This is a genomic window from Nostoc sp., assembly GCF_036917635.1.
Classification (GTDB): domain Bacteria; phylum Cyanobacteriota; class Cyanobacteriia; order Cyanobacteriales; family Nostocaceae; genus Nostoc.
In genome coordinates this window covers 115,344-173,014 of sequence record NZ_JBALCW010000019.1, presented here as the reverse complement: position 1 = coordinate 173,014, position 57,671 = coordinate 115,344, and the positions used below count along the sequence as shown (strand labels likewise).

The window sequence follows — 57,671 nt, the reverse complement described above, 5'->3', positions numbered from 1 at the left end:
TGCTGTGGGTAGCTTCCCTGTAGAAGCAGTGGCGACGATGGCACGAATTGCCGAGCGGATGGAGCAAGAAGAAGCCCAACACTTAAACTTACGTTCTTCCAGAGATGCCCGCCGCTCCATTCCCAATGCTATTAGTCAAGCTGTGGGTCAAATTGCCGAACAACTAGGTGCAGCAGCAATCATGACCCTAACGCAAACGGGGGCAACAGCTCGCAATGTCTCTAAATTCCGTCCCCATACACCGATTTTGGCAGTGACACCCCATGTGAATGTGGCGCGACAGCTACAAATGGTGTGGGGAGTAAAACCCCTGTTGGTGCTAGGATTACCTTCCACTGGTCAAACATTTCAAGCTGCGATCAACGTAGCTCAGGAGTTGAAGTTACTGTCTGAGGGAGATTTAGTAGTGATGACTGCTGGCACACTCCAGGGAATTTCCGGCTCCACAGATTTAATTAAGGTAGAGGTGGTAACGGCAATATTAGGTCACGGAATTGGACTGGGACAAGGTTCAGTGAGTGGTCGCGCCCGGGTGGCTAATACTGGTATGGATGTTAGTAACTTTAATCCTGGAGACATATTAGTTGCACCCCGCACTAGCGCCGATTTTGTTGAGGCTATTCGGAAAGCGGCCGGTATAATTACTGAAGAAGAAAGTCTTACAAGTCACGCAGCCGTGATTGGGTTGCGTCTCGGTGTGCCAGTCATTGTCGGCGTGAAGCAGGCAACCCAGGCGATTCGAGATGGGGCAATTATAACCCTGGATCTGCAACGGGGTTTGATTTATTCTGGAGCGGTGAGAACGCCTTAGAACTAGATATTGGGTAGTGGGGATTGAAGGGACAGGGGGACAAGGGGGATAAACAATAATGCCCAATACCCAACTCAGAGATTGTACTTAGGAATGTCAATATCAATTCCATGACTAAGTGCAATCTCTGAGGTTAGAATAGTAGCGAGCAAACAACATTTATAATCTCTACCCGTGGTTCTTGAAGAAGAATTCAGAAGTCAGAATTCATGCTAGCTCATGAGTTTGGATATGCTTTGTCTTTGTAGCACGTGTTAACTTAAACAGTGCTGTCTCTAATGAAACCGACATTACTTACTACTTAAACTGTTGAAAACTTAGACAAAGCAAATCTAGGCGGAAAATGGGGAAATTAATGAAAACTATACTGTTGTTTGTATTTTGTGTACACACAAGTCATCGAATTACCCAAAACAAAAGAAAAACCTCACCCTGTCCTATCGGACATCCCTCTCCGATACTTTGGAGAGGGACAGGTTTTGCATAGCAAAAGCAGGGTGAGGTTTCTTAGGGCTATAAGACTTAACCGCAAATCACCTCACCAAAGACTTCTGTGTACACCGTAGCCTAGAAGGAGGGAGAAATAGAAGAGAGGTTTTCTAGATAGCGTGAAAAGTCAGGAAAGCCAATGCCCAATCCCTTTATCAAACAGTTGCGATCGCTACCCCAAGCCATCCAGCAAAGTTTTGCTGCTGTATGGAGTTAGGATGCTCAACAGGCTTTACCTGATATCGAGTCGGATGTGGTGACGCGAGGGTAATGGAATAAATATGCAGTTCGTCTTGGTGGAAAACTGCGACTTCAATTTTATCGTTTGGTTGGTAATCTTTCAGGCGATCGCTTAAGCCACCCGCCATTAGCTTAATCCCATCAATTGCTAGTAATTCATCACCTGCATCAATTCCCCCTATTTGTGCAGGTGAACCAGTTTCCACAAACTTAATCATCTCCCGCCCATTCTCTGTATTTATTCTCACACCCAAGTAAGGTTCTTCCTGCTGATCGGCTACCAACTGCAAGCCAAAGGGTTCTAAATACTGGTTAAAAGGCAAATCGTCAGTGCCATCAATGTAGCGTTTAAAGAAATCAGTCAAATCGATTTCTGCTACAGATTCTATAACTTCCTGCAACTGTTCTGGCGTATAGCCAATTTCATCTTTCCCAAATTGCTGCCACATTTTCAGCATCACATCATCAAGGGAGCGCTGATTGTCGTGAGTAGAGCGAATCAGTAAATCCAGCAATAACGATACCATTTCTCCCTTTAAATAGTAGGAGATTTGGGAATTCCCGCTATTGGCATCCGGGCGATAGAGTTTTATCCAGGCATCAAAACTCGACTCAGAAAGGGGTTGTACCTTGCGCCCCGGTGTCATTTCATATCTGGTAATTTCTTTGCCCAAATTATTTAAATACGATTGAACATCATAAATTCCCGCCCGCAAAGGAATTAACAAGTCGTAGTAACTAGTAGTACCCTCACAAAACCATAATGATGGTGTGTAATTTTCTTGGTCGTAATCAAAAACCTCTAATGCTTTTGGGCGAATTCTCTTGACATTCCACAAGTGAAAGAACTCGTGTGCTACCAATTGGATAAAGCGATTGTACTTATCCTGAGCGCGAAATCCAAAACGCTGATAAATTAAGGAGCAAGAGTCCTTATGCTCCAAACCGCCAAAAGCTTGGCTAAATAAATGTAGTACAAACACGTATCGTTGATATGGCAAACCGCCGAACATCTGTGCTTCTACCTGAATAATTTTTTGAATATCAGCAATCATCTCCTGGGCTTGGAAATTTCCTTGCCCCCAGATTGCCAGTTCATGGGGTTTTCCCAAAACCTCAAAATTATACAATTGGTGACTACCAATCTCAAACGGAGTATCAACAAGAGTATCAAAATCGCCAGCCAAAAAAGTATTTTTTTCCTCAGCAATCGGGGGTAGGGCAGTAGTTATCTGCCATTCCGGGCGTCCTGGTACGATGGTGACGCGAATGGGTTGGTTCTCCCAGCCCGTTATTCTAAAAAATAGTGCCGCACCGTTAAAATAACCGTGGGTAGTATCTAAGTGATTTGTCCGTACCGATAGCTCATTCGCAAAAATTCGGTAACGTATAGTTAATTCTGAAACACCCTTTTTGTCTACCTGCCAGTGATTTTTACTGATCTTCCGCCAAGCTAAAGGCTTACCCTCTGCAAAAGCCCCAAAATCCTGTAAATTCTTGGCGTATTCGCGGACTAAGTAGGAACCGGGTGTCCATACCGGTAGTTTTAAATCCAGAATCGGCGAGGAATAATCGACAAGGTGTAAAGTCACCTCAAACAGATGGGTTTCTGGTTGAGACATTGCCACCAGGTAATGAATCGTTGGCTCGGTTTCCTGAACATAGATATTGGGACGAGTTGCTGTTGCTTCAGTCATCTTGTGTGCTGAGTTAATACTCAATGGTTAATGGGATTAGTGATTTCTCTTATCATGACAAATTCGCCTTTTAACTTTTAACTTCAAATGGAGACGGCGGCTATTTGCTGTGGCTGGTAGTCAGAACCAAGTTTCTTGGCACAAAACCCAGTATCCCGTACTTGATTTGGTTCAATTGTTTTTCCCCAGTCCAAAGGAGCCACTACATACTGTATAGCTCCTTGCTGCTTAAAATCTGCGTTCCAAAAGTTATTAATCTTAGCTTGATTCATTTTAAATGCCAGTTGCCAGTTGTTAACCTTGGTATTACCCTGATTTGTAATTTTGAAGCTGACACAAAATCCAGTTTCCCAGTTGGAATTGATGTCAGTAGTGACTTTTAGTTGAGCAGTACTAGTAGGAGTTGGGGAGACAAAAGGAGTAGGGTTTGGGGAAACATGAGGATTACTCGGTTGATTTGGCGGTTGAACTTGTACAGGTGGGAGCAGTTGGGACAGTAATTGCTGTTTGGGTAGATCAACAGTTTGCCAATCATCCAGTAAAATTCCGCCTGTATCACTACTATCAGGATTCCAACTCCAGTAAGTAAAGCTCAAGTTATTTTTTTGAATGTATTTCACCAACTCATTTTGCCAAATTCCTTCTTTGGAATTTAAGTCTATTTGCCGTCCTCCAAACTCCCCAATCAAGATGGGAGCAATATTCTGACTAGCGATATAGTTAAATCCTATTTGCCAGCGAGAAATCAGATTCTTCGGAAAGTTAGAGGCAGAAAAGTATGGCTGATTATACACCCCAGCGCCGTACTCATGAGGAGAATAGACTAGCTTATGAGAACGAGATAAACGGACTGGGTAGCGTTTCACACCTTCTAAATTTCCACCATGCCAATGCTGTGGCAGTTTTTGACCGGGGACATTCTTTTCTACTCCTTCAACAACAATTAGCCAATTAGGATTAACACCCAGAATCGCATTCCCTGCACGTTCTGCTGCTAATCGCCAATCTGTACTTATATTGTTATCACCCCAGCTAGCTTTCCCGTGGGGTTCATTTTTTAAGTCTGCGCCAATAACGTTAGTTTGATTCTTGTATCGGATTGCTAACGTTGTCCAAGTATCGATCCAGTCTGCTTCGGTAAGGCCGTCTCCATACCACAATTCTGGAATTTGCTGGTCGTTGAGGCGGTGGCTGTCGAGCAGAATTAGCAATCCTTGACGTTCCGCTTCCTGAACAACTAAGTCCATTACCTCCAAGGGGGTTTTACCTTCAAGTTCTTTGTTGCTGCCAATTGCAAAGTCAATGCCACTTACATTAAGCGATCGCAATCCTGCCACAGAATAAGGTAACCGGATGACATTATATCCTAACTTTTTAATCTGCGCCAGCATTTCTTTATAATCTCGTTTCCATAAACCGTGAGGGGCGTGCGTATCAGTTTCCATACCAAACCAATTAACACCTCTGAGCAATACAACCTTGCCTTTGGCATCCACAATGGTTCTACCAATTGTTGAAAGTGGTAGCTCTATTGGCGTGGCAGCCCTAGAACTATCTAAGTGAATACTTGCAGGTGATTTGGTCAGAACACATAGTAAAAACACTACTAGACTTAGAGAAAATATCAGTAATTGCTTAAGTAATCTCAATGTTCTTAGTTTATTTTTATCGACAAATTGCATACTATTATTACTTTTATTCTCGAAAAACTTATAAGTATAAACCGCGCAAAAAGAAGCAATAATTTTAATATTAACATAATTTCTACAGTATTATTACTTAGAATATATTTTTGTAAATATAATTCTTCGCCGATGATAAATGTTCGTATTTTGATTACAATGCCTTCATTTTATAGTTTTTATATTACTTAATTAACCTTCCATGCGTTTGACCATTTTAATAATATTAGAGGAATATTTAGGCACTATTGTTTCTGTATCCGCAAAAATTGGATAGTGAAAGGAAAGAATGCTGAAAAGTTTAACTGGCAATACGTATAAACTTGTATCTAGGTTTTGTATTTCCCTTTTGATAATTTGCACTAGTTGCTTAATTTACAAAAAATTTACGTAATTTACTGAGTTCTTCATGAGTTTTCTATTGAAAATATCTCCTATAGGGAATAATTTAAATACTAAGGCAGTACAAATATTGAGTCACCGCAAAAACTCTATACTCGCCAGATGTTACAAGCGGTAATAATATCTACTGCAATCTCTCTATAGTCTTTTATTTGACAAAAGCTTCTAAAATATGACACTTTCTGCACTGCAAAAATTTTTACTAGCACCTGCGATCGCTTCTCTAAGTGTATTTTCTTTAATGTCATTTCCGCTTGCGACACTAGGCGATAAACAAATTGCTATCAAATTTCAGGAAGAACCTATTTTTTCTGGCAAACTTAGAGATGTTGCTATCCCTTACGTAGTTTTTGCAACAGTACTTAGTATAGGGTCTGGAATTTCAGCACTCGCTTTCTGTGGTTGGCGAAATTCTTCTTCCAAATCAGCGAAAATTCAGCAAGAATTATCTAATCTAGAGCAACACTTACAGCAAAAAGAGACATTACTAAAAGAATGGCAAATTTCCGAGCCTCGACTGCAAATTTCTGGATTGAACGCTTTTTTAGATGACGAAGTACCTTTTGACCAAGCTCTTATCTCAAAAAACTCTGCAATAACTGCATCTCAACCTGTTGAAGCGCAAACTCAGACGCCAGTGGACGCACAACCAGTAAATCCTTTACCAAAGGTTGCAACTCAAAAAAATACCACTACCACCATGAGAGATATTGCTGCTACTTCTGCGTTTGCATCTACCCAAACTTTCCTTGGCTATGCTCAAGAAAATCCCAACAGTATGAAAGAAATTACTGCTGGTGAAGTGAATCAAATAGCAATTATACCATTACAATATGAAGAGTTGCAAAAACAAATTAAAGAGATGATGCTACAGATGCAAGCAATGCAGGAGAATTTGCAACTAACGTCTCAAGCAACAAATGCTGAGGTAAAATCCCCAGCTAAATTTCAGATTTACTATAATACTGTCCTTTAAAATTTACTCAAATCTATTTATCAAAAAGCAAAAGCTGAAGATAAATAGATTAACGATTAATATCTGGATACCAGCCTCAATATGAGCGCTGGTATTCCAGTTTTTATCTATCAAAAAGAGAGCGATGGAAGGCTACAGTATCCCGTCCTTAATCAGGTAGACGTAATTAAACATAAGATAAAACCGCACTTACTTAGACAGGATTATTTTATGGTTTAATGCCCATCTTAATTCTCACCTAAGAAACTCTGAAGGAGTCAGATAGGCATTCGTTTGCCTATTTTTAATCGGTGGAGCTAAGGTACTTTTAGAAGCTATGGATTGCGGCGGAATTTGATATCGGTTTCCCCAACCACCATTCAAGTCTTCCGGTTGCTGACGAGGTGGTATTGTTTTCTCCGTAGGTAGGGGTACTGTTAAAGTTTGGCTGACTTGTAAATATTTTTCACCTTCGTTAGTAAAGCGAATCAACTTGCTTTCAAGCTTTTCAAGCTGTTGATTTTCTGATTTCAACTTTTGAGAGTTTTGATTATCTGGCTGTTCCGACTGAGTAGCAGGATCGAAAATAGCTACAAATGTAACGCTACCTTCTGGAAACAGTCTTATTTGTGCTAGATTTGCTTGCCAGACTTCTTGGAAACTACCATCGGGTGAAACTTGCCACAGATTCAGGGCAGCCTTCCATTGTCCCTGCTTCACTTCCACAATTTGACGAGCCAGAATTGAACGATTAATACTCGTGTCTGAATTCAGTAAAGCTTCTGTTTGCCCTGATACTGGACGCAAATAACGCACAGCGGCCACTGTAATCTTGCTAGATTCGGGCAGATTGCTACTACCGACGACATTGTATATACCTTTACTTGATATGGGTTGTATATCTCCGATTTTCATCTCCACATTTTCTTGTGCTTTTTGAACACAGCCATAATTGGCAGCTAAAAGCATTAGGCAAATGCCTATCTGGAGATTAGTAGAAATTAAAGGTTTAAATTTGGTCAAAATAGTCTTTAAATCAAAATTTAGCATGACAAAAAGGCATAATATTTGGTTTGTTTGCAAATAGCTCAGGTTTTTACTTATTATGCCCAATTTATTTTTGAAAATAACAAATTTAATCGACTCTTAATCAATTAATTGCAAATTAAAAATTTTATTTAATCTAGTGGTTAATACCCATTTACTTTGCTAAGGTAGCGACATTGAATAACCCAAATATGTAGTTGTTACCCAACTAGGCTGATGAGGCAAACAGTACTCGATTGTTATAAATTTACTTTTCCAAGCCAGTACCACAAGGTTTATCTACTGCTTTGTACTGTCGCCGTCTCGATTTGCTCGGTACTGGCAGTGAGCGAAAAATCTTCAGCTCAAGTCAACCCATCTCAGCTAAAGACTACTGACTACCAATTGGGTTTAGCAGAACCGCTACCAGTGCCTAAATTACCCGTCAATAAGAGTCAATCTCAGCCAGGATCGCAAACATTGCCTCCTCCAGGCGGAAGAACTGGTGTAGCAGTTGCACCGATCGCTAATTCAGTGTTGAAAGTTGTAGAACCCAAAGCAGTCAACGATCTCCAACAAATGGAGAGTGTCTTCATCCAGCAGCAGGTAACTGGAAAAGCCCCGGCAGCAGCAGGTGGGGACACTTCTAACCTGAATTTAGGATTGCAGGGACAGATGAACGCCTCCCAGCCATCAAGTAGTTCAGCCCCACTGCCACGACTTGCCAACTCGGCTGAAACACCAGAATCAACTGCACCACCAGCACCAACTTTTAATCAACTATTCAGTTCTCAAACAGCCCCCCTGTCACCACTTCCCAACTCGGCTGCAACGCAAGAATTCACTGCACCACCAGCACCAACTTTTAATCAACTATTCAGTTCTCAAACAGCCCCCCTGCCACCACTTCCCAAGCCTGCAACCCCAGAATCAACTGCACCAGGAGCAGCACCAACTTTTAATCAACAACCACAGACAACACCATCAGTCCTTAGTACGACTCCCACTCCAAGCACAGCAGTACCAGTTACCCCATCGATAACTACTCAACAACGCCGTCAGCTCCCTAGCAGCAGTTTAAGGGAACCCTCTTTACAATTCCAAGGAGTTTATATTAACCAAGGTGGCGACACCTCAGCGCGGGCGAGAGTCAGCGGAGTCTATCCACTGTCTCCTCAAGCTTTGATTGGGGCAACCCTAGACTTAACAAGCCAAGGCAGCAACCGCAACTTCGATGACTCCCGAAACGATGGTTTGAACATCAACGAGCTTTATTTGGCGACTTCACTAGCAGGAGTACCTAATCTGCGGTTTGTGATCGGTCAAATAGATTTAACGTCTTATTTCGATCGCAACAGCTTTGCTAAAGATGGAGCCAGTCAATTCTTTAATCCGGTGTTTCAAACTAACCCAGCACTGGCGGCCACAGGGATTAGTTCCCGCACTGGTTTTTTAACCGATTGGAGTATCACCGACAATATTGAAGCCAAAGCAGCAGTATTTTCATCAGCAGACAAAATCGGTGACTTTTCTTTAGATGGATTTGCTGGCGAAATTGGCATCCGTTACGGCAATGCAATTATTCGTGGTACTTATGCAACCGATCGCGACGCTGGTGTTAATGATAGCTTCCTTGAAAGCTATAGCATTGCCAGAGGTAACAATCAATTTGGCACTGAAAAAAACGATCGCGAAGAAGCATACGGTCTTAACGCCGAAGTCTTTATTCCCAATCTGAAATTAGGTTTGTTTGGGCGCTATGGTCACTACGAAAACCGCACTTTGGGAGAGGGTGCAAATACTTACGTCTTGGGAGCTAGTTTTGTGGATCTGTTTACCCCAGATGACCGGGTAGGAGTAGCTTATGGACGCGCTCTCTCTAACGATCAGCTACGTCGTGGAAATAGTCCCGATGTATTAGAAATGTTCTATGATTTTAAATTTCTTGATAATCTCCGGCTAGGCTTGTCGGTTCAATCGCGTGATGATTTCTCAGAAACAGTTTTCGGTATCAGAGTGAAATCAGAATTTGATATCACTCCCAGAGGGAGAATTACTCAATGATTCAAAATAATATAGATACAAGGCAAAAGGGAAAAGCTAAAAAAATTAAATATCGTTCTCTTTTTACTAGTTCATTTTTCCTTTTTACTTACTTGCTAACTGTGCCACCTTTGGGTAGTATTGCCCCGGTTCAAGCACAGACCTTATCACCATCAGCACAAAAGGGTTTTGCATTCTTAAAAAAAGGCTTCATTAATGATGCGATCGCAGCCTTCCAACAAGCCCTTAAAAGTCAACCGCAATCTTCCCAAGTTAGGTTAGGATTAGCGATCGCTTATCGCAAAGCCGGACGTATTCCCGAAGCTTGGAGTGCTTATCAACAAGTACTGGCGTTAGATTCCAACAACCAACTAGCTTTAAAGACAGTTGGTGTATTGGCTACTTATCGTCCTGAGTGGAACTTAAAAGGAATTGAAGCTCTAACAACTTTATTAGAGTTGAATCCTAACGACTCAGAAGGTCGTGCTTCCCGCGCTCTACTCTACTCTTATCAAGGACAATTAACCGAGTCTCTGGCAGACTACCAAATCGTACTAAACAACAACCCCACACCAGAAGCAGTTGTTGGTGCGGCTCAAACTTATAGTTACAGTGGGGATTTTCCGAAAGCACTGGAGTTATTTAACCGCTATCGCTCCACTGGTAAAAGCATTACAGGGTATGCAGCAGTAGCCTACGGTCGCACCTTACGAGAAACAGGCAATCCTGGAGGGGCGGTACAGGTATTAGAAGCGCAGTTGCAGCGCTCCAATAAACTTGACCAAATAGGGTTTGAAACCCGTAAAGAACTAGCTGTAGCATACCTTGTCAATCAACAACAAGCTCAAGCGTTGGCGGTTTTAGATGTATTACAGGGAAGACCAGATGCGATTTTGCCCTTAGCGCGATCGCTCAATGAAATTCGCAAGTACACCAATAACCCCACCCTCACCCAGCAAGTTTTTAATCTCTACCGTCAAGCACTGCAAACCGATCCCAACCCTTCCCCCAAACTACTGCGCGAAGTCGCTGATGTCTTTTCTGGGTTCCCCGAAGGACGACAAACAGCACTGCAACTATATCGACGGGTGGCGTTAGATTTTCCCAACGATCAAAGTCTGGTGGTACAACAATTAGCTTTGGAAAATCAGCTAGGTTTACTCGGTAAAAATGACTTGAAACAGCGTTTGACTACTGCAATCCAATCAGCGCCGAGCGATCGCGTCCAGTTGCAACAGCTAGCTAATGCTTTAGTGAACATTGATGTTCCCGACCCAGAATTTTTACCTGTGTACCAAAATCTTTTACAAATGGGGGTGAACGTACCATTTTTGAATTTCCGGGTAGCGCAAATGTATGTGCAGCAACAAGATTTGAATGGTGCAAGGCAAGCTTTGGCGGCTTATACAGCTACCAGAGCAGGTGCTAAAGACCTCGCACCCCAATTACTAGCAGCAGAAATTGAGCGTCGTGAGGGTAATCTCGAAGCTAGCGCTCAACGTTACCAAGCTGTGATTGCTAGCAAGCCAAATAATAGCGATATTATTGATGCTGCTTTGGGCGGACTGGCTGGAGTACGACTGCAACAAAAGCGTTTTGATGAGGCTGTGACAGTTTATGACCAATTGATAGCTCGCAATCCTCAAAATTTGTCGATTCAACTAGGGCGTGCTAGTATCGCCTATCAAGCGAAGCGGATCTCCCAACCAGAAGCAGAGGCAGTTCTCAACAATTGGTTAGCTACACAACCTGCAACCAATACTCCTCCAGAACTATACAGTTTGATAGGGGCGCTGCCTACCGATCCGCAAAAAGAAGCTTTATATAGTTATCTGGTAGAAACTGACCCTAGTTCCATACCACTACAACTGCGCCTATTACAGGCGATCGCAAAACGCAATCCTGCCCAAGCACAAGCGCGGATGAAGCAGTTGATTGCCCGTATTCCCAAAACTTCTGACTCATACCAGTTGCAGGCAGAGTTGGCTCGATCTGTAGGTGATTTGAATTTGGCTAGCAGTACCTATCAGAGTATTTTGGCGCAACAACCAGATAACATCGATGCCTTAGCGGCTTTGGGCGGAATTCGCTTTGAACAGCGCCGCTTTGAATCGGCACAGGAGATTTATGCTCAAGTGTTGGCACAAAAACCAGAAGACAAAGGCACACGCCGCGCCCTTGCTGGATTGAATGCGATTTTAGATCAGCCTTTGACAGCACTGGCACAGCTAGAACAACTGCAATTAGAAGCAGCCGCAGAAGGAGGAAACGATAACGATGCATCTCGGCAAATACAGCAAATCCAAACAGACTTTCTGCTACGACGAGGATTTCAACCCCCTTGGGAAGATTATCAACGTCGAAACAGTAATTAGCGATCGCTTAAATCTTTTACAAATCAAACTGTTCTTAGGATGTGGCACTTCCCAAAAGTGGCAGCTATTGCCTGCCTGATTGGTTTATCTGCCTGTGTCTCTAGTTACTCGGCAGCAAACCCCAAAACGCCGGATGAACAAACTCCGGTGGCAAATGTCCCCACTGAAGGTAGTAGTCGATTATTAACCGATCTTCCTAAATCCACCCCCAACCGGGAATTACTAGTCCAAAGTTGGGATAGCTACCGTCAAAGATTTATTCAGTCAGATGGGCGGGTGATTGATTACGAAGCAAGCGATCGCTCAACTAGTGAAGGTCAAGCTTATGCTTTGCTAAGAGCAGTACTAATTAATGATCCGACAACTTTTGCCCTGACTTTAAACTGGTCGGAAAATAACCTCCAGCGCCAAGCTGCTGGTAAACACACAGATAGTTTGTGGGCTTGGAAGTGGGGACGAAAGGAAGATGGTAACTGGGGTGTTATCGACAGCAACTTTGCTAGTGATGGAGATATAGATGCGATTACTGGCCTGATTTTAGCATCACGGCGTTGGCATCAACCCGAATACCTGAAACTAGCAAAACTCAAACTGCAAGATTTGTGGAATTTGTCCACTATCTCAAAAACCCAAGGTGAGCGCTATCTGTTACCAGGGCCTGTAGCTGCATTTGTCCCGGATGCATCTACGGTTTACCTAAATCCCTCTTATTTTGCACCCTATGCTTTTCGCATCTTTGCACAAGTTGACCCCCAACATGATTGGTTGAGTTTGGTAGACAGCAGCTATCAAGTGCTAGAAAATTCCGCAAAGCTTTCTAGCGTAGGTTTACCCAGTGATTGGGTAGCTCTAAATACCAAAACAGGACAATACCAAACTCTACCAGCATCTAGCAATCTGAAGAGTTTGTATAGTTTTGATTCCTATCGAGTCTGGTGGCGTTTGTCGTTGGATGCTGCTTGGTTTAACTCACCCCAAGCGCAGCGCTATCTAGTGACATCCACTCAGCACCTGCAAAAACTGTGGAGTAAAAAATCGATACCAGCCCGTATTGATCTTCAAGGAAAACCATTAGTGAATTACGAAGCTACATCCCAATACGCTATGTTGTATGCCGCCATGCAAGTAGTGAAACCAGCGATCGCTCAAGAACTGCTTGTGAAAAAAATACTGCCTCAATACAAGCAGGGAATTTGGGGAGATCAATCTGCTTATTATACTCAGAATTTGGCTTGGTTAGGATTGTTACCTCCAAAGGCAATTCCTCAACAATTGCTTAAATGACACTCCCTGACGCTGAGGTAGGTACAAGTTTCCCAACTACCTTTTACTATCGGCAGACTGACTCCCGTTGATTTTAAAAAAATCCGATGGCATGAGTTTTAAGTTTTAAAAACAACAAAACACTTGGACTTTTTACGTAAAAACTTTGAGTAAATTCACACTAAAATCACGCTCTACCATGAAGCAATTGTTTCATCTTTCCCAAATTAGTAAAAAAGCAATTATTGTTACTTCTTGCTTTTTTTTGTTTCCTAGTTCATTATTGAGCGCTCAAGCTCAAACCAAAGGCGATTTGCAACAAGAAGTAACTTTATTAGCTCAAGCAACGACATCAGAAAATACTAGTAAAACAGACTTAAAAGCTCCTACTGCCAAGAACCTGACAAATTACACCCTAGAGTTTAATCGTAGTCCAATAGTGGGCAATCGGATGCGCTTGCGCGGGGTTTACTCAGAAGGTCGTCTTGCCTTTACCCGTCCTCGTGGCTGGAAACTAGATCGGGGTAAGGTACAAGCTTTAATCCGTTTTCAACACTCACCAGCACTGTATGCCAATCGCTCTAACCTAACCGTGCTATTGAATGGCACCAGTGTTGGTAGCGTACCACTCAATCGCAAAGAGTCCCAAGTAGGTCAAGTACTGTTCAATATCCCACCAAAGCTGCTGCAAGACTACAACGAACTCGTATTGGTGGCACAGCAGAATAACTCCCTCGAATGTAGCGACCCTAGTAGCCCCGACTTGTGGACAGAGATTCTGCCAGATTCCAAATTAATCTTGAACTATGAACGGCAGCCGATTCCTCTGAATTTTAGCCGCTATCCTTATCCTTTCTTTGACGAACTCGGCTTAGAAACTAACCAAATTGCTTATTTGCAACCGAATCAAGTCGATCAATCCTGGTTGACAGCAGCAGCTCGCTTACAAGCGGCATTGGGGAGAATCGCAGATTTTCGCCCGATTCAGACGAGCGTGGTGTCTGATATTGCAAATGTGAAGGTAAACGATCGCTTGGCGATCATTGGTACTCCCAACCAGCAACCAATTTTAAATACTTGGAAGAATTTGCCTTTGAAAGTCGTCAGCAATCAAATTCTTGATCGGGATAATAACCCCGTACCAGATGAAACAGGGGTGTTGATTATAACTAAAGCTGAAAAGAGCGGGGTTCCGGTTTTAATTGCTACTGGCAACAGTGCAAAAGCCGTGGAAAAGGCAACCCAATTTTTATCACAGCCAGACTTGCGGAAAATGGGTACTGGTCAGGTGGTTTTTGTCACTACTCTCAAGGAAGCTTCGACACCAGGACTGCGCCAATGGCCTCATTATTTGCCAGAACAAAATTCTTTTAAACTGGGCGATATCAAAACCCAAGTAAATGGTGAGCCGTTTAATGATGTGACTGTACGTGGGATGGGAGCGCCACCAATTGAAATTGATTTTCGCGCTTTACCAGATGATAGATTTCTCCGGGGTAGTTCCATGAATCTGGTGTACAGCTATGGTCCGCAGGTTAATCCGCGAACTTCTGCGATCGAAGTTTTACTGGATGGAGTTTTCATTGGTGGCGCACGTCTTGATTCTGAGTCGGGAGAAACTCGCAAAAACCTCAAAGTCAATTTGCCGGAAAACTTGATCAAACCTAACTCGAAACTGCAAGTTTTCATGCGGATGAATCCGAGAGAACCGTTTGATAAACAGAACTGTCTTCAGGCACCAGATCAACAACTTACAGGTACGGTGCATTCTGATACTAGCTTCGACCTGAAGCGGGAAATCTCTACACAACTACCAGACTTGAACCTGCTGAAATTTGGTTTCCCCTTTGCTGCACCACAGGATTTGTCTCAGACAGCGATCGTCCTGCCACAAATCCCCTCCAAGACAGATATTTTGACCTTATTAGCTTTTAGCGAACGTTTAGGAAGGCTCAGTCAAGCAGATGCTGTCAAACTAAATGTTTATACACCGGATGCTTTGCCAACACAAGTCCGCCAAAATGACCATTTGGTAGGAATTGGAACGCGAGAAGAGTTTCCTTTTCCCGAAGTGTTTAATTCCACTGGCTTCAACTTGAGTCAGGCATATTCCCGCTCCTCTGCTAATGCTGTGGTTCAGACCCCACAGGATACACAAGGGATGATTAAGCAAATTATCTCTCCTTGGAACAGCGATCGCGTCGTTCTAGCTTTAACATCTCAAACCGAAACTGGTTTAGAACGAGTGCGACAAGTCCTCAATCAAGACCCGTGGTTCTTCCAACTCAAGAAGGATACGGTGCTAATTAGTAGCGATCAAAAAGACCCAGTTTCTTACGATGCTGATGCCTATCAACTACAGTTTTTCCAAAGCGCCCCAAACACTCGCCGCTTAGAAAATACCAATATCCTCAGTAAAGCATCACGCTTTTTACAAGAAAATTGGCTATTGCTACCTGTAGGCATTTTCACTGTGTCTCTAATTCTTTACGGCATTCTTCAGTTGTATCTCAAGCGCTTGAGTGCTGATAAAAAGTAGACACTTTCGGTCTATCGCCAATCTTAAATTTAAATTTCAAAATTTAGATCCACAATGTCATCTTCCCCCCACACACCGCCCCGTAAATCACGCGATCGCCAGCGCTTAAAATTGAGCAATTGGCTGATTGATATTACCCCCCGATTTTTTGACCGCACTCTCCAAAAAGTCGGTGTGAAACAGTTTAAGTGGTTTATCCTGCTGCTGTTGGTACTATCACTGCCACTGATTATTACCCCCATAGAAGTTTGGCAGCAGGGATTGGTAGCAGTATTTCTTGTGCTACTCGGTCAACTGCTTATACACGCAGAGTTTCAAGAGTCTTCTTCAGAAATCAGCCACTATTATCACCTGTTTATGCTGTGGCTGAGTATGGTAACAACGCTGCGTTATTTATACTACCGCACCAGCTACACCCTCAACTTTGATGGTTGGCTCAACAGCATTGCTTGCGTACTGTTGTTCGCCGCCGAACTTTATGCCATCCTCACCTTGATATTGGCATACTTTCAAACCCTGAAAATTCAAGAACGCCAACCAGTTAATCTGACAAACATTCCTTACCAGGAATGGTTCAAAGTTGATATCTACATCCCTACATACAACGAAGATGTGGAGATTGTTCGTAAGACGGCTGTGGCAGCCTTAGCCTGTGATTATGCTCAGGGTAAAAAAAAGGTTTATGTCCTTGATGATGGTCGTCCAGAGAAGTATAAAGAGAACGACCCACGCCATGAACAGTTTAGCAAAAGACGGGAACAGCTACGGCAAATGTGCCAAGAACTCGGCTGTATACACATGACGCGGGACAATAACGACCACGCTAAGGCGGGTAATATCAATACCGCCTTTTACAAAACCGATGGTGATTTAGTGTTGATTTTGGATTGCGACCACATTCCATCGCGGCAAATTCTCTTGCATACAATGGGTTTTTTCTTCGATCCGAAAGTATCGTTTGTCCAAACTCCTCACTGGTTCTATAACCCCGACCCCTTCGAGCGTAATTTGGTCACTAAAGGGAGAATACCCGCAGGTAATGAACTATTCTATAAGGTACTGCAAAAAGGTAACGATTTTTGGAATGCTGCCTTTTTCTGCGGTTCCGCAGCATTAATCCGTAAAGCCCACGCTTTAGAAGTTGGGGGAATTGCAGTGGAAACCGTGACGGAAGATTGCCATACTGCTTTGCGATTGCATTCGCTGGGTTACAAGTCTATCTACTACGACAAAATTATGGTGGCTGGTTTAGCGCCAGAAACGTTTTCTTCTTACGTGGGACAACAAGTGCGTTGGGCCAGGGGAATGGCGCAGATTCTGCGATTAGAAAACCCCATTTTTAATCCGAAGCTGAACTTAACAATTGCACAACGGATTTGTTATTTTAGCGCGACTTCGCACTTTTTGTATGGCTATCCTCGACTAATATATGCGATCGCTCCGACACTATTTTTATTATTTGGCGTTAACTCTGTGCAAGGTTTGGGTTTAGAAACTCTAGCTTACGCCCTACCCCATATTCTCCTCTCCCTTTTTACTAACTACATCATTTACAAAAACGTCCGTTTCTCCTTCTGGAATGAAATTTTTGAATTTGCGATGGCTTTCCAGGCTGGGTGGGTAACGATGTTAGCGCTGTTTAATCCCAAGCTGGGTTCATTTAACGTTACCGATAAAGGTACGTCTATAACCAAACGCACCTTTGATTGGGAATCGATGCGTGGTCTTTTGGTGGTGACAGCACTTGTAGTCTCTTCCTTGCTAGCTGTTCCCTATTGGCTGCTGCTACATCCTGAAGATTGGCAAGCAGTCTTAGTCAACACCTTATGGTCTATTTTTAATCTGGTTTTGCTGACAGCTGCTTTGCTGGTTGGCTTTGAACAACCACAAATACGTACTGCCCACCGTTTACAGCGTCGCCTCCCCATCTTAATTACCAGTAGGGGTCAAACAATCATGGGCAAAACGGTGAATATTTCAGAAACTGGGGCATTAATTTCTTTGGAAACTTGGCCCAATTTACTGGATGAAGCGGAAGTTGAGGTGATGGGAGATTATACTGCTAGTGCCTCTTTAACAGCGCAGATTGTCCGAGTTTCTCCGATTAATGAGACAGAAACGCTTTTGGCTGTTGATTTTGTGAAGCTCAACAATGCCCAACGCGATGCTTTAACTCTAGTTTTATATTCTGATGTTCGGGAGTGGTATTCTCAAAAGGGGCAGTATGTAGACCGACCCTTCGCTTCCCTTGGATTCTTAGCCACAAGTCTGACTCGGGCTTTGCGTGACGTGAAACAAACTAGCCGTAAAAAGGTACGCAAGCAGGTAAATAGCCATAGCCGACTCTACTGGGATGGTAACTTCTTCTTTGCAGTAGCCACAGAATTAGGAACAACGGGTTTGCGCTTGGAAATAGAGGATACAAAAGCCGTGTCTTCTCACAAAATGCTAGGACAACAGGATTTGCACACGATGCGAACTGTTAAACCATTAGTAGGTTTACTGTTGAATGAGGATGAGGATAACCTTTCATCTAACCGATTTGTTGCTGAAATTTATGCAGTAGAAGAGACAAATGGCAAGATTACGCTCGAATTAGTTTTTCCAGAAAAATTTAAAGAACGTCAAGACACAAAAATTAAACAATTGTTGGAGGTTTTGTAGCAGAAGTACTTGACCTTCATTTTGACCAGCGCAAGTTCCATTTCAGTATAGATGTTGCTTGCGCTTGGGAGTGTTTTAAATTGCAAAAGTCAATTCAATTTTTGTGGGATAGGTCGAAAAGCCCGCCCAGTTTATATGGCGTTCGTGTCGCCCACCCCACAATAAAAAAATACCAAAAATAATTGGCGAAAAAACTCTCTGGTCTTTATTCCTCTGTATTCTCCCGAAGTTTGCTCAACGCTCTTAACCCGCGCACGCAACTTCTCTCTGTGGCTTTGTGGTTCGTTTATTTGACTAATTTATTTCTTGTCAGTCCCTAAGAACCCTTAACAATCACACTTTGCCAGCCAAGTTCATCAACTGTTTGAAGTTTACGAGATAAATGATGTTGCTGGCGCTATCAATTTTGATCCACCCTTTCTCATGTAGTTTTTCCATAATTTTGGTCGTTTCTTCAACACCAATTTCTGTTACCTCTGCTAAATCTTTGAAAGGAATGTTAAAAATTTCCTTTCCAAAATTAGATTCTTGACCATAGCTTTCGCCTAAAGTTACTAGGGTATAGGCGAGTTTGACTGCTGGTGGTGAAGACCGCATTTGTAAGCGCAAGTTAATTTGCCGCAATCGCCGTACCATAAGTTGTAACATCCGGTGATGTAACTGGGGGTCTTTGAACAAGATTTGAATAAAACGCTCTCTAGATACACTCAGCAAATTCACAGCCGAAAGGGCTATGATATCGGTTGAGCGTGGAGATTCATCCAAAATTGCCATTTCTCCAAAAAAATCGCCCCTACCAAAAATTGCCAGAGCTACTGCATCTTCCCCGACGGTACGCCGGACTTTGACCCAACCTGAAACAAGGAAGTAAACGGCGTTACCCCAGGCATCTTCCATCACAACGGCTCGCCCAGATGGGTATTCATGTTCAATTGCAACGTTGAGCAGCCATTCCAAAGTCTGGGGGGTGGCTGTACTCATTAAGGGGAAAAGTTCACTAAAAACCTCAGTCTGCATGAAATATTTATAAAAAATGGATTCAAGAGTAGGAAACTAAATTTGTCACTATAAATTTGTTTAACCCGTAATCTTACTTGGAATACGGCAGCAAAATCTCTATCTATTTGAGTTTAACTCTAAGTTGATCGGTCTAGAGTTCCATTACAACATAACAATTATGTATAAAATTGGAATCAGCGATTTCACTTACAGAACTATGATTTGAGGTTTCATTAATTAATCAAAACTTTAGTTGTGAATATAAAGCTTGTTAGTATAAAAAAATATATTCAGCGTCAAGTGCCACGAGACATAAGGCGTTCAAGATCAATCTCATGCTTTTGGGCGTGGTTCCTTCTGCTTCTACCTTCTAAAGGTCTATAGTAACTGAGGCATGAGGGGGATGAACTTACTATGAATTCTCCCCTGCTCCCCATCTTCTACTTTGGTACACCACCTTAATTGAGCAACTAAATACCTCATAGGCTACTCCTGGGTTCTTAAAGCTTGGGCTGCAAGATAGATTTTTGTCCATTCACCTAGTACTTGATGGGTTTTGAGTTTTAACTGTTGGCCTATTGCTTCTATTGAGTTACCTGTTCTCCGCAAATCTAGAATCTGGCGCTCCAGAGGAGTCAATTTTTCATCAAGTTGCTGCCATTGATTTTGGGTTAAACCCAAGTTATGTTCTTGCAAGGAAATTGAGAGCCAATTCTCTACTAGCTCTGGTTTACCTTTAAGGGCAAAAACACGCACAGCGTGGTAACTAATTTTTTCTCGCAGACGGTATACTTCTTTAGTCTGCTTATTTAATTTGTGGGCGATCTCTTCTTGGGATTTACCTTGTAAATACAGTCTTAGCCAGTCTACTGCGTCTGTTCCTAGATTTTCTTGTAAATAATTTTCAAATTCTTTTTGTACTGACTGACGCAGGCCAAGTTGTTCCTCTAGCTGTTGTGCTTCAATATATTCTGCGATCGCCTGACTATCGACTAAGTTAACTCGATTGTCACTGTCGTCTGTAAGAACTTCTTCTGACACCAGTCTAATCAAGTCACGACCCGGCACTTGGGTTAAGCCACCGCGCTGAGTGCGACGCAAGTAATTTACAAACCGATAAGCTAATAGGGGTTGATTGCGGACTGGCCGCAGACAATATTCTTCTACACTGGCAAATAGCAGAGCATCCCCCAATCGTCTATCAGTTGTATATTTAGCAATATCAGCCATTTGCTGTTGCATGTGGCTGTCACTTTGCAGTAATTCTTGGAGTACTTCTTGTAACACATCCATGACGCTACGCTGGCGATCGCGGCTTAGGGCAACCCAAGTCTGAATTTTATTCCGTAATGTTACTAAACTCCCCAATCGCATTATCAAGTTGCGATAAGCACGTTCTCGCCCTAGCCCCAAATAGCGTTGACGTAAAATTCTCCAGCGATATTCCATCGCTTGCTTGGCGATATCGAATTCTTTAGGGTTAAACAGATCAAACCGCTTTGAGTCAGATCCCAACAGCCAGAGAATAATGCTTTCTCTAGCAGCTTCATTTTGCTCTGGACATTCCGCAGCCAAGCGCTTTCCCCAATTTAGAGCTAGTTGTTCCACATCTGTTGTCATAGTGAGATTGCGTTCCTCGAAACTCAATTTTGAAGTTTGCATCACAACCCCCATTCGTCCCACCTAATTGTTTAACTGGCAACTTGCCTGAATTTCATGAGTCTCATGAAAATAGCTCAGTGATTCCACTTTTATTACGTCTTAATTCACTAGAATTATGCAGAAATTTATATATTGATATTTTGCTTACAATTCCAAAATGCCCCAAAGCCTTACTTCTGAAGCTTTTGGGGCTATTTTTTATTTTAACCTTTTTGTAAAGTTATGTTTTCTCACTGAGAATAGAAATCTGCCTACAGTGGTAGGGATAAACCTTTGCACAAGATGGGTTGAGGAAATCTGAACATTTTCTAACTGAGCCGAGGAACGAATCTAATTTAACTCAATGTCAGGCGAATTTCACACGTATAAATTTCAAGGCTCTACAAGCCCTTACGTAGAAAAATACTTAGTTAAATCTCAATATGCTTGGTGTTGGTGATATTTCGCCCCCCCAGAAGATCCTCTAAACCCACGCCATCGCTCATGGGGCAGCCCTGGTGTGGACGGGTTTCCCAGAATAAAGTAAGTACGTGGAAACCATTAGGATTATATTAAGTTAAATTTAGGAACACGTTTTGGTTTTATTAAGTGTATATACGTACAAAAGCGCTTAAGAGCATGTTTGGTAACCCGTTGTATAAACCTTAAATTAATTAATTCTTCAATAAATACTATCGCTATAGCGTGGAATCAGACCCAGTATACCCGATGGCGATGTCTACGACGGTCTACCCCTACGCTATTCTGGATAGTAGGGATTGATAGGTCAATTTATCCTTTATAAACTAGCTTCACCCACAACTGTGCCTTTAATATTGGCAAGTTATTTTACAACTTTTACATTCTCAAAAATCAATAGTCAACAGTCAATATTGATTTTGACTATTGACTTTGACTGTTGCTTTCCCTCTGCTTCAAAATTCAACTTATGCAAAATCTAAAAATAGAAAAGTTTGCAATCCTCTAAAGTTTTGATAGTCAGAAGTTTGACAATAAACTTCTCTTTAAATTCATTTATGGGAATTTTTTGTTTTGAATTCCCCCACAGGAGGTTGAATCTATCGACTGTTGGATCTGACAATGGGATTTTCTACAGATTCTCGATACCCTTGGACTTGTTCTGTGTAACCAATTGGCAGAACAGCTTCAACGTTTTCATGGGGACGAGCAATAATTACCCAGGATTCAAGTGTACCGCCATAAACATTTTCTGCGGCTTCAATACCGGCAGCCATAGCGGCTTTTACTTCAGAAACATCGCCACGAATATTAACTGTAAAGCGAGCACTACCGACTCTGATATAACCAACGAGGGTGACTCGACCAGCTTTTACCATAGCATCTGCTGCTGCTAGCACCGCAGGGAAACCTTTCGTTTCAAGTGCTCCAACTGCCTGTAATGACATTATTAATCTCCTGTATGAATAAACGATATGGGGACTACCAGTTAATTGTACGAAGCTTCGCTACAGATTTTGATAGCAAAATTGCTTAGAACATGCGGAATGGTTCTGATTCTTCGGTGAAATGGATTGGTAATATGGTTTCCACATTTTCTGGGGGATTGGGAACTATGTAGTAGGTAATTACTGCACCAACTTTAACTTCCTCTCCAGCTGCGATTCCGGCTTCAACAGCTCTATTTACTTCAGAAACGTGTCCCCGGACGGCGACTAACAAGCGAGCGCTTTCCGCTTGACCATAATACACAATTGTGACTGCGGCAGCTTTGACCATTGCATCTGCTGCTGCTAAGACACTAGGAAAACCTAAAGTTTCAATTACGCCAACGGCCATTGGCATGGCATTAGCTCCTGGATTAAGGGATAGGCGATTTTAATTGTACGTGGCTTTAGTCCCAATTTTGACATTTTGGTAAACTTTCTTTGATGCCATAATTTTATAGGGGAGTCGGGAGTCGGGAGTTAGGAGTTAGGAGTTAGGAGTTGGGAGTTGGGAGTTAAAATGTTTTGATAGTCGCTGGACTTTATTTTATATATTACAATTAATACTTGAGGTATTAGTTTGTGTAATTTTGTTGTTTAACAAAATCAGCGATGCGTCGAAGCAAGCTAGTACGATAAACTGAAATTTATGTTTCCAAATTTTTTTCCGACATCTGTTGGGCAATTGACAGAATCTGCCTCGATCGCACTAGCTCAAAGTATCTAAACAACTGCGTAGACGCAAAGCGGCTTGTCGTCAGACATCGCTACTCCTTTAATTAATCAACCAGTTAACACAACCTATGTCAAGCAAGGGAGTGGTGGAACTCCTATTTTATTAATTCACGGCTTTGATAGTTCTGTATTAGAATTTCGGCGGCTTTTGCCACTACTATCTAGAGATAATGAAATGTGGGTAAGTAAGTGGGCGCAAATAATCATCACTGGCTCGTAGTTGCGCTAAAGCGCAAGAGGGCGCAACTACGAGCCAAATACAGAGATTTTACTTTTCGTTACATAGTTTGGTTTTATCTTGCCTACCTACTTAGTGGATTTGTTGGGTTTTGGGTTTACAGATAGACTCTCAGGAATTGCCTATAGCCCAACTGCGATTAAAACCCATCTTTATTATTTCTGGAAAAGCCTGATTAACCAACCTGTAATTTTGGTGGGCGCTTCGATGGGGGGCGCAACTGCAATTGATTTGGCGCTGACTTACCCAGAAGTAGTAAAAAAGCTGGTGTTAATTGACAGTGCTGGGTTGGCGGGTGGTTCACCATTAAGTAAATTAATGTTTCCCGCGTTGGATTATTTAGCAATTCAATTTTTGAGAAATTTGAAAGCCGGCGATGTCTGACGACAAGCCGCTTTACGTCTACGCGTTTACCGCATTGGATTTGACACTCTCAGCGCTGAAGCGACTGAGATTCTTGATTCAATGAGACAACTTACCAACTAGACTTGCATCTAGTTGGCAGAGGTCGATCTCTCCACAGGCGTATTGAGTTTGCGTATGCCCTACCCTACTTAAACCAAGAGCCAATATATTCAGTGCCGCGTTGCGATCTCTATCCAAAACGGTTCTACAATGGCTGCATTGATACGAGGGTATACTGTGGCGGAAGTTTGCCTACCTTTGACAAGGGGCAAAATCCCCTTGTCTGGTTAATCGTGGCTAGCTGGATTTGCGCCAAGCTGTACTAGTCAAGTAACCACATCTCATTAGAACTCTCAGGATACTCATTTGGTTGATTTTGTGGTTGATTTTGAGCTAGTGGTTGCGATGACCGATGTGATTTTTTGTAGTTAAGTGGATTGTAGTGGTCTTTTACTGGTTTTATAGCACTAGTTTCTTTTACAACACTACCAGCATACTCATCTGGTTGATTTGGAGCTAGTCTTTCTGATGAAAGATGTGATTTTTTGTAGTTATATGGATTGTAGTGTTCTTTTACGGGTTTTATAGCACTAGTCTCTTTTACAGCTACAGCAAGTTTAGAATTATCTTCTGCTGTTTGTTTTAAAGCATTAATTTCTTCTATAAGCTGGGAATTCGCTTCTGCTAGTTGTAGTGCTGTTTTTTTGGTTTCGTCAAGTTCTTTTGCTACCTGTTGTACTAATGATTTTTGTTCCGATGCTAATGTTTTTTGTTTAGATAATTTTGATTGCAAATCAGCAATTTCCTGCCCAAGAGATGCTTCATTTTCTTGGCTTTTTTCTAGATTAGTGGTCAATTCTTTGATAGTTGCTTCTAAATCAGCCTTAGTTGGGCTTGTGCGCTTAATAGAATTTGCCTCAGGTGTTTGTCCTGAAGATTCTTCATCTGATGAAGCCTGTTCTTCGGCAATTTCTTCTGCTGTAATTTCGATCGCAGATTCGCCTTCTGAGGGTGTAAATTTTTGCGCCTCTTCTTGTAGTAAGTCAGAGAGACTTTGTTTCTTAGACATTATTATTTTCTCCAATCACGCTGTAATTCATCAGCTGCACGGCGGTAGTCTAACTCCGCCTCCCGTGCATTACTTCCTCGCCATTGACTAATCGCTACACCCTCAAGTGCCGCTCTTTCATGAGCCTTATAAGCACGGATAAAGGTATTACAAGCAGGAATACCTAATCGAGTCAGAGTGTTTTTTGCTTCTAGTGCTTCCCCCATACTGCGCGTATCCACTTTGGTAAGCAGTACCCGATGGGGAGTTCCCACGGGGATGACGGCTTCCTTGACTGTTTCCACGAGGATAGCTAAATCCATTGCGGCTGGGGGTGTAGGCAAAACTAGATAATCTGCGATCGCAACTACCGCCACTAATGCTTCAGAGCGAAGGGCGGGAGGCGTATCTACTACTACTAAATCGTAACCTGTTATCTTTTGTAAATCACCTAAAAGTGTGGGATCTGTTTCTTGAGATAAATCAAATCCCATTCCCTGCTGACTGCGCCCGAACCACCAACTGGCAGAACCTTGAATATCTGCGTCAATCAACAGTACCTTTTTTTCCTTCGCAAAGTTTGCAGCCAGATTGACTGCGGTGGTCGTTTTACCGACTCCTCCTTTACCGTTGAGAATAGCGATGATTTTTGGCACTGCTTGCTTCCGATGCGGCCTTATACCATTTTAGATTTTAGATTTTGGATTTTGGATTATCAAAGAGCTAGTGGTAATCGGTTTGGGCGCTCCATTTGTCGAAATCATTTTTTAACTTGCTATTACAAGAATATACCGCTTTATGTGACCCTCAAGAACATGAAAACTCGTAATAATAAAATTTAGAAGCCATCAATTCCCCAAACTCCGATGACAGCAACTTACAATTTGCCTGATGGGCCTCAAATGCCGCGCTGGCTGCGGATGATCAAGTTTATTGGTCAGCCTATAAAATATGTGGATGATTTTGCGAAAATCTATGGTGACACTTTTACGATCAGGAGTAGTCGCTCTGATAACCATATTGTGTATTTTAGTCAACCCCAAGCGCTTGAGCAGATTTTTACTGCTGATTCCAGACATTTTGAGGTTGGGAGGGGGAACATAGGACTAAAATTTTTGCTTGGCGATCGCTCCTTTATGTTAGCGGATGGCGATCGCCACCAGCGTCAACGGCAACTACTAACTCCTCCATTTCATGGCGAAAGGATGCGGGCTTATGGTCAGGATATCCAAAAAATAACCCGACAAGTGAGTAATCAATGGCAAATTGGCAAGCCTTTTAATATCCGCGAGTCGATGCAAGAAATCACCTTGCGTGTTATCCTGCGGGTTGTATTTGGTTTAAATGAGGGAGAGCTTTTTGAGTCACTGAGGCGATCGCTAAGTGACTTACTAAACTTCATCAGTTCGCCTGTAATGTCTAGCGCCTTCTTTTTCCGGTTCATCCAAAAGGATTTCGGTGCGTGGAGTCCGTGGGGCCGGATTCTGCAACAACGGCAAAAAATTGATCAACTTATTTATGCTTTGCTTCGAGAACGTCGGGCTCAATCCGATCAAAATCCTCAAGATATCCTGAGTTTGATGATGGCAGCCCGTTATGACGATGGTCAAGGGATGTCAGATGAAGAATTACACGATGAGTTAATGACACTGCTAGTTGCGGGACATGAAACTACCGCTTCTGCCTTGACATGGGCTTTTTACTGGATTGACCATTTACCAGAGGTGCGTGAAAAGTTGCTACAGGAACTCAACACCATTGGAGTTAACCCCGATTTGAGTAGTGTAGCTAAATTGCCGTATTTGACAGCAGTGTGCCAAGAAACATTGCGAATTTACCCAATTGCCATGACTGCTTTCGTGCGGGTTGTGAAGACCCCAATTAAAATTATGGGTTACGAACTGCCACAAGGGACAGCAATAGTTCCCAGTATTTATTTAGCGCATCATCGAGAAGAAGTTTACCCACAATCAAAGCAGTTCAAACCAGAACGCTTTTTAGAAAGACAATATTCACCTTATGAATATTTCCCCTTTGGTGGCGGTAATCGTCGCTGTATTGGCATGGCATTTGCCCAGTATGAAATGAAAATCGTCTTGGCAACTATTTTGTCAGAATTTCAAGTATCGCTAGCGAACAAACGTCCTGTGCATCCTGTGCGCCGTGGGTTAACTATAGCCACACCCGCAGGAATGCGGATGATTGCAACACCTCAAGTTAAGCGTGCAAATACACCAGCACTGATTTAGTCAAATAGGGTGGGGAAAAAATGCCCACCCTACTATCATGTAATAATTACAAATTACGAATTCCGAATTCCGAATTACGAATTATCCTGATCTTGCTTATTCGCCAGTTGTTCATAATGTTGTTTGTCGCGGTATTTAATTGTTCTCATAGGTTGATTTCCAACAATTGCTAAAGGTTCAACATTAGCAGTTACAACCGTACCAGCCGCCACAATTGCCCCATCTCCAATGGAAACTCCTGGAACAATTAGGACATTTCCGCCAATCCAAACATTGCGACCGATAACAACAGGTTTATGAATGTAGATATTATGTTGATATGGCAACTCATTACTTTGATAGTCGTGGTTTGCTGAAAGGATAACAACGTTAAATCCAAGTGTGGTGTTGTCGCCAATTGTGATTCCACCACGTCCATCTAATAAGACATCGGGTCCGATGTAGACTTTATTTCCCAGAGAGACATTTTGCGGATGGTCAATTCTAATATCTCGCTTAAATCTTAGACCTGAGCCACAAAATTTTAATTGACTCTTTAGTTCTTGATGCTTGTAGCGCCTGATTTTGGTTTCTAGGTATTCTCCCCATTGTACCAAACGAGGTACTAACCGTTGTTCAAATAGTCGCTCTAATTTATTTTTAATTTTATCTTTGATTTGTTTCATAAAACCTCACGGGACTTTAGGAACCCTCTGGCTTTCAAGCAGGAGAAAAAGACGCGGTACTTTAGCACCCTCGACATTTGTTAGGTTTCTTTGATTAGAGTATTTTCTCCCGTGTGAATACCGTTTCTCCCTATAAAAAAATTGTAGAGACGCTTTCACGATTGGCGTGTCTACAATTTTTTTTATTCGAGTACTAATCAAAATTCCTGTACAAATAAATGGCAGGCTAATTAATAAGGAATGGCTCTGAGAAAGCCACCAGCTAAGTTTAGCGCGAAGAAAGCTAAGATCGGAGAAAAATCCATACCGCCCAATGGGGGAATAATTGAGCGGAATAGATTCAAATAAGGGTCGGTTATCTGGGCTAAAGCAGCAAATGGCTGATTATACCAACTGATTTGCGGAAACCAGGTCAACAAAACCCGGATAAGTAGCAAATAGCTATAAAAGGTGACAAAGGTAACTAGTGTCGTAATCAGTAAACTCATGGATAGCTTTGTTTCCTACTAAGTGTCAAACGCGGTCTTATCTTTTAATTTTAATTTAGTCCATGTCATGATGTTTGCGGATTTAGCACTTACCATACTTGACATTTTTACCACGCCTAAGCAAAATTCAGGAGTCTTTAGTGAGGGAGCGGTCATTAGTTGCTTGGGGTGAACTGCTATTCACGTTACCCAATTGCTTTCGCACATCATCAATTGTGGCATTTAGCTGGGCAATTTTATCTTCTAGCGATCGCCTAGCCGTTTCTATACCGATGTTCTCGCTTTCTGAGGCTTTCATCTGACGCCGCTTTGCTGCTATTTTCTTCGCTTCGACTTGGCTATCTGTCAGTTCTGTCTCCTCCTCTGTTAGCAATTCTGGATTGCGTCGAGAAGCAATCAGTGCGCCGATAACACCGCCAAATACGCCACCGACAAACGCCCCTGCTACAAAACCACTGCCAAAACCATCTCGTTGACTCATATTACCGCCTTCAACAAACCTTGCAACTTTTACAGTAGTTATGCTATTTTCCTGCCCTAGCTGCATACTAGCTTAAGTCCCAAAGATGCGATCGCCTGCATCTCCCAATCCCGGTACAATATACCCCTTGTTATTAAGTTTTTCGTCAATAGTCGCTGTGTAAATTATTAAACCTGGATAAGCTACGCTCAGTTTTTGTAAAGCTGGTGCAGCCGCCACTACGCAAACAATCCGGGTCAAGGCTGGATCGGCACCCCGTTGTGTCAATTCTGCCATTGCCGCCATCATCGACCCTCCTGTTGCCAACATTGGATCGGTAATTAACACTCGTGTTTGGGGGGCAAATTTTTCTGGTAACTTGTTCAGATAACAATGAGGTTGCAGTGTCTCTTCGTCTCGCGCCAAACCAAGATGATAAATCGATGCTAAAGGCAGTAAAGTCTGCGCTCCCTCAAGTAATCCTAGTCCAGCCCGCAGAATCGGTACTACTGCTACTGGTATCTGCGGATCAATCACAGTTGCTAGACACGTATCCAAGGGACTCTGCACCGTCGTTTCTTGGGTTGGCAACCAGTCTCGCGCAGCTTCATAAGTCAGCCATCTTCCTAACTCAGTCATTGCACTGCGAAATAATACTGAAGGTGTGCCTGCATCACGGGCAACTGCCAGCCAGTGTTTTATCAGGGGATGGGGTGGAACATAAACGCGCAATTGTAGCGTCATAGCCAGAAATAGGGGCTTTTTTATTGTATAAGAACTGAAAACACCATAATACTCTTTCCTGCATCCGGCCGATATATGATAATTAACGCTGTCAATTTTATTGATAAAATATTTCATTAATAGTTGACATTAATTCTTAACTAAGGCTATATTGTTATCCAGTGTTCTCCTCTCTTTTAAGGATCGGCAGACGGGATTAGCCAGCAACAGCAGGCTCGTCCCTCTTTTTTTTGATTAGTCATTGGTCATTAGTAAATATTGATTGACTCTAGACATTGGACAAGGGACAAAGGACAAAGGACAAAGGACAAATGACAAATGACAAATGATGCGATCGTGATTGGGTCTGGGATTGGCGGCTTAGTAACAGCGACACAGTTAGCAGCGAAGGGAGCAAAAGTGCTGGTACTGGAACGTTATTTGATTCCAGGTGGTAGCGCTGGTTATTTTGAACGCCAAGGCTATCGATTTGATGTTGGCGCATCGATGATTTTTGGGCTGGGAGAGAACGGGACTACTAATTTACTCACCCGCGCTTTGTCAGCTGTGAATGTTAACCAAGAAGCGATCGCAGATCCGGTGCAGATTCACTATCATCTACCCCAAGGTTTAAACCTGAAGGTTGACCGGGTTTATGAAAAATTTTTGCAAAATCTTATTGCTCATTTTCCCCATGAAGAAATCGGCATTCGTCGCTTTTATGACGAATGCCAAAAAGTATTCAAGTGCCTCAACAGGATGGATTTGCTGTCGCTGGAAGAACCTCGGTATTTACTACGCGTATTTTTCCAACATCCTTTGGCGTGTCTTGGTTTAGCTAAGTATCTACCCCAAAATGCCGGGGATTTTGCCAGACGCTACATTAAAGACCCGGAATTATTGAAATTTATCGATATGGAGTGTTATTGCTGGTCGGTGGTTCCATCAGACATGACACCAATGATTAATGCTGGGATGGTCTTTTCTGACAGGCATTATGGCGGAGTTAACTATCCTAAAGGCGGGGTGGGACAAATTGCCCAAAAACTGGTGGAAGGTTTAGAAAAGGCTGGAGGTAAGATTGAGTACCAAGCTAGAGTTACGAAAATTCTTATAGAACAGGGAAAAGCGGTAGGTGTGCAACTGGGTAATGGTAAAGTATATCGGGGTAAACGCATAGTTTCTAATGCTACACGCTGGGATACATTTGAACAATTATTACCAGCAGAAGAAATGCCAGATAATGAGAAGAAATGGCAAGAAAATTATCAAAAATCTCCAAGCTTCTTGAGTTTGCACATCGGGGTAAAGGAGTCAGTTTTAGCTGCGGGGACAGAGTGTCACCATATTTTGCTGGAAGATTGGGAAAAGATGACGGCAGCAGAAGGCACAGTTTTTGTTTCGATTCCCACATTGCTTGACCCAGATTTAGCACCAAGTGGATATCACATCATTCACGCCTTTACGCCTGACTGGATTGATGATTGGCAAAAACTTTCTGTGAGTGAGTACGAAGCGAAGAAAGAAGAGGCGGCTTGGCGAATTATTGACCGCCTAGAGAAGATTTTTCCCGGATTAGATGCTGGATTGGATTATCTGGAAGTGGGGACACCGCGCACCCATCGCCGCTTTTTGGGTCGTCAGGATGGCACTTATGGGCCAATTCCCCGGCGCAAGTTGTGGGGGTTATTAAATATGCCCTTTAATCGCACAGCTATTCCAGGACTTTATTGTGTAGGGGATAGTACCTTTCCGGGTCAAGGGTTGAATGCAGTAGCTTTTTCTGGGTTTGCTTGCGCCCATCGCATTGCCGTAGATTTAGGATTTTAACATACATGAATCAAACGGTAACAGGACTTACGCACAAGGAACGGAAAATCGAACCTTATTAGGACGCAGAGGCCACGGAGGAATAAGAGGAAAGAGAGTTTTTTTGCGTAAGTACTAAGTAAGTAAGTGGATCAAGTTAAATATAAAACTTCACCCTACCTCTGGCTGACCGCGACAATAATAAGGAGAGGGATTGAGGGTGAGGTTTTATAGCATCAGCCGCGCGATCGCGAAAATTTTCATCCATTGTGCTTTAATAATGAGCGGTTTTTGTTTTCCAAAAATCTTCCTCACACACAAAGCGAACGACAAGCTTTTTAAGTGGGATTATATCAATTACGGGTGATTATTTGTAATAAAATCTATCAATTAATTGTGATTTTACTTGCGGCTCTAGTAGCTTTTTCCCTAGCCTCTTCGACATTCACACCCTTCGCTAAAGCTACGCCCATTCGCCGATATGGATGAGCATTAGGTTTACCAAATAATCTAATATCTACATCTTTTTCTGACAAAGCATCGGCTACACCAGCAAAAGCAATAGACTCAGATTCTTTTGAAGCTAAAATTACCGCACTGGCTGATGCTCCTAGCTGTTGTATATGAGGAATTGGTAAGTCTAAAATAGCTCTTAAATGTAGTTCAAATTCATTGATATTTTGTGAGATTAATGTCACCATTCCCGTATCGTGAGGTCTGGGAGAAAGTTCAGAAAAAATCACTTCTTCTTTGGTAATGAAAAATTCAACACCAAAAATTCCGGCTCCTCCTAACGCATCAGTGACTTTTATGGCTATTTCTTGAGCTTTTAATATTTTATCTTCAGAAATTTCTGCGGGTTGCCACGATTCTTGATAATCTCCTCGTTCTTGACGATGACCAATAGGAGAACAGAAAATAGTGGGTGCATTCCACTGTTTAATTGTTAGTAAAGTTATCTCAATTTCAAAGTTAATAAATTCTTCTACGATGACTTTTTGACTGTCTCCTCTAGAATTAGCGATCGCATAATTCCAAGCCCTCTCAACCTCGGTCTTCTTCTGCACTACAGACTGACCTTTACCGGAGGATGACATCACAGGTTTAACAACATTACTAAACCCAATTTTATCAGAAACTGCAATCAATTCTTCTAGAGTTGTTGCATAACCATATTTAGCCGTTCTGATGCCTAATTGTTCATGTGCCAGTTCCCGAATTCTATCGCGGTTCATTGTATAGTTAGTGGCAGCCGCAGTTGGTATAACTGTAATCCCTCGCTGCTCAAATTCGATCAGTTTTTCTGTTCTGATTGCTTCAATTTCTGGTATAATAATATCTGGCTGATGTTTTGTCACTACAGCTTCTAAATCATCAGCACTGAGCATAGAAATAACTTCATAAGCATCAGCAACTTGCATCGCTGGAGCATTGGCGTAGCGGTCAACGGCAATCACATAATTACCAAGACGTTGAGCAGCGATCGCAAATTCTTTGCCTAGTTCTCCTGAACCCAGCAACATCAATTTTTGGGGCAACTTAATACTCATTAACTTATCCAGGTGAATCTTCAATTTAATAATCTTATAATTTTGTGTGTTTTAATTACCATTTTGTCAAGAATTGAATTTAGCTCCGCGTCGTTGTAAATCTTGACGTTGCAAATGATTTAAACCAGTACCTACGCCCAGCTGACACTTATCTACTAGAGTCTCTAACCAAATAGTTTGGTTAAGAGTTGCACCTCGTAAATCTGCATTTATCAAGTTAGCTTTCGTAAAATTCACAAATAATAGGTCTGCATCGATTAAACTACTACCTTGTAGATTTGCGCCTGATAAGTTTCCTCGAATTAAGTTTACCCCATCTAAAATTAAACCAGATAAATCTGCTCCGATAAGATTAGGAAATTTTAGCTGGCTTGGATATTTAAAAAACCGGATCATACAGATGATATTTGCTTCATTTAGTCGTATTTTTGTTAAAAATTCATAACGAGCTATGCCCAGTTGCTTAAGAGTTTGTAGACGCTGTGGGGGGCTTTGTTCTAAAAACTGGATAGCTGTATCGCGTAAGTCTTGAGTAAGGATATTTAACATGATTTTCAAATTTTAACGATGTTAGATGCCCAACTTCTTTAAGAAGTCGGGCATCTAATTTAACGTCCTGCCAATAATGCTTTCGTAGCAGATTCACCTGCTAATCTCACGCGCCTTGTCAACTGGAAGTTTAAGAACGCTAGAACACTCAACTCAGCTAGGATTGCCATAAAAATTGTTGTCGTCCCAGAGTATTCTATAGCTGCCCAAGGAAAAGTTGAAAATAACCACACAGTAGGATATTTCGATGGGGGAATGTCGATAAATTGTAAAATCATCGCTGGTAAAAAGATTACAGCACTTAAAGTCCCAATTGCCCAGAAAGAACGCTTGGGAGTTTTTAGCAAAAGTATTAATTGGACGATGGTAGCGTAAATCATCATTAAGCTGATAGACAAACCTATACCTAAAAGTACTTTAAGCCTGTCAATATCGTTACTCAGCCAAGTTTGGCGATCGTTTGCATCAAAAACAGATGTAAGTGAAATCCAAACTAGCCAGGGGATAGTAACAATTGTCAGATTAATAGCGATCGCCACCAATGCAGGGCTTTTTTCGTCCCAAATTAGATCCTGCCAAACACTCTTATGGCTAGAAACTCCTTGATGTCGATATCTTGCCCAATCTTGTACATATTGACGGTGAGGAGAAAGAACTGCAATTAAACTTAAAATCAACACCAAGTTGTACAGTCCCAGCAAAACGAAATTGTCCCTAACTTGCTCATCCAATTTAAAATTATTGTTAGCAATTTGTAGGGTAAATCCCCACATCATTAACTGGCATAATGCTACTAGTAAATAACTTTGCTTCTTGCTGATTATTAAAGCTTGGGGATTGCGGAAGCAACGTTTAAGAGCTTGCAAAATTCCGTAACTACACACTCCAAAGTTCAGTAAGTGGAAACCAATGACGCTAACAACACTTGTCCCTAATGGTAAATAGAAAAACTGCCAGTATTTCAGGGGAGAACCATTAGATAGATGGAACAAGTTAGGAAATAGATAATTAGTTGTATCCCAAGGATTAAAAAGTCTAAACCAAGCATTTGAATTATTTAAAGTGTTGTAAGATGATGCCAGCCCCATTGTTGTGCAGAGAAAAATGAAAACTGCACCACTACCCAACCAAGGCTGAAAACCGCTAAACCAACGACTCAGTAAGCCAAATAGTAGTGCTGCGCTATAGAAGAAAATACAGCTAGCAGCAAGAATTGCGTAGTAACTCAAAATGTAACTAAAGGCAATATTGGCAGAACGCCCTGCCCACAAATGTAAAGGAATTGCTGGTAAGATGATGAGATAAATTAAGCTCGGAACTCCTAGCAATTTGCCAGTCAATATAGTTGTTTCTGATTGGGGACTGAGACGGATAAAATTCAGTGTGCCGCGAGTTTCTTCTTTGCCTAAATCGTTGATTAGCAAAAAAGTTCCTGCAACTATTAGTGTAAATATAAAAATTACACTAAACGTTAAGAATATATATTCCCAATGATCTCGCCACCACAACTGCCAATCAATTTGGTTTTGAGGGCAAATATTCTTTGAAATTAAATCATTGAAGTCAGCATTTTGGAAAGCCTGTTGTTCTTGCTGTTGATATACTTGAGTCAAACGACAATATTTTTCATTTAGCGAGTATCTATCGTTGGGAAATTCCCGTAACTGATATAAAAAAACTACCACTTGCAGTAGTAAGGATGTTGCAACTGCGATCGCTACATTAAAAAACTTCAGGCGTCCTTTGAATTCCCGCAAGAGTTGCGGATTCCAATCGCCGATTTTGTCTATCAAATTGGGCATCATAGGAAAAAATTATCCAAAAATAGCGAGTGAGATTTATTGACGGATCAAGATGCTTGTTTGTGACCTAATTTTAAGAAAATACTTTCTAAGTCTTCTTGGGTGCAGTGAAAATCAGTCAGGGGAATCCCGGCTTTGATGAGCGATCGCAACAATTCAGCACTATCTTCATCTTTTCCCGAAAAATTCACCCGCACGCTGTTTTTTCCTGGTATTACCTCCCACTGTTCTACTAAATGATGATGTTTCAATTCCCTTAAAAGTGCCTCTAGGTTCCCCAGGGTTGATATCACAATTTGCTGGTGGGAAAGACGTTGGTAAAGTTGTTCTAATGAGGTACTTTCTACCAAAAAGCCAAGTTCCATAATTCCTACAGATGTACAGAGTTCCGCTAAATCATTGAGAACGTGGGAAGAAATGATTACAGTCATCCCAGCTTCTCGCAAAGCCTTAATGATTTCACGAAACTGCATCCTAGCAATGGGATCAAGCCCAGAAACAGGCTCATCTAGTAGTAGTAAAATCGGTTCGTGGATAATGGTTCGCGCTAAACTTAAACGCTGTTTCATCCCCCGCGACAAAGTAGAAATCTGACTATTGCGTTTATTTCCAAGTTGAATTAGTTCTAAAACTTCATGTAGGCGTTGAGTGCGGCGTGGTTCTCGTAAACGATACAGACGCGCAAAATAATCTAAGTAGTTCCAAACTGTCAAATCCTCATATAGCGGGTAATCATCGGGTAAGTAGCCTAAACGAACCTTGAGCTTTGGGTTACTCTTGTCACGGAGTAAGCGATCGCCATTAATATAAATCTCACCCGTAGTTGGTTCTTCAGCAGTTGCCAACATGCGAATAAGAGTTGTTTTACCCGCGCCATTCGGGCCAATCAGTCCATATACTTCCCCCGCCTGAATTTCTAAATCTACATCATTGACAGCAACGTGTCGGTCAAATTGCTTAGTTAGTCCACGGGTACAAATTGCTAATTCTTTTACCATCGCTGCTGGGGTGCGGCTTGTGATTAACACTTAACCTAACCTCTTTTTACAACTTCTGTCAGCCTGGTTTCAGAAATTGAAACTGGCTTTATTTAAAGCTGCTTTCAGTCATGGGCATTATTTACCCTATTTTGACTAAAGTTTTAAACAATACCAGTTATTAAGTTTTGCTACGGGGAATACTAAAGCTAGAAATCTCTAGAACTTCTCAGTTAATCAGGTTAAAGCTGTATGGATTTTGAATCGATTATGAATATGCCTGCGATCGCGCAAGCTATTGCTTATGCTATTGAAGATGGTAGGCAATGGGGACAATCTTTTGCCAACAATTTTTATTGGGTAGGTAATAGAGATAATATTGCAAACCTGATGATATTAGAGTCCACCGCTTGGTCGGTAGGCAACGGTATTTTCAGTGGATTCATAGGACTAGCCGGAATACCCACTGATATTACGATTACATTGTATTCTAATGTAAAACTAGCATCAGCTCTTTTTGCCCTTTATGGCATTGATACCAGAAGCGAATCTACACGAGTACTAGTTTTAGCGGCTGCGGTTGGAGTGAGTGTATCTGAACTGGCTAATCAATTAGGAACTCAAGTAGGATCGCAAGCTATTCAAAAAACTTTAATGTCTATCCCTGGTAAAACTTTTGCTGAGATAAACAAAGCTTTAGGAATTAAGCTAATCTCCAAAGCAGGCGAGAAAACTTTAGTCAACGTAGCAAAAATGATGCCTTTTATCGGGTCTGCGGTCGGTGGTACTGTAAATGGGGTAATGATGAATGCTTGCGGACATTCAGTGGTTGCCTTCATCAAGGCTTGGAACAGATTATAAGGTAGGATGATGTAGCGATCCTGTTAGATTTTCAAGTCTAGGCGATCGCTACCACATAAAACTTTTCTACTTTTCGCCCTTCTCCTGCTATTGTCGTCCCTCCTCAATACTGACGAAGATTTCCTCAAGAGTGATATCTCCTAATATTTGATCCCTATCTCGCGTGTAATCTCCACTACCCATCTCAAATTGCTGCATAAATCGCGCCATTCCAGCAGGGCCAAGAGCCTTAGTCAGGGCTTCTATTCCCAGTCGCCTAATCTCAGCCTGAGAAAGTTTAGTCACGTCTATCATCTGTCACCTCCATTACCCAATGAAGCGGGTTTTCTACTCTTACTTCTAACAAGTTCCTGCACCTTGCCGCCAAACGCAACATCCTATCGTCAGTAGTTAGCAGAATATCCGCATTCCCCACTTCTGCACAAGCGATATGCAAAGCATCATAATTCTTAAACCCTAATTCATTCAGTTCTCTTGCACGAGATTTAACCTGTTCAGTCAAACTTACTTTGATGATTACAGAAGCAGTCCAAAGCTTCATCTGTCGTTTTTTATCAGTGTCTGGAGTCCGTTTAAGTTCGTTATCAATGGCTTCACTTACAAGCATTTGCCATTCACCTGTTTGACAATTAGTCAAAATCAGCCGTACCGCCTCAGCTTCCAAACGAATTCTCTCTTGTGTCTGGTCATCGAAAGGGCGATTCAGACAACACACATCTAAATAAATTAAAAACTCCATCGGTACATTTTGCTAGGTATGATATTTGATCTACAAGCATTTACCCAGTAATAATCAGCTATGACACAGAACTATCGCATAACTCTACTTCCCGGCGATGGCATTGGCCCTGAAATTATGGCAGTGGCTGTAGATGTGCTGAAAGTAGTAGGAACGCAATTTGATCTAAAGTTTGAATTCCAAGAAGCCCTCATCGGTGGTGCAGCAATTGACGCCACAGGGGAACCCTTACCATCCGTAACTCTAGATACCTGTCGCAACAGTGATGCTGTGTTACTCGCCGCCATTGGTGGTTATAAGTGGGATTCCCTACCATCGAATTTACGTCCAGAAGCAGGTTTATTAGGACTACGGGCTGGTTTGGGACTATTTGCCAATTTGCGCCCAGCGAAAATTTTGCCCCAGCTAATTGACGCCTCAACTTTGAAACGTGAAGTTGTAGAAGGTGTAGATATTATGGTGGTGCGTGAACTCACTGGCGGGATTTACTTCGGTAAACCCAAAGGGATTTTTGCGACAGAAACTGGTGAAAAACGCGGTGTAAATACAATGGTTTACACCGAATCGGAAATTGAACGCATTGGACGAGTGGCTTTTGAAGCGGCGAGAAAACGCGGTGGAAAACTTTGTTCGGTGGATAAAGCCAACGTATTAGAAGTATCTCAGTTGTGGCGCGATCGCATCACCCAACTTTCTCAGGAATATCCAGATATTCAACTCTCTCATTTATATGTAGATAATGCTGCTATGCAGTTGCTACGCGCTCCCAAGCAGTTTGACACTATAGTTACAGGCAATTTATTTGGTGATATTCTCTCTGATGCTGCTGCCATGCTCACGGGTAGTATTGGGATGTTACCCTCAGCTAGTTTAGGCGCTTCTGGCCCGGGTGTGTTTGAACCCGTCCACGGTTCCGCCCCAGATATTGCCGGACAGGATAAGGCCAATCCTCTGGCACAGGTTTTGAGTGCGGCGATGATGTTACGCTACGGTTTAGACCAGCCAAAAGCAGCAGATCACATAGAAGAAGCTGTATTGCAAGTTTTAGAGCAAGGCGATCGCACAGGGGATATAATTTCTCCAGGAAAAAACCTTTTAGGTTGCCGCGCTATGGGCGATGCACTAATTAGAGCAATTGAAGGAAAATAATTAAATAATACAAGTTGGGCAATTTGGCAACCTTTGCTATAAGTTTCGGGTAGACTAAAGGGAAATCTAGCAATCAAATAACAGTCGATAGTGTACGCATTACGACAAGGCCAAGTAAATTTTACCGCCCCAAAGAACCAATCGCCTTTGATTGATGCCGCCCTAATCAGAGCCGCCGGGCAGATATATTATACTCACTGTGAAGTACATCCCGAAATAGCTGGGCAACCTTCCGGTGTAGCAATTAATCGTGTGACTCATCGAGGTAAGGTTATTTTCACTAACCAACCAGTTCTTTTACCTCAAGAATGTTTTGTGCCGTTGAGTCAAATAGAATCGCACATGTATTAGTCATTGGTCATTGGTCATTAGTCATTAGTCATTAGTCATTAGTTCTCGACAAAGGACAAAAGATAAACGACAAATGACACAGGACAAATGACAAAGGACAAATGATTGTATGGACATTTTGTTCGCCATTTCGGCGAGTGTAATCGTCTTTGCTTTAGGTGCATCTATTGGCAGTTTTATTAACGTTATTGTTTATCGGTTACCTGCTGGGTTGTCAATTCTTTGGCCGCCCTCTCGCTGTCCCCAGTGCTTAAACCAGCTAAAAGCTTACGATAATGTACCAGTATTTGGTTGGATTTCGTTAAGAGGGCGGTGTCGATATTGCAAAAGCAAAATTGCTGTCCGTTATCCTGTGGTAGAAGGGGTAACGGGCATAATTTTTTTATTAGTTTTTTTAGTATTCCAAGTTTCGACTTTAACAATAGGCTATTGGGCTTTTTGTAGTTGGTTATTGGCGCTATCGCTTATCGACCTAGATACAATGACTTTACCCAATCCACTTACTAAGTCGGGTTTGGTAGTGGGGATTTTGTTTCAAATGGTGGTTGCTTTTTTACCAGAGGCTAGTTTCGTGGCATTGGTAAATCACCTGATGATGGCGATAGTCGGTGCAGTATTGGGATTATGGCTGTTTGATGCGATCGCCCTATTGGGTTCAATTGCCTTTGGTAAAGCTGCAATGGGTGCAGGTGATGCCAAGTTAGCAGCGATGATGGGAGCCTGGTTAGGCTGGAAATATTTGCTTTTGGCTAGTTTTATTGCTTGTGTGCTAGGCGCGTTAATTGGTAGCAGTGTAATTATGCGTAGAGGCACCGCGAATCAAAAGACATCACTACCAAGGTTAGGACAAAAGATGCCTTTTGGCCCTTTTCTGGCTTTAGGATCTGTAATTACGCTGTTTAGCGGCGAAGCCATTTTGTCTAGCTACCTGCGGTTATTTTTTCCAGCGTCTTGAACTGGAGTAGGGGCAGGGGACAGGGCGGATGAGGGGGATGAGGGGACAAGAGGTAAGAACTTGCAACAAATCTTTTTCGTTGTCCCATTTTCCTCTTCGCAATGCCCAATGTTCATTCATAAGAAATATTTATAATTCCTGACTGTAACCAACATTACCCCATCTACCCTTGATATTTTGATAATATTCAGCTTGTGACTTGTATTACTCTGGTGAACTACCCTGCCGTCTAGACGGATGTAGCTCTCCCAATTCATCGGGAATACCCAAGAAAACTCCGTAGTTCTATTGGTCTGACATCCCTCCAAGGGCAGAAGTCCTGGTTACCAAGACCCAAATCTTTTACCCGTAGCTCTGCCATTCGCGTAGCGTTCCGTAGGGAAGGGTTTTCTGGCAACATATACCTATAAGCTTGGTTTTCGCCTGTGGCATTGATGGTTATCGAGCGCAGTCGAGATATGGTCAAGACACTAACTATAATATCCGAGAAATCGGTATTCCTTATATATCCTGGATGCTATCGTCATCAGCCGCTCACAATCCCCACCTTATAAATACATTGTTCGCGTTAGCGTCTCGCAGAGAAGGTGGGAACTTCCGTAATCCGTTAACGACGATTAACCGTTGGCAAGCACAACTAGTTCAACAGATCCTGATTGCTCATAATCTAGCAATACAAATCATTGATTTGGGTAGGAGGGGGAAAGCATCTTATTTGGAGGTTGGTATTCTCATGGCTTTGTCAGTATGTCCATATAATTTAAGTCTGCTGAAAAAAGAGCAAGAGACTTGTATTGGCATAAGTATTTTCGTTAAGCTGGCAACCAAAGATGAAAATTAAAGTCCCAATTGCTTAAAAGAGTAGTTTGACGATGTAGCCATTAGTCATTAATAAAGACAAATGACAAAAGGCTAAGGACAACCCGATACGGCTTGACATGTTTTCGACCTCATACCCACTTAAAATAAAAAATGGCTAACAACGAAGAATCACGCGGTTTAAAGTCTCTATTTGATTGGTTTGCAAATCGACGGAAGTCAGGATCTACCAACCTCGAACGCCAAGAACGTGAAATTGCTGATGGGCTGTGGCACAAATGTTCTAAGTGCAGTGTGTTGGCATATACAAAAGACCTGAAAGCCAACCAGATGGTGTGTACTGAATGTGGTCATCACAATCGGGTAGACAGCGATGAGCGCATCCGTCAATTGATAGATAATAATACCTGGAAACCGCTAGACGAGCATTTGCGTCCAAGCGATCCCCTGGAATTTCGCGATCGCAAACCCTACAGCGATCGCTTGCGGGAAACCCAAGATAAAATTGGCTTAATAGACGCAGTTAGAACTGGTTTAGGTCAAATTAATAGTTTGCCCATTGCCCTTGGGGTTATGGACTTCCGCTTCATGGGTGGTAGCATGGGTTCGGTGGTGGGAGAAAGACTCACCCGGATGATTGAGCAAGCAACTCAACGGCGGTATCCTGTAGTTATCGTCTGCACCTCCGGGGGCGCGAGAATGCAAGAAGGAATGCTCTCCCTGATGCAAATGGCAAAAATCTCCGCAGCCCTACAGCGCCATAAAGATGCGCGATTATTATATATTCCTGTTTTAACCAATCCCACAACAGGCGGCGTTACCGCTAGCTTTGCGATGTTGGGCGATATCATTTTGGCAGAACCCAAGGCAACCATTGGTTTTGCCGGTCGGCGAGTGATTGAGCAAACCCTGCGGGAAAAACTACCCGATGATTTTCAGACTGCTGAAGATTTGCTTTTGCACGGTTTTGTTGATGATATCGTACCCCGTACCCAATTAAAGAACACCCTAACCCAGCTGATTGCCCTACACCAGCCTGTACTAACAACACCTCAAATGGTCTTGTGGGAAACAATGTCCTTGACTTCTAGCGCCGCAGAATAAAGCAGGGGGCAGGGGGCATTGGTTAATAATCAATAGTTCTTCTTCCCCTGCTCCCCCTGCCTCCCCTGCTCCCCCTGCCTCCCCTGTCTCCCCTGCTCCCCCTGCCTCCCCTGCTCCCCCTGCCTCCCCTGCCTCCCCTGCTCCCCCTGCTCCCCCTGCCTCCCCTGCCTCCCCTGCCTCCCCTGCCTCCCCTGCTCCCTCATGCTCTCTCCGGCTCTTTGACAAAAAATAGTGGGATAAGCGCTGTTAGTCGAAATAGACTAGAGAAGGCGAACAACCCCAGTAAACCTCCAAACTGAGCAAATTGGACGATGAAGCTGCCTATAGTTGTGCCTAAAGCACCACTCGCTCCAGCAACGGCAGCTGCTGTCGCAAAATAGATAGACTGATTTTTAGTTGGTGCGATCGCTAATTGTATATTGTTGTTACACAAGTCAATCGCCGCCCAAGTACCTCCAGTCAAGATGTGTAACAGCGGTAACCACAACCAGATGTCAAGGTGATTAGCACTAATCCCCAGCCAAAGCAGTGGTGTGGCTGCAACCAAAATCCCAATACAGATCAAAATCGGACGATTGCCTATCTTGTCTGCTAATTTGCCCCACAGGATGAGCATCAGCAAAGTCGCCCCCGCTTGAAGGCTGTTGTAGATAGTCACATAGCTCACGTCTAAATCGAGCGTGTCGAGCATATAGAGGTTAAAAAAAGGACTGCTGAGGTTAACAGCAAGCGCCCAGAAGCTGAAATACACCAGAAATCTCAAAAAGTTAGAGTTTTTCCAGATGCTGGAAGCTGGTGCAACAGGTGGGGTTGAATCCCTTTCTGTTATATCCCCATTGCTAAGAGCTAAGAGATCCCTTGCCTCTTGTTGAATCTCATTTGTTTGAGGTAATTTGCAATAATAAGTGTTTTGGGATCGCGGATTCATATCCACCTGGAAATATTGACATCCCAATCCCACAATCCCAAACACTATACCTACCAGCAGAACCACCCCATAGCCTTGGATACTTCCACCATCCCAATGTGATACAACTAGACCGGCTATTGGTACGCAAACCAAATTGGTGAGGCTAGCAGCACTATTGCGTATCCCAAAATACCTGCCTCGCAATTGCCGGGGAACTATCATTGCTACCCAACTTAGCCACGATGGCGCTCCTAGTCCTCCCAAAAGATTGCTGAATAGAACAATCAAGAGTGTCAATATCACTAGCTGGTGAGTATTAATCACTTCCCAAGTTACGCCGACAATACCGATAACTAGAACCAGCCATAGCAGCCGACCAATTCCGTGTGTCCGAAGAGAATATTGAAAGCGGCTGCTGCTACGTTCAGACAAGTAAGCACCCAACGGCTGAATAAGATTGACCAACATGGGGATAGAGCAGAGCATCCCAAATACCATTGGACTAGCACCCAATTCCACCAAAAAATTGCTAAGTAAAATCCCGCCAGTTCCAAGGGAGTAAACCGCCGCTAAGACAGAATCTGTAGTGGAGGCTTTTAAACTAGTACGAATCACATCTTTGGGAATTCGAGAGGTTGGAGAAAGTGCTGTGGATGGTGAGGCAATCTGGGGAATTTCCAGAGTCCGTGGCGCAGTTGTTTCAACCTGAACAAAATCCATAATGTATGTTTATGAGTAAAACATGCTGACATAAATCTGGTTGTCGAGGAACTCGGTATGCTTCCATTAGCATTCTTGATAAGTTTTTGTTATTTTAACTTGCAATTCTCAACCAAAATTTCAAATAAGTAAAATATCACTCCTTAATAACACAAGGTACAAGTAAGAAGAGAGACTGTTATTTGTCTGCGATAAAGAAAAGATTAGGGACTGACAAATAAAAAAATGTTCCAAAACTGACGTAAAAACTCTCTCTATTTCTTCTCTCTGCGTTCTCTGTGCGGCAATCGCTCATGGGGGAAACCCCCAAGACCGCGCTGCCTTGTCTCTGTGGTTCGTTTATTGGAATAATTTATTTCTTGGAAGTCCCTAACTTAATTTTTTGGGATTGGTCATGGCGATCGCAATCGTCATTATTTATTGGCGGTAGTTAACTAGGCTACACTGTGGCAGGTAGGTGAATATCCAGATGCGATCGCATTTTTGTTAGCAGCAGCGATCGTTGCCATCACTTTAATTCAAAGGCGACTTTTCAAAGGCGAACGGATTTGACTAAGGGATGATTGTCTATAGCATGGTTAATGCCACTTTCATCTTCATGATGCGGCAGTTTTTCGTTAATTTTCCTAAATGTAATTACTCAAGAGTTAAAAATTCTCCCCCTGCCCCCCTGCTCCCTCTGCCCCCCCTGCAACGCCAGCCTCCCCTGCCCCCCCTGCCCTCTTTCCCCCCTACCCTCTTTCCCCCTCCCCATTCCTAAACAGTATTTTGGGCAACAAATTGCACTCCTAACGTGATATTGGTATTACAGCGACTCAATCTCTATCTATCAGTTAATAAGCATTATGGGTTTTGCAGACCTATCAATCGCAGAGATAGCAGCCGACTACAGCATTCCTGTAGAAAAAGTGTTTTCTCTGTGCAACCAACTGGGAATTCCTTACAAACACCAAAAGACTCGTTTGGCGTTAGAAGATGCAAAGGCAATTATTTCCCAAATATCGTCTGAAATACACCCAAAAGGTACTAACGACTTGATGGGCGATCGCTAGGTCACCTGAAGGGTTATATCGGGCTTTGGCTAATCACTGATAGCTAATGATAAAAAACAATCAGTCATTAGCAATTAGCAGCTTGGAGATTGAGAATCGCTTTCTTAGCTGTGTCGAGCGTTAAAAATTTTAAGGGGAAACATGTTTAGAAGACTAATTGGCGTTGTTGTGGTTACTGTTTTACTCTCGTTTCAGTTGCTTGTCGGTAGCGCGACAGCAGTAGAACTGGACAAAGCTACCCTGACAGTGCCATTAAATGCTCAGGATGATACCGTCGTACTTAGCCTAAAACAAGTCAAAGAAGGCAAACGCTTATTTAATTACGCTTGCGCCCAATGCCATGCAGGGGGAGTTACCAAAACAAACCAGAACGTAGGACTCACTCCAGAAGACCTGGCACTGGCAACACCCAACCGTAACAACATTGAAGGCTTGGTGGATTACCTGAAAAATCCCACTACTTACGATGGGGAAGAAGAGATTTCCGAAATCCACCCCAGTATCAAAAGCGCAGATATTTTCACAGCAATGCGAAATCTGACTGATGATGACTTGGAGGCGATCGCTGGTCATATTCTCTTACAACCCAAAATCGTCGGCACTAAGTGGGGAGGCGGAAAAATCTATTACTAAATCCCGGAATTAGTACTGGGTCTTTGGGGCATAGGGCATAGGGTATTCCCCATTCCCCATTCCCCATTCCCTAGTTTTCACACCAGCACAAAATCTTCCTGGTTGATCCACAAAAAATTTTTCAAAAATCCAAATATTCCTAAAGAAAAAATAAAAATCCCTTATTTTCCCGTTTACCTTTATTCACAGGCTTTTTGGGCTATCGCAGTTTAGTATTTATGACTGATTGCACAGCTTTTTGCAATAAATTTTTCCCTATTCGTAAAAAAAAAATTGTATCTATGACAGATTGTCATATTTGGTGTTGATTTTATTTAAAATGAGAAAAGGAAAAAAATTATTTTTTAGGAGAGAGCCATGAAATTGATTTCGGCAAGCTGGCGACGCCTTAGTTTGGCTGTGTTGACAATCCTTTTAGTTGTTAGCAGCTTCGCTGTTTTTACTCCCAGTGCTTCGGCTGAAACCTACAAAGTGAAATTGGGTAGCGATAAAGGAATGCTGGCATTTGAACCGAAAAAGTTGACAATTAAACCAGGTGACACAATTGAATGGGTGAACAATAAAGTTCCTCCCCATAATGTTGTGTTTGATGCTGCCAAAAATCCAGGTAAGGACGCTACTTTAGCAAAATCTCTGTCTCATAAGAATTTGCTGATGAGTGCTGGTCAAAAGGAAGCAACCATCTTCCCCGCAGACGCACCTGCTGGTGACTACACCTTCTACTGTGAACCCCACCGTGGTGCTGGCATGGTTGGTACAATCACTGTCCAAGGCTAGAAAGATCCTCATTGACACAAGATGATTTTCTGGGCTTCCTTCTGGGAAATTAGCCCATAGCAACACATCACACTCCTAGAGTGACGCACACAATGAATAAATGGCGGTAACGAGTCCTATCCTCCCCTAAAACGCTAAGTAACCTGTGGTGATAGAGGGGTAAACTCGTTACCGCCAATTTTGATCAAACTTGACTTAATCAAGCATTAATCGCGTTTATACTCTTGCTGGAGGCTTGTTGCGAGGGAATTCTATTGAGAATACTTTTATTAATCCTACTGTGGGCGATCGCTCTATTCAAATTGACATTCATTAGTCCAGCACTAGCTGCCGAAATATCTAACGGTGCTAAAATTTTTGAGGCTAACTGCGCTTCTTGCCATATAGGTGGCGGTAACATCCTTATTAGCCAGAAAACTTTGAAAAAGGAAGCATTGTCAAAGTACTTAGAAAATTATGATAGCGACTCAATCGAGGCGATTATCCACCAAGTACAAAACGGTAAAAATGCCATGCCTGCCTTTAAAGTTAAGTTAAGTGCTGAGGAGATTCTGGAGGTAGCTGATTATGTTTTTCAGAATGCAGAACAAGGCTGGTAAAATAGCTATCCTGTTTATTTACTATGGGATGAGTATCTTGGTATACCAATAACTTTTCTTAATTAGAACCTTCTAACGAACTCACCCAAAAAACGCTAGATGACGAACTAGCGATCGCCAATTCGTCATCTACTAAAAACCATATTTTAAAATGTTTTTAATCCAAAATAACCATCTAGTAATTATTTTTCTGGATTAGACTTTTCTCTGTTTTCCTTCACTTGACGCAACATTTCTACTAATTTTCCATCCGATTCAGCAGAGGCTGTAGGCTGAGTCTTATTGATTCTCGGCGGTACTAAGGATTCGGAAGTAGTAGCCGATGAAGGCGTAAGCTGGTTCTTTCTGATTTGGAGTTCAGTAAATGGTTTAGAACTAACTGCTGGTGAGGGCGTAAGTTGATTGCTATTGACTCCCGTTGCAGATAATGGTTTAAGACTACCTGTCGGTAAGGACCTAGGCTGGTTATTTGTGATTGGTATTAATGGTTTAAGAATACCTGTCGATGAGGAAGCAGGCTGATTATTTTTGATTCGCAGTTCAGGAAATGGTTTGGGGGTAAACTGATTGTTATTGATTCCCGGTGCAGATAATTGAGTAGTCCCAGTGGTGTTGCTAATGTTGTTTTGGAAACTTAGATTAAATGGATAGGAACTGATCCGTTTATCTCCCTTGGGGGATTGCTTGTTGAAGTATTCCCTTGCTTCTGATTTCAATTCCGGGGAAAGTAACTTGTCTTGAAACTTGATATCTAAGACCTTACCATCCGGATCTATCACTAATACACCTAAAACAGCACCTTTAAGATTCGGCTTTTTGGTGGGTAATGTTTGGCGGATGACTGGTTTTTGTTCAGCATTGGGGTATTGTTGCTGGACTTCCTTTCTCAGGTTTGCGTAGGAGTCTAGCTGTGCTATAGCCAGTTGAGTTCCTTTGGCAGATAAATCGGGTGTCTGTAACGTGGTTCCCCTAATAAGGCTTAAGCTATCCCCACGCCTTGGAGCTTGTTTTAGAGAACTTATCAACGGGTTTTGAGCAATTCTAGACGCATCATTAACCGATTGCGTCATTTGTAAAGCCGTATTTCCCTGTGCTGTTGCAATGGGGCTAGTGTCAGATAAGTTTGGAGATTGGGCATTTTGCAGAAGATCATCAGGTATTTGCTGCGACTGCAATTGTGGCAATCTATTTACAGCTAATGGCTTTTGCAGAATATCATTAGGTGTTTTCTGGGATTGCAATTCTGGTAATCTATTTACAGCCAGCGGCACAGGTGCTTCGTATTTGGTGTCACTAACATTCACACGAGGAGCCGGTCGAGAGAATTTAGGACTGGTATTGTATTTAGAACTATCAAATTTAGAGGCGTCAAATCCCAAATTACCATTAGGAATCATCCGCAAAGACTGCTTTGTAGGCAAGGAGGAAACTCGATAGTTATTCGATGATGCCGGTAGGGGAGGCAGTACTAGCTGACTCGATGGCGCTGGTGCTACTGGGGGCAATAGAGTTTGGGCGCTAAAGTTTGGAGTAGAAAGTGGCACTATTGGAGGAAGTTGTTGTAAACCAACTTGCGGCGTGCTTTGCGGCAAACGACTTTGGTCGGCTTGGCTCAATTCCAAAAGTCCGACTGTTTTTGATGATGCTGTATCCTTGGGTTTGCTAGAATCCATAGGCATCAATGGCACAATCATAGCGATCGCACCGTGGATGCCAAGAGAAGCTATAGCTGCTATCCCAATTGGCTGGCTTAACAGTTCTGGTATATTTCTAAACAGGGAGACGTAAGACATAGCTGTTATCGTTCACTCGGCTCAGTTGCAGTTGACTAGCGATTTTCTCTTTTCGACTATATTGCAAGATATTGCAATATATGTATCCCACTCAGGAAATAATAACTTCCTATCCTGGCAATAAAAACGCCAAAATTGCCATTTATTCAAGTTTTTAATCGATCAATGACGCTGTATCATGTGTTCCAATTTGAGCTTGCTAAAGAAATAGTTTAAAAATTACTACTTTTTATTTCTTTTCTTATTGTTAAGACGCACACAATTAAAATTAATATCTCGGATATTTATCAAGTTTGAGTAGATAACAACATTTCTTGAAGTTGCCTTGTTTTTTATACTGTTTTCCAGTCAACTACGCTTCTGTAACAGATGGTACACTTATTTAGCCAAGACTAGTCCCCATGTGAAAATATTACCACATCACCAGTCCCTAAATCTGTTGCAAATTGTACAATTCTATTGAAATTCTAGCCCTAAACCCCACCAAAGGTATTTGGGTTTTTATAAAAAGAGTCAGTCATGCGGGGAGCAATTCTAACTTTTGACTTCCTCTTCGCCAAAAAACTTCAAACCTTCATCAATCATTCAATCCAAAATTTAAAATGCCGTTACCGACAGTTATTGTCCCTGGATATCTAGAAAGTGCGATCGCTTACCGCCAACTAGAACAATCCCTACAACAGTTAGATTTTCCCACCGTTACAGTACCACTAAGACGCCGTGACTGGCTACCCACTATTGGAGGAAGACCTGTAACGCCAATTCTGCAACAACTCGATTGTACAATCAAACAGACATTGCAGCAACATAATGCTACTCAAGTTAACTTGATTGCTCACTCAGCAGGAGGTTGGATATCACGCATTTACATGGGAGAAAAGCCTTATTTGGCAAGAGTTAACGTTAAAGCATCTCTCTGGAAAGGGCATCCCCTGATTGCTACTCTCATCACCTTGGGTACACCCCATATTAGCCAAGAACGCTGGACACGCTCCAATTTGGATTTTGTCACCAATAACTACCCAGGAGCTTTTTACAAAAACGTTCGTTACATTTGTGTGGCTGGCAAAACTATTTTTGGCCAAAGGCGGCGCGGTAGCTGGTTAGCTTATAGTAGTTACCAATTAACCTGTGGTAAAGGCAACACCTGGGGAGATGGAATCACACCCATTGAAGCTGCTCACTTAGAAGGGGCAGAAAATCTGGTGATTGAAGGTGTGAGGCATTCTCCGAGAAGTCCTGGGATTTGGTATGGTTCAGCAGAACCCTTAAAAGCTTGGGTGCAATATCTGATTTAAAAAACTATATTAGACATCTCCGAAAAAGAATGTAGAGACGCGAAATTTCGCGTCTCTACAAGGGTTTCATTTTGCAGATATTTAATTTCCGGAGATGTCTATTTTTATTTGGATAATGCAACATTTATTAAAATTTCTTAGCTAAAATTGTAATAGTAATAAATACCTAGTTAAGAACAGGAGGGGTGAGCTATGCAAAGCACCCAGTTTAATAGGATTTTGCGACGAGTAGCAACGATAATATCGGTCGTGATTGTGACTTTGTGCTTAATTTATATCTCTACCGGAGTAATGCTTTCTTTTTATTATGAACCGACAGCAGGCGGAGCTTATAACTCATTGAAGATGATTAATACACAACTACCATACGGCTGGTTGTTTTGGAGAGCGCATGATATTGCTGGTAACGCAGTAATTGCGATCGCTCTGATTCAAATAGTGGTGATGTTTTTAGGTCGGCAATTTCGCAAGAGTTGGCTGGCTGCTTGGATTAGTGGGATTTTGTTAACCTTAAGTGCGATCGGGCTAAATTGGACAGCGATGATCCTAGATTGGACTCAGGAAGGATACTGGCGTTTTAACATTGAACTAGGAACCATCGAAGCTATTCCTTTTATTGGTGGACAACTCCGCGAGATTCTAACTGGCGGTGGAGCCATTAACACAGTTACTATCCAACACCTTTATACAATCCACAGTTATCTGATTTCTGTGGCGACTCTAATTCTTGCTATAGTGCATTTATCTGCTTTACTGTGGCAAGAATGGGAAATATATCAAGAAACGCCAAGACCAGAAATTGATAATTCGCAACAACCGCCAGAAGGCGAATTTATCCCTTCCCAAAGCTAATAAAGGAGGCAGGAGGCAATTCTCCGTAAGCTCGAACTGCCCTTAGCAATAACTACTTTCCTCGATAAAGAGTCAAGAGTTAAGAATTCTTCCCCTGCCCCCCTGCCTCCCCTGCCCCCCCTGCCTCCCCTGCCCCTCTGCCTCATCCCCCAGGAGCCTCACTAGCGGAAAATTCAGACAATTAGACCAGAGATAGGTCTTCAACCTCTGGTAACTTTTCTAGAGAGAGGGGGGTGGATTGAGTAGCACCAGATAAGCGTTTTAAAAGGCTAGGTCTGGGGTCATGTAAAAGGTAAATAATGCGATCGCCAACTTCCCAATCTTGGTTAGCTGACATTACCTGTAAGCTTTGTTCTCGTTCTACCAATAGCGGTATCAAAACCCCAATCCGAATCTTTTCTTGAATGCGATCGCATTGAGTAGAAAACTCCAACTCATCTAGGGTAGTTGTCCCTAACTTGACGCGCCCATCATTCAAATATTCATTCCAAGTTTTAATCGCTAAGTCTGGAATAAAGGCTTGATTAACTTTATTACTAACCGAAATATTCGCTTGCGGATCGCGGGGGAAAACAGCTAAGACGCGCGGCGGTTTAAATTCCTCCGCTGCTCGTTGAGCCAAAACAAAATTCACCTCGCCATTACTAGTCATAGCCAAAAAAGTACCCATAGAGCCAAGTCCTGCCTCTTCCAAAACAGCAGCATCAAGCCCACTGCTGGCAATCACCCGCAGATTTTGCGCCTCGGCTTGCACAAGACAGTCAGGGTCAGTATCAATCATGACCACGTTTTCTCCCCGTTCTTGAAAGAACCGGGCAATCAAAAGACTTAACGGATTACAACCCACAATCACTGCCCCAGTTACGTCTTTAGAAGTGATTTGCAACCATTTAGCAACCCAGCCAGCTGTTAGCCCTTGGCAGACAACAGTCATAATAATTGTCAAGAAAACTAAAGCTTTGATGGAATCACCGCCGTTAATGCCGCGCTGTGTCAGCGAAATCGCAAAAAAAGAAGCGACGGAGGCAGCAACAATTCCTCTAGGAGCAACCCAGCTTAAAAATACTTTTTGTCGCCAGTTTAGATCGCTATTCCAAGTACACAAGAGGATATTAATTGGGCGAACGACAAACATTAATACCAAAACAGTGAATAAACTACCCCAACCCAAAGCAAACACACTGGCAATGGATAGGTCAGCAGCTAATAAGATGAATAGCACCGAGACGCTGAGAATTGTCAGCTGACCCTTAAAACTCCTTAACAGACGTTCTTCTGGGACTGAAGAGTTAGCAAATACTGCCCCTGCAACTACTGTTGTCATTACTCCCGATTCACTACGGATAATTTGCGATAAGGTAAATAGGCTCCAAAGTATCGCCAACACCACTAAGTTTTTTAGCTCAAATGAGAGAAAACTGGCGCGTTTAAAAATCAAACTCATCAGATAACCGCCAGCACCACCAATTGCCGCACCAACACCCAGGCGCATCAGTAAACCAACGATCGCATTAATTGGGTCGGCATCGCCATTTAAAATCGTATCGAGGACGACGAAGGCGAGAATAGCCCCTAGAGGGTCAATTAAAACCCCTTCTCCTTCCAAGAGTGTTGCTACTTGCCGATCTACATTGATTTGTTTGAGCAAAGGGCCAACGACGGTTGGGCCTGTAACCACGACTATGGAAGCATAGAGAAAAGCTATCTTCCAAGGGAATTCACCCAGCCAGTGAGCAGCCATGCTCCCACCAAGCAATGTGATCAGCGTTCCTAGAGTCACGAGCAATTGTAAGCTGACTGAAACTCTACCTAACTCTCGCAGATCCAAGTTAAGTCCGCCTTCAAACAAAATGATTGCTGTTGCTAGGGCGACAATAACTTCCAATCCACTGCCTAGCAAATGGGGATGCAACAGCCCAATGCCATCGGAGCCAAAGAGGATGCCCAACAGCAATAACAAAACGATACTGGGTATCCGAAAGTATGCAGCTAGCACTTGGGCGCTAATGCCAGCAAGGACGGCGATCGCCATCTGTAGGGTAATTTCAAAAGATGCTTCCATGTTGTAGATTTTGAGCGATTTATTTCAAAATCTTTTGTAAAAAACCGTAGAAATTAACTTTACTCGGTACAACATCATACCCTTTGTCCATTGCTGAAATTAGCTTTTCTATCTGCACATCCCTTTAAATCCCCAGCGCCGGACGCTGATGAATCCTGCGGCAAGCCCCAGAAGCATCTAGGAAATTGTTTTGGTGTCTCCATGTGTTTGATATCCTCATCAAGCTTTTGCCTCCACCTAGTTTAGCCGCCACAAACTTTTTTTGGCAAAAGCTGTTGACAAAGACCAGGAAATTGGTTACCTTATAAAAGGTTTGAGTCTGATGCCCCCATCGTCTAGAGGCCTAGGACACCTCCCTTTCACGGAGGTAACGGGGATTCGAATTCCCCTGGGGGTACTTAAAAACAATAAAAAAGCAAAAGTCTTTTTTGCTATAAATCTACTAAATTAAACTATCATTCAGGCTTCTTGCGGAATGATAGTTTAACTATACATAAGGTTCAATGCTTGGCTAACTCTTCTACACGTTGGTGAATAGCCAGGAGATTTAACCGCAAATCTTTACTAAGGCGGTTTTCAATAATTCCCACTGGCATAGTGAGTTTAGGCCAAACTTGAATTGTGTAGCAAAGATTTGTTCCTACATACTCACCAAGGGAATAAGGCTCTAAGCACCAACTACCAGAAAAGCCTTTAAAATCTCCCTCAACCATGCGGAAGTTAATTTCTTTGGGAAAGTATTCTTCCAAATCCAGAACTACCCGCGCACTAAAGTTTAAATTCAGTAAGCGCTGGGAGCCTACTTGCTCCAGTCTAATTCCACCATTAGGATGCTCGATTAGACGACTCTTGGCGAGGTTGGGGAGAAAGTCAGGCAAGGCTTCATAATCTGTCAGAACCTTCCAAATTTGTTCCACTGGTTGGGGGATTTGGACTTTGGCGGTGATTTGTCGCACTCGCTCTGCTATTTTCTCAATTTGAATTTCTACCTTAGCTGCCACGACTGCATCAGCAGTCAAATCCCCTTCGAGGTAGATGTCATCACTAGGAGACTGGAGATCAAGGCTCTCTGTTGCGTTCTGTTGTTTAGTCACTTTCAGAATTATGGTTTGCTTTCGTCAGAAAATTGGGGCAGAGTCAGGGTGAAGCAAATTTCGCTCTGTTCAGAATCCGAAATTGGCAGACTTTCAACTGCGATCGCTCCATTCAGATGCTGCACTAAAGACTTGACTAAAGCAAGTCCTAAGCCAGTCCCCGGAGTCCAGCGTCCTTTTCCGCGACGGAATTTGTCAAAGATGTAGGTCGCTTCTTCTTGAGAGATGGCATGTCCTGTATTCGTCACCTTCATGATAACTTGATCTATTTGTTGAGCAACTTTGTGAGAGGCTTCAAAATGAACTATTGTATCATGCTTTGAATATTTACAGGCATTTGTTAACAATTCTTGCAGGATGCGGTCAAAACTCTCCAGTTCAGTTTGCAGTTTTAGCGATTCATCGGGTAAATCTACAGAAATCTTTAATCCTTTCTCTGCAAGTTTTTTCTCGAAAGATGCTGCTATATTCTGGATTTTAGTATTTAAATCTATAGATTCTAATTGCGGGGCTTCGTGAGGCGACTCTAGTTTCTGGAGTGTCAACAAGTCATTAATCAAGTTGATTTCTTTTGTACATTCCTGCTCTAGGATATCCATGTATCGAACCTGACGCTCTGGCGCGATTCCTGGCAAACGTAAGTTCCGAATTGACATCAGCATGTTTGTCAAAGGATAGCGCAAGCGATCGCTCATGTTACTCATAAATTCATCTTTGAGTTCATTGAGTTTCCGCAGTTGCTCAACATATTGCCGGGTTCTTTCATGCAATTTTGCCTGGAGTTCGAGACTACTCTGTAGTTTCGCCGTTCGCTCATCTACCAAAGTTTGCACTTGGCGCAATGTCTGTGACTGAATTATGGCGTTACTTACTTGAGCGCAAACCAGTTCCACAAGATTTAATTCTGCTGCTTGCCAACTGCGAGTCACAGCTTGCTGTAGCACCAAGAATCCTAAGATTTTACCTTGACTCTCTAATGGCACTAATAACACCGCAGGCAATTGCTCTATTGCAAATAATGGAGCAGCTGACGATATATCTTTTTGCTCTGTGTAATTATCCAAGATTACTGGTTTAGCAGAATCTATGAAAGTACGCTGGCATAAACCACACTCTGAAAGCAAGAAAGACTTATCTAAGGTATCTGATTTAGTAGTGCAAGAAATTTGTGTTTCCTTAGCCCATTCACCAACCACTCTCGCTTTCGCTTTAGGAATTTGTTTTTTACCTTGAGTTCTAAATAGTGGGTCTGTATATTTTAGTAGTATGAGCAAACCCCGATCTGCCTGTAGAGATTCCGCAGTAGAGGCAATAACTAACTGGAGCATTTGATTAAGCTCCAAGTTGCTACGACTCAGTAAGGTTAGTTGCTTGATCAAGCTTTGATACTGCTTGCTCTTTTGCAGAGACTGTTGTTGATGAGCAATTAGCTGGGCTTGTGCTACACGAGAAAAAGCGATCGCGCAAGCCGACTCTACCTCTTTTAGTAGTTGTTTTTCTGATTCACTCCAATCATAAGGCTGGAATTTAATCAGGTTAATCACCCCATTATTATTTCCAGCAAGCCGGGTAGGAATTGCCAAAACTGCTTTTATCGGTAGTGGCAAATTTTGACACCCAATTACCAGACTATTCTGAATGATGGAAATATCTTCGATAGTCAATGGTTCAGCAGCACATTGCAGCACTGGCGAGTGCATAAGCAACTGTTCCATCGAAAACATTTCTTCTGAGTGTGGTAACGCTAGATACTCATCAGCACACCAATTACTAGTAGTTGCTTCCTGGGATGCCTCACTCGTGCCTGAAACCAAGCAGCAACAATCTACTTGAAAGACAACTCCTAGCAATTGAGCAATATCTTTGAGCATCAAGGCCGTAGCGGAGCTATTGGCAATGATTTGGTTAATCTTTTGTACCAACTTGCGGGCAGGTTCTTCCTGATGCTGCATCAGCTTGACTTGATAAGGTTGTAGTCGATCTATGTCATCTACATAATGTGGCGGCAAGGATAAAGGCTTTTTCATTCTTGGCACGCCCTTGGATAGTAACCCCATTCTTTTTGCACCCAACCTCTTGGCATATTCTTCACCGTTAGTTGTGTTGCTCCAGCTTGATAATTGACAAATATTGTATGAATACTTTCTCTCACCTGTTATAGCCCTTTTATATAAGAGATGGCCTAGTTCCCGCTATATTAAGCAAATTGCTACATAGGTAGTGAGATACTTAGGATATTCTAAAATGTCCCAGCGTGATTATTTGTGGCTGCTCTATCTTCTTTCTATTGAAATAATTAACTAACTTTGACTTAGGATACTCTGTCTGTAAGTATACATAAACCGTAATTTCTCTAGAATTTTAACAAAATACCCCAGAATTTTACGTAAAAACACTAGATATATTTTAAAAATTTTGTAAAATAAAGCTAAATTCTGAATGCAGCTCAGTTATTTTTGCTAAATAATTGAGCTGCATTGCCTGAATATTTTGACTATCCAGCCAAACTTTCAACACTCAGAGGAACCATATCGCCATTCCTCGTCAGTCCTAACAACATCGGTTCCTGGGGTTGAATTAATTGACCTGTGAGTACACAGCGTTCTTCTTGTTGAGCTGTAGCCGCGATGCTAGCTCGAATGTCGGTTCGGGAAAATCGAGGCCTCCATTCACCTGATTTTTGCTGGACATAATTCCAAAGGATATCTCGGATTAAAGCTTGATATCCCTGATTACCTGCTATTTCTTTGAGCTTATCTTTCAGTTCCCGCTCTAGGCGGATGCTGGTAACTTCCATATCGGTGGTTGGGGTGCGAGCGATCGTATGCATCACTATTTCTCCTTAAAGGTATAGACAAGATAGTAATACAAGTGTAGTATGTTTAAAGCGATATTCAATAGGTGAAATTTTCTGTGAAATCCATTTACCCCATCTCTACTTCAATTTTTTGCGCTACCAATTGCCGAACCGGTTGGGAATCGGCTGCTATGGAAGTGGAGTATTTATTTATGGGCGATGGTAGCCGAAATTATGGGCAAATCACAGAGGGTAATTATGATTTTAGACATCTGGGCATTAGTGGGCTGAATGCAAAACCAGAACTAGATGAAGAAACGGGGGGGTACAGACAAAGGAATACTGTACCGATATGAGACTAGAAAACTTTCCGGTCAATTCTAACCCCCGCTTCACCAAAAACTTGAAGCGGGGGTTTTTTTATAAGGAGTTAGGCTGTGACGATATCTTCAATGCGCGGCGCGAACGCAATGCAAGTGTTAGAGCAATCTGTGGTGGTGTTTTCTCAAAATTACTTGCCACTGTGTCAAATCAATATCAAACGGGCGATCGTGCTGTTACTAACAGACAAAGCTCAACCGCTAGGTTTTACCACAGAAGGCGGATGGCGAGTTCATTCACCAAACTTGGTAGTTGATGTACCAAAACACATTCGCTTAACAGTCACTTCTAATGAACGAATGTGGAAAGTTCCACCAGTGAATCGAAAGGAAGTGTTGCGGCGAGATCATCACACTTGCCAATATTGCGGTAGCGGTAAGCATCTAACGCTAGATCATGTGATACCGCGATCAAGAGGCGGTTCTCACACTTGGGATAACGTAGTCACAGCTTGTGAGAAATGTAACTCCCGTAAAGGTCATCGCACCCTGTTTGAGGCTGGTATGCAACTGGGTATCAAGCTAAAAGCACCAATCCACCCCGCGATTTCTTTTGCCGAACAGTTTTGGATAGATATGCAAGGAAGCCTGGAATAACAGGAGAGCATAAGGAATGCTGAAATTAACTTACACTGAAAGCAGTTTTTATTTGGAATGTCTCACTCTGTCGCTAGAAGAATGGGTAGCGCAGCGAGTGATTTTAGCCCTGCGAATTGGGCAAAGTTTATGCATTGAA

At 42.5% G+C, this 57,671-nt stretch carries 51 protein-coding genes, 1 tRNA gene and 1 pseudogene (2 of these 53 cut by a window edge); 27 read left to right on the top strand and 26 right to left on the bottom strand.

The window, feature by feature from the left end:
• Nucleotides 1–811 carry the final stretch of a pyruvate kinase gene (pyk, locus tag V7K32_RS05590; protein ID WP_334991054.1) on the top strand. The gene continues 959 nt to the left of window position 1, outside the view, so the window shows 811 of its 1,770 coding nt (coding positions 960–1,770); its start codon lies beyond the left edge, outside the window; the stop codon is at nt 809–811.
• Nucleotides 812–1,455: 644 nt separating this feature from the next.
• On the opposite strand, the gene V7K32_RS05585 is transcribed toward pyk, so the two are convergent.
• Nucleotides 1,456–3,237 (bottom strand): M61 family metallopeptidase, encoded by a 1,782-nt coding sequence (locus V7K32_RS05585; RefSeq protein WP_334991052.1) that lies wholly within the window; start codon nt 3,235–3,237, stop codon nt 1,456–1,458.
• 83 nt (nt 3,238–3,320) lie between these two features.
• Nucleotides 3,321–4,919 (bottom strand): cellulase family glycosylhydrolase, encoded by a 1,599-nt coding sequence (locus tag V7K32_RS05580; protein WP_334991050.1) that lies wholly within the window; start codon nt 4,917–4,919, stop codon nt 3,321–3,323.
• Between the two features lie 574 nt (nt 4,920–5,493).
• On the opposite strand from V7K32_RS05580, the gene V7K32_RS05575 reads away from it, so the two are divergent.
• Nucleotides 5,494–6,297, top strand: coding sequence for a hypothetical protein (locus tag V7K32_RS05575; protein ID WP_334991048.1), 804 nt, complete (start codon nt 5,494–5,496; stop codon nt 6,295–6,297).
• Nucleotides 6,298–6,531: 234 nt separating this feature from the next.
• Here the strand turns inward: V7K32_RS05575 and V7K32_RS05570 are convergent, their stop codons facing one another.
• On the bottom strand, nt 6,532–7,245 hold the full coding sequence (locus tag V7K32_RS05570) for a hypothetical protein (protein ID WP_334991046.1): 714 nt from the start codon (nt 7,243–7,245) through the stop codon (nt 6,532–6,534).
• 402 nt (nt 7,246–7,647) lie between these two features.
• Here V7K32_RS05570 and V7K32_RS05565 point away from each other — a divergent pair, with 402 nt between their 5' ends.
• From V7K32_RS05565 to bcsA, 5 genes are all read left to right on the top strand, one after another.
• On the top strand, nt 7,648–9,366 hold the full coding sequence (locus V7K32_RS05565) for a porin (protein WP_334991044.1): 1,719 nt from the start codon (nt 7,648–7,650) through the stop codon (nt 9,364–9,366).
• Nucleotides 9,363–11,720: a tetratricopeptide repeat protein gene (locus tag V7K32_RS05560; protein WP_334991042.1), complete on the top strand. Its 2,358-nt coding sequence runs from the start codon at nt 9,363–9,365 to the stop codon at nt 11,718–11,720. Before V7K32_RS05565 ends, V7K32_RS05560 begins: the two co-directional genes overlap by 4 nt.
• A 39-nt stretch (nt 11,721–11,759) precedes the next feature.
• Complete coding sequence (locus V7K32_RS05555; RefSeq protein ID WP_334991040.1) at nt 11,760–13,004, top strand: glycosyl hydrolase family 8; 1,245 nt, start codon at nt 11,760–11,762, stop codon at nt 13,002–13,004.
• 178 nt (nt 13,005–13,182) lie between these two features.
• Nucleotides 13,183–15,522, top strand: a complete 2,340-nt coding sequence (locus V7K32_RS05550) for a cellulose biosynthesis cyclic di-GMP-binding regulatory protein BcsB (protein ID WP_334991038.1) — start codon at nt 13,183–13,185, stop codon at nt 15,520–15,522.
• A gap of 54 nt (nt 15,523–15,576) precedes the next feature.
• Nucleotides 15,577–18,186: a UDP-forming cellulose synthase catalytic subunit gene (gene bcsA / locus V7K32_RS05545; protein ID WP_334991036.1), complete on the top strand. Its 2,610-nt coding sequence runs from the start codon at nt 15,577–15,579 to the stop codon at nt 18,184–18,186.
• Nucleotides 18,187–18,519: 333 nt separating this feature from the next.
• Here bcsA and V7K32_RS05540 read toward each other — a convergent pair whose 3' ends face one another.
• From V7K32_RS05540 to V7K32_RS05525, 4 genes are all read right to left on the bottom strand, one after another.
• Nucleotides 18,520–19,203 (bottom strand): Crp/Fnr family transcriptional regulator, encoded by a 684-nt coding sequence (locus V7K32_RS05540; protein WP_334991034.1) that lies wholly within the window; start codon nt 19,201–19,203, stop codon nt 18,520–18,522.
• A gap of 468 nt (nt 19,204–19,671) precedes the next feature.
• On the bottom strand, nt 19,672–20,859 hold the full coding sequence (locus tag V7K32_RS05535; protein ID WP_334991032.1) for a HetZ-related protein 2: 1,188 nt from the start codon (nt 20,857–20,859) through the stop codon (nt 19,672–19,674).
• 1,046 nt (nt 20,860–21,905) lie between these two features.
• A complete protein-coding gene (locus V7K32_RS05530) occupies nt 21,906–22,253 on the bottom strand; it encodes a carbon dioxide-concentrating mechanism protein CcmK (RefSeq protein ID WP_229558895.1) in 348 nt (115 codons plus the stop codon).
• Nucleotides 22,254–22,338: 85 nt separating this feature from the next.
• Nucleotides 22,339–22,650 (bottom strand): BMC domain-containing protein, encoded by a 312-nt coding sequence (locus V7K32_RS05525; RefSeq protein ID WP_334862627.1) that lies wholly within the window; start codon nt 22,648–22,650, stop codon nt 22,339–22,341.
• Between the two features lie 393 nt (nt 22,651–23,043).
• Between V7K32_RS05525 and V7K32_RS28665 the strand changes: the two genes are divergently transcribed.
• On the top strand, nt 23,044–23,247 hold the full coding sequence (locus tag V7K32_RS28665) for an alpha/beta fold hydrolase (RefSeq protein WP_442938694.1): 204 nt from the start codon (nt 23,044–23,046) through the stop codon (nt 23,245–23,247).
• Nucleotides 23,248–23,343: 96 nt separating this feature from the next.
• Nucleotides 23,344–23,643 (top strand): annotated as a pseudogene (locus tag V7K32_RS05515) (alpha/beta fold hydrolase); the annotation flags it as partial.
• Between the two features lie 349 nt (nt 23,644–23,992).
• Here the strand turns inward: V7K32_RS05515 and V7K32_RS05505 are convergent.
• Both V7K32_RS05505 and V7K32_RS05500 read right to left on the bottom strand, forming a co-directional pair.
• Entirely contained in the window at nt 23,993–24,739 is a 747-nt protein-coding gene (locus V7K32_RS05505) for a hypothetical protein (RefSeq protein ID WP_334991028.1), read from the bottom strand.
• Nucleotides 24,740–24,741: 2 nt separating this feature from the next.
• Entirely contained in the window at nt 24,742–25,374 is a 633-nt protein-coding gene (locus V7K32_RS05500; protein ID WP_334991026.1) for a ParA family protein, read from the bottom strand.
• Nucleotides 25,375–25,584: 210 nt separating this feature from the next.
• On the opposite strand from V7K32_RS05500, the gene V7K32_RS05495 reads away from it, so the two are divergent.
• Nucleotides 25,585–26,967, top strand: coding sequence for a cytochrome P450 (locus V7K32_RS05495; RefSeq protein WP_334991024.1), 1,383 nt, complete (start codon nt 25,585–25,587; stop codon nt 26,965–26,967).
• A 74-nt stretch (nt 26,968–27,041) separates the two neighbouring features.
• Here V7K32_RS05495 and V7K32_RS05490 read toward each other — a convergent pair whose 3' ends face one another.
• The 4 genes from V7K32_RS05490 to upp form a co-directional block, all read right to left on the bottom strand.
• Nucleotides 27,042–27,632 carry an acyltransferase gene (locus tag V7K32_RS05490; protein ID WP_334991022.1) on the bottom strand — a complete coding sequence of 197 codons (591 nt, stop codon included), beginning with the start codon at nt 27,630–27,632 and terminating at the stop codon, nt 27,042–27,044.
• Between the two features lie 230 nt (nt 27,633–27,862).
• Nucleotides 27,863–28,120, bottom strand: coding sequence for a YggT family protein (locus V7K32_RS05485; RefSeq protein WP_334991021.1), 258 nt, complete (start codon nt 28,118–28,120; stop codon nt 27,863–27,865).
• A 127-nt stretch (nt 28,121–28,247) separates the two neighbouring features.
• Entirely contained in the window at nt 28,248–28,601 is a 354-nt protein-coding gene (locus tag V7K32_RS05480; protein ID WP_334991195.1) for a hypothetical protein, read from the bottom strand.
• A gap of 72 nt (nt 28,602–28,673) precedes the next feature.
• Nucleotides 28,674–29,324 (bottom strand): uracil phosphoribosyltransferase, encoded by a 651-nt coding sequence (gene upp, locus V7K32_RS05475; RefSeq protein ID WP_334991019.1) that lies wholly within the window; start codon nt 29,322–29,324, stop codon nt 28,674–28,676.
• Between the two features lie 318 nt (nt 29,325–29,642).
• Here upp and crtH point away from each other — a divergent pair, with 318 nt between their 5' ends.
• Nucleotides 29,643–31,133, top strand: a complete 1,491-nt coding sequence (gene crtH, locus V7K32_RS05470) for a carotenoid isomerase (RefSeq protein ID WP_334991017.1) — start codon at nt 29,643–29,645, stop codon at nt 31,131–31,133.
• Between the two features lie 365 nt (nt 31,134–31,498).
• Here crtH and purT read toward each other — a convergent pair whose 3' ends face one another.
• From purT to V7K32_RS05450, 4 genes are all read right to left on the bottom strand, one after another.
• Nucleotides 31,499–32,662, bottom strand: a complete 1,164-nt coding sequence (gene purT, locus V7K32_RS05465) for a formate-dependent phosphoribosylglycinamide formyltransferase (RefSeq protein WP_334991015.1) — start codon at nt 32,660–32,662, stop codon at nt 31,499–31,501.
• A 66-nt stretch (nt 32,663–32,728) separates the two neighbouring features.
• A complete protein-coding gene (locus V7K32_RS05460; RefSeq protein ID WP_334991013.1) occupies nt 32,729–33,211 on the bottom strand; it encodes a pentapeptide repeat-containing protein in 483 nt (160 codons plus the stop codon).
• A gap of 59 nt (nt 33,212–33,270) precedes the next feature.
• Nucleotides 33,271–35,016, bottom strand: coding sequence for an ABC transporter permease (locus V7K32_RS05455; RefSeq protein WP_334991011.1), 1,746 nt, complete (start codon nt 35,014–35,016; stop codon nt 33,271–33,273).
• A 44-nt stretch (nt 35,017–35,060) separates the two neighbouring features.
• Nucleotides 35,061–36,011 carry an ABC transporter ATP-binding protein gene (locus V7K32_RS05450; RefSeq protein WP_334991193.1) on the bottom strand — a complete coding sequence of 317 codons (951 nt, stop codon included), beginning with the start codon at nt 36,009–36,011 and terminating at the stop codon, nt 35,061–35,063.
• 231 nt (nt 36,012–36,242) lie between these two features.
• Here V7K32_RS05450 and V7K32_RS05445 point away from each other — a divergent pair, with 231 nt between their 5' ends.
• Complete coding sequence (locus V7K32_RS05445; RefSeq protein WP_334991009.1) at nt 36,243–36,851, top strand: EcsC family protein; 609 nt, start codon at nt 36,243–36,245, stop codon at nt 36,849–36,851.
• 87 nt (nt 36,852–36,938) lie between these two features.
• Here V7K32_RS05445 and V7K32_RS05440 read toward each other — a convergent pair whose 3' ends face one another.
• Together V7K32_RS05440 and V7K32_RS05435 are read right to left on the bottom strand one after the other, a co-directional pair.
• Entirely contained in the window at nt 36,939–37,145 is a 207-nt protein-coding gene (locus V7K32_RS05440) for a hypothetical protein (RefSeq protein WP_334991007.1), read from the bottom strand.
• Nucleotides 37,129–37,590, bottom strand: a complete 462-nt coding sequence (locus tag V7K32_RS05435) for a PIN domain-containing protein (RefSeq protein ID WP_334991004.1) — start codon at nt 37,588–37,590, stop codon at nt 37,129–37,131. Before V7K32_RS05435 ends, V7K32_RS05440 begins: the two co-directional genes overlap by 17 nt.
• A 60-nt stretch (nt 37,591–37,650) precedes the next feature.
• Between V7K32_RS05435 and leuB the strand changes: the two genes are divergently transcribed.
• From leuB to accD, 5 genes are all read left to right on the top strand, one after another.
• Entirely contained in the window at nt 37,651–38,739 is a 1,089-nt protein-coding gene (gene leuB, locus V7K32_RS05430) for a 3-isopropylmalate dehydrogenase (protein ID WP_334991002.1), read from the top strand.
• A 90-nt stretch (nt 38,740–38,829) separates the two neighbouring features.
• Nucleotides 38,830–39,090: a hypothetical protein gene (locus V7K32_RS05425; protein WP_334991000.1), complete on the top strand. Its 261-nt coding sequence runs from the start codon at nt 38,830–38,832 to the stop codon at nt 39,088–39,090.
• A 109-nt stretch (nt 39,091–39,199) separates the two neighbouring features.
• Nucleotides 39,200–40,045, top strand: a complete 846-nt coding sequence (locus V7K32_RS05420; RefSeq protein ID WP_334990998.1) for a prepilin peptidase — start codon at nt 39,200–39,202, stop codon at nt 40,043–40,045.
• Nucleotides 40,046–40,457: 412 nt separating this feature from the next.
• Nucleotides 40,458–40,886 carry a hypothetical protein gene (locus tag V7K32_RS05415; RefSeq protein WP_334990997.1) on the top strand — a complete coding sequence of 143 codons (429 nt, stop codon included), beginning with the start codon at nt 40,458–40,460 and terminating at the stop codon, nt 40,884–40,886.
• Nucleotides 40,887–41,017: 131 nt separating this feature from the next.
• The gene (accD, locus tag V7K32_RS05410; RefSeq protein WP_334990995.1) at nt 41,018–41,968 is read left to right on the top strand and encodes an acetyl-CoA carboxylase, carboxyltransferase subunit beta; all 951 of its coding nucleotides are present in this window, start codon (nt 41,018–41,020) and stop codon (nt 41,966–41,968) included.
• Here the strand turns inward: accD and V7K32_RS05405 are convergent.
• Together V7K32_RS05405 and V7K32_RS05400 are read right to left on the bottom strand one after the other, a co-directional pair.
• The gene (locus V7K32_RS05405) at nt 41,906–42,193 is read right to left on the bottom strand and encodes a hypothetical protein (RefSeq protein ID WP_334990993.1); all 288 of its coding nucleotides are present in this window, start codon (nt 42,191–42,193) and stop codon (nt 41,906–41,908) included. The two genes, accD and V7K32_RS05405, sit on opposite strands and share 63 nt — an antisense overlap.
• Nucleotides 42,168–43,598: an MFS transporter gene (locus tag V7K32_RS05400; RefSeq protein ID WP_334990991.1), complete on the bottom strand. Its 1,431-nt coding sequence runs from the start codon at nt 43,596–43,598 to the stop codon at nt 42,168–42,170. The genes V7K32_RS05405 and V7K32_RS05400 overlap by 26 nt, the downstream gene beginning before the upstream one ends.
• A gap of 845 nt (nt 43,599–44,443) precedes the next feature.
• Here V7K32_RS05400 and V7K32_RS05395 point away from each other — a divergent pair.
• From V7K32_RS05395 to petJ, 4 genes are all read left to right on the top strand, one after another.
• Nucleotides 44,444–44,650 (top strand): hypothetical protein, encoded by a 207-nt coding sequence (locus tag V7K32_RS05395; RefSeq protein WP_334990989.1) that lies wholly within the window; start codon nt 44,444–44,446, stop codon nt 44,648–44,650.
• A gap of 141 nt (nt 44,651–44,791) precedes the next feature.
• Nucleotides 44,792–45,283, top strand: a complete 492-nt coding sequence (gene psbV / locus V7K32_RS05390; protein WP_334990987.1) for a photosystem II cytochrome c-550 — start codon at nt 44,792–44,794, stop codon at nt 45,281–45,283.
• Between the two features lie 357 nt (nt 45,284–45,640).
• A complete protein-coding gene (gene petE / locus V7K32_RS05385; protein WP_334990985.1) occupies nt 45,641–46,060 on the top strand; it encodes a plastocyanin in 420 nt (139 codons plus the stop codon).
• A 254-nt stretch (nt 46,061–46,314) separates the two neighbouring features.
• Nucleotides 46,315–46,659 (top strand): cytochrome c6 PetJ, encoded by a 345-nt coding sequence (petJ, locus tag V7K32_RS05380; protein WP_334990983.1) that lies wholly within the window; start codon nt 46,315–46,317, stop codon nt 46,657–46,659.
• A gap of 182 nt (nt 46,660–46,841) precedes the next feature.
• Here the strand turns inward: petJ and V7K32_RS05375 are convergent, their stop codons facing one another.
• Nucleotides 46,842–48,452 carry a hypothetical protein gene (locus V7K32_RS05375; RefSeq protein WP_334990981.1) on the bottom strand — a complete coding sequence of 537 codons (1,611 nt, stop codon included), beginning with the start codon at nt 48,450–48,452 and terminating at the stop codon, nt 46,842–46,844.
• A 602-nt stretch (nt 48,453–49,054) separates the two neighbouring features.
• On the opposite strand from V7K32_RS05375, the gene V7K32_RS05370 reads away from it, so the two are divergent.
• Nucleotides 49,055–49,750 carry an esterase/lipase family protein gene (locus V7K32_RS05370; protein ID WP_334990979.1) on the top strand — a complete coding sequence of 232 codons (696 nt, stop codon included), beginning with the start codon at nt 49,055–49,057 and terminating at the stop codon, nt 49,748–49,750.
• 192 nt (nt 49,751–49,942) lie between these two features.
• Complete coding sequence (locus V7K32_RS05365) at nt 49,943–50,602, top strand: cytochrome b N-terminal domain-containing protein (protein ID WP_334990977.1); 660 nt, start codon at nt 49,943–49,945, stop codon at nt 50,600–50,602.
• A gap of 181 nt (nt 50,603–50,783) precedes the next feature.
• Here V7K32_RS05365 and V7K32_RS05360 read toward each other — a convergent pair whose 3' ends face one another.
• Nucleotides 50,784–52,664 carry a cation:proton antiporter gene (locus tag V7K32_RS05360; RefSeq protein ID WP_334990975.1) on the bottom strand — a complete coding sequence of 627 codons (1,881 nt, stop codon included), beginning with the start codon at nt 52,662–52,664 and terminating at the stop codon, nt 50,784–50,786.
• Between the two features lie 324 nt (nt 52,665–52,988).
• Between V7K32_RS05360 and V7K32_RS05355 the strand changes: the two genes are divergently transcribed.
• Nucleotides 52,989–53,061: transfer RNA gene (locus V7K32_RS05355), tRNA-Glu, on the top strand.
• A gap of 103 nt (nt 53,062–53,164) precedes the next feature.
• On the opposite strand, the gene V7K32_RS05350 is transcribed toward V7K32_RS05355, so the two are convergent.
• The 3 genes from V7K32_RS05350 to V7K32_RS05340 form a co-directional block, all read right to left on the bottom strand.
• Nucleotides 53,165–53,758: an SRPBCC family protein gene (locus V7K32_RS05350; protein WP_334990973.1), complete on the bottom strand. Its 594-nt coding sequence runs from the start codon at nt 53,756–53,758 to the stop codon at nt 53,165–53,167.
• 8 nt (nt 53,759–53,766) lie between these two features.
• On the bottom strand, nt 53,767–55,785 hold the full coding sequence (locus V7K32_RS05345) for a GAF domain-containing sensor histidine kinase (protein ID WP_334990971.1): 2,019 nt from the start codon (nt 55,783–55,785) through the stop codon (nt 53,767–53,769).
• Nucleotides 55,786–56,252: 467 nt separating this feature from the next.
• A complete protein-coding gene (locus tag V7K32_RS05340) occupies nt 56,253–56,588 on the bottom strand; it encodes a hypothetical protein (protein WP_334990969.1) in 336 nt (111 codons plus the stop codon).
• A gap of 71 nt (nt 56,589–56,659) precedes the next feature.
• Between V7K32_RS05340 and V7K32_RS05335 the strand changes: the two genes are divergently transcribed.
• The 3 genes from V7K32_RS05335 to V7K32_RS05325 all read left to right on the top strand — a co-directional run.
• A complete protein-coding gene (locus V7K32_RS05335) occupies nt 56,660–56,911 on the top strand; it encodes a hypothetical protein (protein WP_334990967.1) in 252 nt (83 codons plus the stop codon).
• 114 nt (nt 56,912–57,025) lie between these two features.
• Nucleotides 57,026–57,532, top strand: a complete 507-nt coding sequence (locus V7K32_RS05330; protein ID WP_334991191.1) for an HNH endonuclease — start codon at nt 57,026–57,028, stop codon at nt 57,530–57,532.
• A 16-nt stretch (nt 57,533–57,548) separates the two neighbouring features.
• Nucleotides 57,549–57,671, top strand: the beginning of a protein-coding gene (locus tag V7K32_RS05325) for an alr0857 family protein (protein WP_334990965.1). Its footprint extends 267 nt past the window's final position; the window shows 123 of its 390 coding nt (coding positions 1–123); it begins with the start codon at nt 57,549–57,551; its stop codon lies off the right edge, out of view.

Coding starts and splice junctions, on each gene's coding strand:
- V7K32_RS05585 (WP_334991052.1), bottom strand. CDS start 3,237: ATGACTGAAGCAACAGCAACTCGTCCCAATATCTATGTTCAGGAAACC.
- V7K32_RS05580 (WP_334991050.1), bottom strand. CDS start 4,919: ATGCAATTTGTCGATAAAAATAAACTAAGAACATTGAGATTACTTAAG.
- V7K32_RS05575 (WP_334991048.1), top strand. CDS start 5,494: ATGACACTTTCTGCACTGCAAAAATTTTTACTAGCACCTGCGATCGCT.
- V7K32_RS05570 (WP_334991046.1), bottom strand. CDS start 7,245: ATGCTTTTAGCTGCCAATTATGGCTGTGTTCAAAAAGCACAAGAAAAT.
- V7K32_RS05560 (WP_334991042.1), top strand. CDS start 9,363: ATGATTCAAAATAATATAGATACAAGGCAAAAGGGAAAAGCTAAAAAA.
- V7K32_RS05555 (WP_334991040.1), top strand. CDS start 11,760: ATGTGGCACTTCCCAAAAGTGGCAGCTATTGCCTGCCTGATTGGTTTA.
- V7K32_RS05550 (WP_334991038.1), top strand. CDS start 13,183: ATGAAGCAATTGTTTCATCTTTCCCAAATTAGTAAAAAAGCAATTATT.
- bcsA (WP_334991036.1), top strand. CDS start 15,577: ATGTCATCTTCCCCCCACACACCGCCCCGTAAATCACGCGATCGCCAG.
- V7K32_RS05540 (WP_334991034.1), bottom strand. CDS start 19,203: ATGCAGACTGAGGTTTTTAGTGAACTTTTCCCCTTAATGAGTACAGCC.
- V7K32_RS05535 (WP_334991032.1), bottom strand. CDS start 20,859: ATGGGGGTTGTGATGCAAACTTCAAAATTGAGTTTCGAGGAACGCAAT.
- V7K32_RS05530 (WP_229558895.1), bottom strand. CDS start 22,253: ATGTCATTACAGGCAGTTGGAGCACTTGAAACGAAAGGTTTCCCTGCG.
- V7K32_RS05525 (WP_334862627.1), bottom strand. CDS start 22,650: ATGCCAATGGCCGTTGGCGTAATTGAAACTTTAGGTTTTCCTAGTGTC.
- V7K32_RS05505 (WP_334991028.1), bottom strand. CDS start 24,739: ATGTCTAAGAAACAAAGTCTCTCTGACTTACTACAAGAAGAGGCGCAA.
- V7K32_RS05495 (WP_334991024.1), top strand. CDS start 25,585: ATGACAGCAACTTACAATTTGCCTGATGGGCCTCAAATGCCGCGCTGG.
- V7K32_RS05490 (WP_334991022.1), bottom strand. CDS start 27,632: ATGAAACAAATCAAAGATAAAATTAAAAATAAATTAGAGCGACTATTT.
- V7K32_RS05485 (WP_334991021.1), bottom strand. CDS start 28,120: ATGAGTTTACTGATTACGACACTAGTTACCTTTGTCACCTTTTATAGC.
- V7K32_RS05480 (WP_334991195.1), bottom strand. CDS start 28,601: ATGAGTCAACGAGATGGTTTTGGCAGTGGTTTTGTAGCAGGGGCGTTT.
- upp (WP_334991019.1), bottom strand. CDS start 29,324: ATGACGCTACAATTGCGCGTTTATGTTCCACCCCATCCCCTGATAAAA.
- crtH (WP_334991017.1), top strand. CDS start 29,643: ATGACAAATGATGCGATCGTGATTGGGTCTGGGATTGGCGGCTTAGTA.
- purT (WP_334991015.1), bottom strand. CDS start 32,662: ATGAGTATTAAGTTGCCCCAAAAATTGATGTTGCTGGGTTCAGGAGAA.
- V7K32_RS05460 (WP_334991013.1), bottom strand. CDS start 33,211: ATGTTAAATATCCTTACTCAAGACTTACGCGATACAGCTATCCAGTTT.
- V7K32_RS05455 (WP_334991011.1), bottom strand. CDS start 35,016: ATGATGCCCAATTTGATAGACAAAATCGGCGATTGGAATCCGCAACTC.
- V7K32_RS05450 (WP_334991193.1), bottom strand. CDS start 36,011: ATGGTAAAAGAATTAGCAATTTGTACCCGTGGACTAACTAAGCAATTT.
- V7K32_RS05445 (WP_334991009.1), top strand. CDS start 36,243: ATGGATTTTGAATCGATTATGAATATGCCTGCGATCGCGCAAGCTATT.
- V7K32_RS05440 (WP_334991007.1), bottom strand. CDS start 37,145: ATGATAGACGTGACTAAACTTTCTCAGGCTGAGATTAGGCGACTGGGA.
- V7K32_RS05435 (WP_334991004.1), bottom strand. CDS start 37,590: ATGGAGTTTTTAATTTATTTAGATGTGTGTTGTCTGAATCGCCCTTTC.
- leuB (WP_334991002.1), top strand. CDS start 37,651: ATGACACAGAACTATCGCATAACTCTACTTCCCGGCGATGGCATTGGC.
- V7K32_RS05420 (WP_334990998.1), top strand. CDS start 39,200: ATGGACATTTTGTTCGCCATTTCGGCGAGTGTAATCGTCTTTGCTTTA.
- accD (WP_334990995.1), top strand. CDS start 41,018: ATGGCTAACAACGAAGAATCACGCGGTTTAAAGTCTCTATTTGATTGG.
- V7K32_RS05400 (WP_334990991.1), bottom strand. CDS start 43,598: ATGGATTTTGTTCAGGTTGAAACAACTGCGCCACGGACTCTGGAAATT.
- V7K32_RS05395 (WP_334990989.1), top strand. CDS start 44,444: ATGGGTTTTGCAGACCTATCAATCGCAGAGATAGCAGCCGACTACAGC.
- psbV (WP_334990987.1), top strand. CDS start 44,792: ATGTTTAGAAGACTAATTGGCGTTGTTGTGGTTACTGTTTTACTCTCG.
- petE (WP_334990985.1), top strand. CDS start 45,641: ATGAAATTGATTTCGGCAAGCTGGCGACGCCTTAGTTTGGCTGTGTTG.
- V7K32_RS05375 (WP_334990981.1), bottom strand. CDS start 48,452: ATGTCTTACGTCTCCCTGTTTAGAAATATACCAGAACTGTTAAGCCAG.
- V7K32_RS05370 (WP_334990979.1), top strand. CDS start 49,055: ATGCCGTTACCGACAGTTATTGTCCCTGGATATCTAGAAAGTGCGATC.
- V7K32_RS05365 (WP_334990977.1), top strand. CDS start 49,943: ATGCAAAGCACCCAGTTTAATAGGATTTTGCGACGAGTAGCAACGATA.
- V7K32_RS05360 (WP_334990975.1), bottom strand. CDS start 52,664: ATGGAAGCATCTTTTGAAATTACCCTACAGATGGCGATCGCCGTCCTT.
- V7K32_RS05345 (WP_334990971.1), bottom strand. CDS start 55,785: ATGAAAAAGCCTTTATCCTTGCCGCCACATTATGTAGATGACATAGAT.
- V7K32_RS05340 (WP_334990969.1), bottom strand. CDS start 56,588: ATGCATACGATCGCTCGCACCCCAACCACCGATATGGAAGTTACCAGC.
- V7K32_RS05330 (WP_334991191.1), top strand. CDS start 57,026: ATGCAAGTGTTAGAGCAATCTGTGGTGGTGTTTTCTCAAAATTACTTG.